General features: G+C 44.6%; 45 protein-coding genes (2 of these 45 cut by a window edge). 28 read left to right on the forward strand and 17 right to left on the reverse strand.

The genetic code is table 11. The annotated features are described in order from the left end of the window. On the forward strand, positions 1–92 hold the 3' end of the coding sequence (locus tag ACLD71_RS12930; protein ID WP_137672707.1) for an STAS/SEC14 domain-containing protein. It extends 289 nt beyond the left edge of the window; only the last 92 of its 381 coding nucleotides appear in the window; its start codon lies off the left edge, out of view; its stop codon occupies positions 90–92. A 64-nt stretch (positions 93–156) separates the two neighbouring features. Here ACLD71_RS12930 and ACLD71_RS12935 read toward each other — a convergent pair whose 3' ends face one another. From ACLD71_RS12935 to ACLD71_RS12955, 5 genes are all read right to left on the reverse strand, one after another. Further along, positions 157–2,163, reverse strand: coding sequence for a BCCT family transporter (locus tag ACLD71_RS12935; protein ID WP_411990948.1), 2,007 nt, complete (start codon positions 2,161–2,163; stop codon positions 157–159). Positions 2,164–2,441: 278 nt separating this feature from the next. Next, the gene (locus ACLD71_RS12940) at positions 2,442–2,744 is read right to left on the reverse strand and encodes an AzlD domain-containing protein (protein WP_137672709.1); all 303 of its coding nucleotides are present in this window, start codon (positions 2,742–2,744) and stop codon (positions 2,442–2,444) included. Next, positions 2,741–3,463, reverse strand: coding sequence for an AzlC family ABC transporter permease (locus tag ACLD71_RS12945; protein ID WP_411990949.1), 723 nt, complete (start codon positions 3,461–3,463; stop codon positions 2,741–2,743). The genes ACLD71_RS12940 and ACLD71_RS12945 overlap by 4 nt, the downstream gene beginning before the upstream one ends. A 34-nt stretch (positions 3,464–3,497) precedes the next feature. Further along, the gene (locus ACLD71_RS12950) at positions 3,498–4,322 is read right to left on the reverse strand and encodes an AraC family transcriptional regulator (protein WP_411990950.1); all 825 of its coding nucleotides are present in this window, start codon (positions 4,320–4,322) and stop codon (positions 3,498–3,500) included. Positions 4,323–4,463: 141 nt separating this feature from the next. Then, positions 4,464–6,872: a M48 family metalloprotease gene (locus ACLD71_RS12955; RefSeq protein WP_411990951.1), complete on the reverse strand. Its 2,409-nt coding sequence runs from the start codon at positions 6,870–6,872 to the stop codon at positions 4,464–4,466. 251 nt (positions 6,873–7,123) lie between these two features. Between ACLD71_RS12955 and ACLD71_RS12960 the strand changes: the two genes are divergently transcribed. The 3 genes from ACLD71_RS12960 (at position 7,124) to ACLD71_RS12970 (ending at position 8,760) form a co-directional block, all read left to right on the forward strand. Continuing rightward, complete coding sequence (locus ACLD71_RS12960; RefSeq protein ID WP_137672713.1) at positions 7,124–7,507, forward strand: VOC family protein; 384 nt, start codon at positions 7,124–7,126, stop codon at positions 7,505–7,507. Between the two features lie 98 nt (positions 7,508–7,605). Beyond that, positions 7,606–8,286, forward strand: coding sequence for a helix-turn-helix transcriptional regulator (locus ACLD71_RS12965; RefSeq protein WP_137672714.1), 681 nt, complete (start codon positions 7,606–7,608; stop codon positions 8,284–8,286). Between the two features lie 237 nt (positions 8,287–8,523). Next, complete coding sequence (locus tag ACLD71_RS12970; RefSeq protein ID WP_137672715.1) at positions 8,524–8,760, forward strand: hypothetical protein; 237 nt, start codon at positions 8,524–8,526, stop codon at positions 8,758–8,760. Between the two features lie 19 nt (positions 8,761–8,779). Here the strand turns inward: ACLD71_RS12970 and ACLD71_RS12975 are convergent, their stop codons facing one another. Then, positions 8,780–9,283, reverse strand: a complete 504-nt coding sequence (locus tag ACLD71_RS12975) for a hypothetical protein (protein WP_411990952.1) — start codon at positions 9,281–9,283, stop codon at positions 8,780–8,782. A gap of 195 nt (positions 9,284–9,478) precedes the next feature. Between ACLD71_RS12975 and ACLD71_RS12980 the strand changes: the two genes are divergently transcribed. Beyond that, positions 9,479–9,904 (forward strand): N-acetyltransferase, encoded by a 426-nt coding sequence (locus ACLD71_RS12980; protein WP_411990953.1) that lies wholly within the window; start codon positions 9,479–9,481, stop codon positions 9,902–9,904. A gap of 77 nt (positions 9,905–9,981) precedes the next feature. On the opposite strand, the gene ACLD71_RS12985 is transcribed toward ACLD71_RS12980, so the two are convergent. Together ACLD71_RS12985 and ACLD71_RS12990 are read right to left on the reverse strand one after the other, a co-directional pair. After that, entirely contained in the window at positions 9,982–11,055 is a 1,074-nt protein-coding gene (locus ACLD71_RS12985) for a DUF1254 domain-containing protein (protein WP_411990954.1), read from the reverse strand. 94 nt (positions 11,056–11,149) lie between these two features. Then, a complete protein-coding gene (locus tag ACLD71_RS12990) occupies positions 11,150–11,713 on the reverse strand; it encodes a YSC84-related protein (RefSeq protein ID WP_137672719.1) in 564 nt (187 codons plus the stop codon). A 163-nt stretch (positions 11,714–11,876) separates the two neighbouring features. Here ACLD71_RS12990 and ACLD71_RS12995 point away from each other — a divergent pair, with 163 nt between their 5' ends. The 7 genes from ACLD71_RS12995 to ACLD71_RS13025 all read left to right on the forward strand — a co-directional run bounded on the left by ACLD71_RS12995 (position 11,877) and on the right by ACLD71_RS13025 (position 18,308). Further along, on the forward strand, positions 11,877–12,872 hold the full coding sequence (locus ACLD71_RS12995; RefSeq protein ID WP_161985118.1) for an AraC family transcriptional regulator: 996 nt from the start codon (positions 11,877–11,879) through the stop codon (positions 12,870–12,872). A gap of 215 nt (positions 12,873–13,087) precedes the next feature. Continuing rightward, complete coding sequence (locus ACLD71_RS13000; protein WP_411990955.1) at positions 13,088–13,729, forward strand: tetratricopeptide repeat protein; 642 nt, start codon at positions 13,088–13,090, stop codon at positions 13,727–13,729. Positions 13,730–13,906: 177 nt separating this feature from the next. Continuing rightward, entirely contained in the window at positions 13,907–15,079 is a 1,173-nt protein-coding gene (locus ACLD71_RS13005; RefSeq protein WP_411990956.1) for a glycerophosphodiester phosphodiesterase family protein, read from the forward strand. A 200-nt stretch (positions 15,080–15,279) separates the two neighbouring features. After that, positions 15,280–15,966, forward strand: coding sequence for a tetratricopeptide repeat protein (locus tag ACLD71_RS13010; RefSeq protein WP_411990957.1), 687 nt, complete (start codon positions 15,280–15,282; stop codon positions 15,964–15,966). A 160-nt stretch (positions 15,967–16,126) separates the two neighbouring features. Then, positions 16,127–17,056 (forward strand): alpha/beta fold hydrolase, encoded by a 930-nt coding sequence (locus ACLD71_RS13015; protein ID WP_161985119.1) that lies wholly within the window; start codon positions 16,127–16,129, stop codon positions 17,054–17,056. A gap of 243 nt (positions 17,057–17,299) precedes the next feature. After that, the gene (locus ACLD71_RS13020; RefSeq protein ID WP_411990958.1) at positions 17,300–17,509 is read left to right on the forward strand and encodes a hypothetical protein; all 210 of its coding nucleotides are present in this window, start codon (positions 17,300–17,302) and stop codon (positions 17,507–17,509) included. 67 nt (positions 17,510–17,576) lie between these two features. Then, the gene (locus ACLD71_RS13025) at positions 17,577–18,308 is read left to right on the forward strand and encodes a hypothetical protein (RefSeq protein WP_303553722.1); all 732 of its coding nucleotides are present in this window, start codon (positions 17,577–17,579) and stop codon (positions 18,306–18,308) included. 15 nt (positions 18,309–18,323) lie between these two features. On the opposite strand, the gene ACLD71_RS13030 is transcribed toward ACLD71_RS13025, so the two are convergent. Then, a complete protein-coding gene (locus ACLD71_RS13030) occupies positions 18,324–19,103 on the reverse strand; it encodes a response regulator transcription factor (RefSeq protein ID WP_411990959.1) in 780 nt (259 codons plus the stop codon). 231 nt (positions 19,104–19,334) lie between these two features. On the opposite strand from ACLD71_RS13030, the gene ACLD71_RS13035 reads away from it, so the two are divergent. The 12 genes from ACLD71_RS13035 to ACLD71_RS13090 all read left to right on the forward strand — a co-directional run bounded on the left by ACLD71_RS13035 (position 19,335) and on the right by ACLD71_RS13090 (position 33,357). After that, entirely contained in the window at positions 19,335–20,921 is a 1,587-nt protein-coding gene (locus tag ACLD71_RS13035; protein WP_411990960.1) for an arylsulfatase, read from the forward strand. A gap of 148 nt (positions 20,922–21,069) precedes the next feature. After that, positions 21,070–22,305 (forward strand): anaerobic sulfatase maturase, encoded by a 1,236-nt coding sequence (locus ACLD71_RS13040; RefSeq protein WP_411990961.1) that lies wholly within the window; start codon positions 21,070–21,072, stop codon positions 22,303–22,305. A 12-nt stretch (positions 22,306–22,317) separates the two neighbouring features. Further along, positions 22,318–22,824 carry a hypothetical protein gene (locus ACLD71_RS13045; protein ID WP_411990962.1) on the forward strand — a complete coding sequence of 169 codons (507 nt, stop codon included), beginning with the start codon at positions 22,318–22,320 and terminating at the stop codon, positions 22,822–22,824. Positions 22,825–22,855: 31 nt separating this feature from the next. Next, positions 22,856–23,866 carry a hypothetical protein gene (locus ACLD71_RS13050; protein ID WP_411990963.1) on the forward strand — a complete coding sequence of 337 codons (1,011 nt, stop codon included), beginning with the start codon at positions 22,856–22,858 and terminating at the stop codon, positions 23,864–23,866. Between the two features lie 66 nt (positions 23,867–23,932). Next, a complete protein-coding gene (locus ACLD71_RS13055) occupies positions 23,933–24,916 on the forward strand; it encodes an AAA family ATPase (RefSeq protein ID WP_411990964.1) in 984 nt (327 codons plus the stop codon). Positions 24,917–24,924: 8 nt separating this feature from the next. Further along, the gene (locus tag ACLD71_RS13060) at positions 24,925–25,896 is read left to right on the forward strand and encodes a DUF58 domain-containing protein (protein WP_411990965.1); all 972 of its coding nucleotides are present in this window, start codon (positions 24,925–24,927) and stop codon (positions 25,894–25,896) included. Then, positions 25,893–26,468 (forward strand): DUF4381 domain-containing protein, encoded by a 576-nt coding sequence (locus tag ACLD71_RS13065; protein ID WP_411990966.1) that lies wholly within the window; start codon positions 25,893–25,895, stop codon positions 26,466–26,468. The genes ACLD71_RS13060 and ACLD71_RS13065 overlap by 4 nt, the downstream gene beginning before the upstream one ends. Next, on the forward strand, positions 26,461–27,480 hold the full coding sequence (locus ACLD71_RS13070; RefSeq protein WP_411990967.1) for a VWA domain-containing protein: 1,020 nt from the start codon (positions 26,461–26,463) through the stop codon (positions 27,478–27,480). The genes ACLD71_RS13065 and ACLD71_RS13070 overlap by 8 nt, the downstream gene beginning before the upstream one ends. Further along, positions 27,473–29,152, forward strand: a complete 1,680-nt coding sequence (locus ACLD71_RS13075) for a vWA domain-containing protein (RefSeq protein ID WP_411990968.1) — start codon at positions 27,473–27,475, stop codon at positions 29,150–29,152. Before ACLD71_RS13070 ends, ACLD71_RS13075 begins: the two co-directional genes overlap by 8 nt. Beyond that, entirely contained in the window at positions 29,152–30,423 is a 1,272-nt protein-coding gene (locus ACLD71_RS13080; RefSeq protein ID WP_411990969.1) for a hypothetical protein, read from the forward strand. The genes ACLD71_RS13075 and ACLD71_RS13080 overlap by 1 nt, the downstream gene beginning before the upstream one ends. Before the next feature lie 203 nt (positions 30,424–30,626). Then, positions 30,627–31,586: a sensor domain-containing diguanylate cyclase gene (locus ACLD71_RS13085; RefSeq protein ID WP_137672736.1), complete on the forward strand. Its 960-nt coding sequence runs from the start codon at positions 30,627–30,629 to the stop codon at positions 31,584–31,586. Between the two features lie 334 nt (positions 31,587–31,920). Further along, complete coding sequence (locus ACLD71_RS13090; protein ID WP_411990970.1) at positions 31,921–33,357, forward strand: hypothetical protein; 1,437 nt, start codon at positions 31,921–31,923, stop codon at positions 33,355–33,357. Positions 33,358–33,449: 92 nt separating this feature from the next. On the opposite strand, the gene ACLD71_RS13095 is transcribed toward ACLD71_RS13090, so the two are convergent. The 8 genes from ACLD71_RS13095 to ACLD71_RS13130 form a co-directional block, all read right to left on the reverse strand. Further along, on the reverse strand, positions 33,450–36,134 hold the full coding sequence (locus ACLD71_RS13095; protein ID WP_411990971.1) for a polysaccharide lyase 6 family protein: 2,685 nt from the start codon (positions 36,132–36,134) through the stop codon (positions 33,450–33,452). Between the two features lie 611 nt (positions 36,135–36,745). Then, positions 36,746–37,159 carry a hypothetical protein gene (locus ACLD71_RS13100; protein ID WP_411990972.1) on the reverse strand — a complete coding sequence of 138 codons (414 nt, stop codon included), beginning with the start codon at positions 37,157–37,159 and terminating at the stop codon, positions 36,746–36,748. Between the two features lie 380 nt (positions 37,160–37,539). Continuing rightward, positions 37,540–37,806, reverse strand: coding sequence for a hypothetical protein (locus tag ACLD71_RS13105; RefSeq protein WP_303516594.1), 267 nt, complete (start codon positions 37,804–37,806; stop codon positions 37,540–37,542). Between the two features lie 373 nt (positions 37,807–38,179). Further along, the gene (locus ACLD71_RS13110) at positions 38,180–39,079 is read right to left on the reverse strand and encodes a DUF2971 domain-containing protein (protein ID WP_411990973.1); all 900 of its coding nucleotides are present in this window, start codon (positions 39,077–39,079) and stop codon (positions 38,180–38,182) included. A gap of 534 nt (positions 39,080–39,613) precedes the next feature. Beyond that, entirely contained in the window at positions 39,614–41,110 is a 1,497-nt protein-coding gene (gene putP, locus ACLD71_RS13115) for a sodium/proline symporter PutP (protein ID WP_137672743.1), read from the reverse strand. Between the two features lie 49 nt (positions 41,111–41,159). After that, a complete protein-coding gene (locus ACLD71_RS13120) occupies positions 41,160–41,870 on the reverse strand; it encodes a hypothetical protein (RefSeq protein ID WP_411990974.1) in 711 nt (236 codons plus the stop codon). Between the two features lies 1 nt (position 41,871). After that, positions 41,872–45,024, reverse strand: a complete 3,153-nt coding sequence (gene putA, locus ACLD71_RS13125; protein WP_411990975.1) for a bifunctional proline dehydrogenase/L-glutamate gamma-semialdehyde dehydrogenase PutA — start codon at positions 45,022–45,024, stop codon at positions 41,872–41,874. A gap of 243 nt (positions 45,025–45,267) precedes the next feature. Further along, positions 45,268–46,050 carry a helix-turn-helix domain-containing protein gene (locus tag ACLD71_RS13130; protein WP_137672746.1) on the reverse strand — a complete coding sequence of 261 codons (783 nt, stop codon included), beginning with the start codon at positions 46,048–46,050 and terminating at the stop codon, positions 45,268–45,270. Between the two features lie 248 nt (positions 46,051–46,298). Here ACLD71_RS13130 and ACLD71_RS13135 point away from each other — a divergent pair, with 248 nt between their 5' ends. The 4 genes in view from ACLD71_RS13135 to ACLD71_RS13150 are tightly spaced (at most 12 nt apart) and all read left to right on the forward strand, a layout consistent with a single transcriptional unit that may run on beyond the window. Then, positions 46,299–47,951 (forward strand): ABC transporter transmembrane domain-containing protein, encoded by a 1,653-nt coding sequence (locus ACLD71_RS13135; RefSeq protein ID WP_137672747.1) that lies wholly within the window; start codon positions 46,299–46,301, stop codon positions 47,949–47,951. Position 47,952: 1 nt separating this feature from the next. Next, positions 47,953–50,004, forward strand: coding sequence for a peptidase domain-containing ABC transporter (locus tag ACLD71_RS13140; protein ID WP_137672748.1), 2,052 nt, complete (start codon positions 47,953–47,955; stop codon positions 50,002–50,004). A 2-nt stretch (positions 50,005–50,006) separates the two neighbouring features. Further along, positions 50,007–51,332, forward strand: a complete 1,326-nt coding sequence (locus ACLD71_RS13145) for an HlyD family type I secretion periplasmic adaptor subunit (RefSeq protein ID WP_137672749.1) — start codon at positions 50,007–50,009, stop codon at positions 51,330–51,332. A 12-nt stretch (positions 51,333–51,344) separates the two neighbouring features. After that, positions 51,345–57,671, forward strand: partial view of a VCBS domain-containing protein gene (locus ACLD71_RS13150; RefSeq protein WP_411990976.1) — the beginning only. 6,540 nt of this gene lie beyond the right edge of the window; the window shows 6,327 of its 12,867 coding nt (coding positions 1–6,327); it begins with the start codon at positions 51,345–51,347; the stop codon falls past the right edge of the window.

Consider the following 57,671-nt stretch of genomic DNA (forward strand, 5'->3'; position numbering starts at 1 on the left):
AGTGGGCCTCAAAAGTAGGTAAATGGTTTATTGCTGGTGAGGTGCGAGTATTTAAAGACGAGCAGGCCGCCTTGGCATGGCTAGAAGACTAGGCTTCCCCCTAGAGCCAAATAAAAAAGCCAGATCAAAAGATCCGGCTTTTAATATTTTCATATGTTAGCTCGCGCTTTGTGCCTCATACTGAGCTTGTTGCATTGGGCTCTCTTCTTTCTCTAAAATCTCAGAGCTGGCCAAGTATAAAAAGTGCAAATGGCGTTCATACTGGCTAATAACGTCTGCAATAATTTGGTCTTCGGTATAGCCAAATACGTCATATTGCTGACCGCCTTGCAGTAAAAACACTTCGGCTCGGTAGTAATCGTTGTGCTTTTCATCGGCGTAGCTTGGCAGCATAAAGTGACGTAAACGCACCCCGTAAGCAAAGTTCTCCGCTTCTTCTTTGTAAATCGTTAAGCGAATCTTGTCGCTGTCTTCAATCAATTTAGCGTTGAGCCCGTTCTCGGTAAATTGCTCTACCAATTGGGTAAGTGCTGGGTGCACTACGTCACTTACAAAGTTTTCGGCTTCTGGCTTAAGCGGGTGAACCAACAGCGAATCTAGGCGTTCTTTCCAAGAAATATTGGCTTTTGAAAATTGCACTGAAGTATTGTGGGTTTGCACACTATTTTGCAGCATGTAGTCGTGTTTAAGTGCTTTAAATAAGCCATAACAGAAACACAATAAAACAAACATAAACGGGAATGCCGAGGCAATGGTTAAGGTTTGTAGTGCCGACAACCCACCAGCAAATAGCAATGCAGCGGCAATAAAACCAATTACTGAGGTCCAGAAAATGCGTTGCCATACTGGTGTATTGGTTTCACCGCCAGCGGTAATAGTATCAATCACCAAGGCACCTGAATCTGCAGAGGTAATAAAGAAGGTGGTAATAAGCAGTACCGCAATGGCCGATAATAACGATGATAGTGGTAGCTGTTCAAAGAACACAAAAATGGCAGTGGCTACATCATTGTTCACAGCTAAAGCTAATGAGCTAGCAGCGTCTCCAGCAATCATATGAATGGCGGTATTACCAAATACGGTCATCCATAAAAAGGTGAAACCAGTAGGAATAAATAGCACGCCCACTATAAATTCACGAATGGTGCGGCCGCGAGAAACCCGCGCAATAAAGGTTCCCACAAACGGAGACCAAGATACCCACCAGCCCCAGTACAATAAGGTCCAGCCGCCAATCCAATCTTCTTTACGGTCGTAGGCGTATAAGTTGAAAGTACTGTTCACCAACTCGCTCATATAGGTGCCGGTATTTTGCACGTAAGATTGCAATAACAACTCGGTAGGGCCAAAGATTAATACCGCAACCAGCAGGGCGACTGCCAGAATAATGTTGAGGTTAGATAGTCGCTTAATGCCGCCGTCTAAACCTAGCACTACCGACACAGTGGCTAAGGCGATAACCACGACGACAAGTACCAATTGTATCCATTCGGTTTGCGGTAAACCAAATAGATAATGTAGGCCAGCGTTGAGCTGCTGAACGCCAAAACCTAATGAAGTGGCTACGCCAAATAGGGTGCCTACGACCGCAAAAGTATCGGTAGCATGGCCAATAGGACCGTGAATTTTATCGCCAATGAGTGGGTACAAGGCAGAGCGAGGCAGTAAAGGTAGTTTATGGCGGTAGCTAAAATAGGCCAGTGCTAAAGCAACTACTGCGTAAATGCCCCAAGCATGCAAACCCCAATGGAAGAAGGTTATACGCATGGCGTCTTGCGCCGCTGCAATACTTATGGCGTCGCCTACTGGCGGAGACATGTAGTGCATCACAGGTTCGGCCACACCAAAGAACATTAAACCAATGCCCATTCCTGCGGAAAACAACATAGAAAACCAAGATACATTGCTGTAGTCAGGTTCAGAATGGTCGGGGCCTAATTTAATATCGCCGAGCCGACTTACCATAACAAATACAACAAACATTAAGAAAATAGCGACTGACAATACGTAAAGCCAACTTACGTTTGTACTTAGCCAGGTTTGAATGTGATTAAAGCTAGCGCCAGAGATATCAGGGAAGATCGTAGCAAATAGAGCAATCGTTAAAGCAATAATTAACGATGAGTAAAAAACGGGTGGGTTGATTTGTTTAGAGGTGTTCATAAAAACTCTACATTGGATCGCGTATTCAGAATATTGAATAGCGGTGACTGCTGTACCATTCGTTCAAACTCGAGGTTATCTATGAATGTGTAAGCTTTGCGCAGGATTGAACCACGCGGAGTAAACAGCCAAATAAAGCACGTGATATTAGCGCCTATATGCGCTAACACATCACTTACATGTGCATTGGTGGGAGAGGATTATAGCAGATTATAGAATTAATCGGCTGGTTTCTGAGCGGTAATTTAACTTTCACAATATATATAGCTATTTTATTTTTAGTTTATAACAAAAAACACTGCCATACTGATTACTGTGGTGATTAAAGCATTGCGGGTGCTTACCGCTAAAATAGTTGCGAGTATCGCGCACAGTAGGTAAGGGTTATCTAGGCCAATACTTAGCTCTTCTTCACGAATAAATACAATAGGAGCAAATATAGAGGTAAGCACCGCTGGCGCAGAATAACTTAAGAATTGCAGCGCCGTTTTGCTTAAGCGCAGCGGTATTTTGGGCTCTAGGAACAAATAACGACTAGCAAATACAATGGCGGCCATGGCAAAAATACTTAACCAAATCATTGTTCTTCTCCTCGCCATTTTGCATACATGGTGGCCAAACCCATGGCTAAGATCGCCGAGATGAGCAAACCACCCGGAATCGCCAATAACTCGCAGACGACTGAACTCACCAAGGCAATTAATACACACAATAAGCCAGATGGCTGCTTGATGTTAGGCACCACAATGGCAATAAAGGTAGCGGCAATGGCAAAATCTAAGCCCCAGCTATCTAGGCCTTCAATGTTAGCGCCAGCAATAATGCCCACCGCCGAAGCTATGTTCCACCCCAAATAAAAGCTTAAACCGCCCCCCAGTGCATACCACGGATCAAAGCGTTGTCCTTTGTTTTTATTGGTAATGGCAAACAGTTCATCGGTAAGTAAATACCCCAATAACAAACGCCATTTTAAGGGAAGTGGACTAATTTGAGGGCGCATGGCCATGCTGTACAAAAAATGCCGGGAAGTGATAAGCATCGTGGTGAGCAACATACTCATTAATCCAGCACCCAGCTTAAACATACCGGTAGCGACCAGTTGGGCAGAGCCCGCAAATAAAATGGCCGACATTGCTTGGCTTTGCAGCGGGCTTAAGCCTGCTTCTACCGCATAAGAGCCTGCCAAAATACCCCAGGGAATGACCGCTATGGTTAAGGGTAAAACGGCTAATGCGCCTTTGGCAAAAGCTTTACACTTGCTTGGCCAATTGAGATGAAGAATGGTTTCTGTACTATTCACATTGTTCCTTGAAAAAGCGGCTGATTGGAAAGGCCTAAGCCTGAAATTCTTTAGCGTAACGACCAGGCGTAATGCCTAATGCGCGTTTAAAGTGGCGGCTAAAGTGGCTTTGGTCATGAAAACCGCAATCTAGTGCTACATCGAGTTGTTTGTTACCTTGGCGTAAAAAGGACTTAGCTAAACGTAGCCTAGCCTGAATTTGGTAGGCATGGGGCGGAATGCCATATTGTTTTAAGAACTGTTTAACTAAATAACAAGGGCTTAAGTTAACCAGGTTTGCCAGTTCACTTAAGGATACGTCTGCTTCGGGTTGTTCATCTAAAAACTGCTTCACTACGCTTAGCTTGCTGTCAGCCACCTTCTTTAGCACCGATAGCGGGCGAGTTTTACTGTGCCTAGACAACAATAAGCTCAAGCTAGAATAGACCGTGCTCTCGCGTAATAAGCGATTGCTGGAGTGTTCAAGAGTAGCAATGGTATTGCGTAACGAATTAGCCACCAGCGCATCTTCTACCACGGCTTGTGAGAAATAAGGCGCACCTTGAGGCTTAATACCTAACTCTTGGCTGAGTTGTTCAAACTGTTCGGGCGTAGGATACATAGCTTGATAGGACCATCCGCCTTCAGAAGCAGAGCAACCGGTATGAACTTCATCGGCATTCACCAAAATAATGCTATCTTGCGGCGCAATATGGTTGCCGCCAGTACGGTAGAATTGCTGAGCACCAGATTGAATCACACCTATGGTGTAGCCTTCGTGGCTATGGCGAGAAAAGTTTTGTTTCTCGTAGCGGGCATTAAGAATTTCTATGCCACCCAGCTCTTCGGCAAGCTGATAACGTGCTTGTTCTGCTGCCATTGGCTTACCTCCTTGCTGGCCTGATTGAACGTTCATCATAACGTAGATCAAGCTGAAGGTTTTGTACAAAATTGTTCGTTTTCAGTTTAAATTCGCTGGGGCGTTTATCCATCCACAGCGATTGTTTTCCCTATCCAGATACTACACACATTCAAGCTGTGCCTCTTTTGATGGCTTAAAGGGAGAGTGCTCATGCGTAGGTAGTACTTCCATGCATAGCTGACTGAGTTCGGCACATAGCCAATAATGTTTGTACCTAGCGGCTTTATAGCTTTGCTCACAAATATACATATATTGCGATGGAGGCGTTGTTGGAGAAAACTCAAGCACGCCACCACTCCAACCCTCAATAAACTCTGCAAGGTTGGGGTATTTAGGGTCCGGCAAACTGACATTTTTGGCTTCAATAGCTAAACGGTTTGATTCCAAGGCACATAAGTTAGCCTGGCCTAATAAGCGCGAATGAATCTTGTCCTGCCACTGGTCGTCCAAATTAACTAGGGTGTCGAGTATAAAGTGAAAACACTCGAGGTTATTAATAATCGGATCTAACTTGGCCATGCCTTGCAACGCGCTGAGCAGGCTATCTAATCTGGCACTTTGCTGCGCAGACATTAAAGCGCGGCTTAAAAAGATGCGATGATAAAGCAGCTTATCAAAGTGCTTAAACTCATTTTGGTGTTGCTTTATTGCGGCTTTTGATTCGGTGATAAGGTTCGCGACATCTACCCGGTTATTGGCCGGTAAATCAAAGTCTTTAGGCTCTACGGGTAGATTAGCTTCGTAGTAAATCTTGAGCAGTGAACTTACTCGCAAGGTGTCTAGCTGTTTAAAGTAGTCTTGTTCTTGAGTCGCAACGTGGGCATAGCGAGTATTTATTTGCTCGATACAATCGGCTAAACCCTGAGGTTTACTTTCTACCAGGGTAGAAAGATTGAAAAAGCGTCCGCTATACATATCGCCAAAAAACAGTTTTAGGTATTCGCCGCTTTGCTGTTTTTGTTGCTCATTTTCAATTAGCGTATCATTACTTACCATGTAATTACTGGGTTGTTTTATGCCCTGGCTGGTGTAGGAAAAAGCACTAACCGATTCACATAAGGTTTCTATATCAGTAATTAACAGCGATGCCGGTAATTCGCTCTTAAATATCCCTTTGTCGTTACGCTCTGTAACAAATGTTATGCGGTCTATATCCGCAGGGTGGCTATCCCAAGGAGAGCTTTCGCCACGTTGAATTTGTTGCTCAATTTTACTCAACTGCGTTTTGCTGGTTTGTGCCGCTAAATTGGCAATCGCCAACGGTATATTGGCGAGTAGCTTGTTGTCATTCCACGCTAATTTATTGGTATCAGATACTTTTTGGGCGGCTAGCGCGAGTTTGCGTAACTCAATGGCGGTGTTCTCAAATTGATCGCTGCCAACAAAGCGGCTCTCGTAGCTGTCGGCGTCAAACTCCATGGCGCGAGACATATACTGGGTTAAGCGAAAGTTTAGTTTAAAGAGGCCACTAAATATAAAGCGAGTAAGGCGAATCGAGAACTTAGCGGCGATAATCCCTATATGCATAACCAAGGGCATGTGCTCTTGCGCAGCCCATTTTTCTAGGCGTAAATCCCACTCATCAGCGTGGTATGCGCGGCTGTAAAACCAGTTGTTAGTGGTTTGCACAATGTAGCGCGTTTGCATTGCTTGCGCCTGAGCAAAATGGCCAAATTCGTGAGCTAAAATACCACTAAGCTGGCGCATATTCATACCGGTCAATAAAGGTAAACCAATGGTTAAGCGCAGTTCGCCATTACGTAAGCTCATTAGCCCGTCTAATCCGCCAGCCGAAGCATTTACCTTGGTGTCTAAGCAAATCTCGCTAGGGCGAGGCACTGAAAGTTTGTCACACATTACATATACCAAGTTAAAAAGGGCGGGGGCTCTTTTTGCTTGAAGGCGGTAACGCTTGGGTTGTTGGTAAGTGGCAAACAAAGGTTTAAGTAAAAATAAGATCAGTACGGCAACGATAAAGTAGGGCACCACCAGTAAAGCTTGAATCGCAATGCCATTAGAAAAATCACCAATGTTGTTGACCAGTACAGAGAAGTAAAACACTGAGAAGCTAATTAAGCCCAGCAACATGGCTAAGTAAATAACCGGCGCAATCATACTGATGAGTAGGGTGCAAACCATACCAATACGGTATTCACGGCTTACGCTAGAGCGCGGGAATTCGCCGCTTAATAGTTTTATAAAATCGGCTTTTAGTTTGGGAGTGGTATTTTGCTTAGTCGTCTCGGTATGGCTTTTGGCTTTAGCTAACTCCGCATCACTGATGGCCATTTCTCTAAGCTCTACCTGTAAGCCATGCTCGCTAAAAACTTCGGCTAAGCTTTTGGCCAAACTTAAAGACAGGTTCTCTTTAAGCACATTGCCTTCTAGCAGGTATTTTTGCGCTGCTGCTGGTGTAATGTCTAAGGCCTTACATAGCTTAGCCACCACGTAATTATCACGATTATTGCCATTTTGCGCGCCTAAACTTACTAGCTCATACTTAGCCACTCACATTTCCTTGTGTTAATAGTGATAAATCTGTCGCCAGGATTTTTGCAAATAAGCCGCTTATATTCAATAGCTTGGCACTATGCATTACCCACTAGTTGCCAACTCTTAGCGCTAGAACAAGATTTGGGTAAGGGAAATAAAATCAGACTGCTGCAACCCTACTGACAGTAAGCTGTCAGTAGGGGGTGTTTATAGTGTTAACACCTGCTGGCCATGGGGGCTAAGTAGGTAACAGCAAGGAGTTAATTATGTTAGCAGTAGCACCGTTAGTATGGGGCGAGATCGCCGTCGCCGATATGGACCGCGCCTTAGCCTTTTACGCTGAGCACTTCGACTTAACCTTTCGCCGTGAGAATATGGGCGATATGGAGATGGCCATTCTAGAGACCGAAGATCCAGAAGCCGCCAGCATTGGCCTATGCAAACATGAAATGATGAAGCCAAGTTTAGATGGCAGTACTTTGTACTTGCACTTAAGTGAAAAACTTAGCCCGCTAGTAAACAAAATTACTGACGCTGGTGTGCAAATCTTGCTACCTCTTACTGCGATTAATGAAGGTGAGCATGGTTACATTGCTTTGTTTGTAGACAGCGAAGGTAACAAAGTAGGTTTATGGTCAAAGGTTGAATAGACTCAAATTAGTAAAGATTGAATGATGCGCAGCAAATTTAGCTAGCTCAGCCTGCAGGTCTGGGCTAGTGTTTGCTCTTCAAGCAAAATGGAAAAACTATGAGACGGGCAGACAGGCTATTTCAAATAGTACAAATCCTTCGAATGCGGCGTTTAACCACCGCCCAAGATTTAGCCGAGCGCCTTGAAGTTTCCACTCGAACCATCTACCGAGATATACAAGACCTCTGCTTAAGTGGCATTCCTATTGAAGGCGAAGCGGGTGTAGGTTATTTATTACGCCAAGAGGTGAATGTGCCACCGCTCATGTTTAACGAACACGAGCTAGAAGCCATTCAAATTGGCATGCGAATGGTGCAAACCTGGGCGGGTAAAGAACTTTCCTCGGCGGCCAAGCAGGCCATGATAAAAGTGGAAGCGGTGTTACCACAGCGCTTACAGGCTTACCAATCACTCATGTTTGCCCCCGATTTCTATATTGATAGAGATGAATTTAAATACCTCGATCCCCTGCGTATTGCTGCTCAGCAACGTGAATACTTAGAGATTAGCTATAAAGATGCCAAGGCCGATGATAGCAAACGCATCATACGCCCCTTAGCTATCTATTTTTGGCGCGGTACTTGGACGCTATTAGCATGGTGTGAATTACGCGACGCTTTTCGCAATTTCCGCATTGATAGAATCACCGAACTCACCCATCTAGAACGTGTATTTAGTCATTCCCCAGGAAAGGAACTCGATGATTTTGTAGAGAAAATGGAGAATGAAGGGCACTAAGTGCGGGTTTAAATACTCTATTGGTCGTTTCTTTAATCTGTGTCATCTTCTCTTGTGATGTTTTTATCAATTAAATTTGAGTTTGCTGATGTTTTCTAGATAATGCTTTGGAGTAAATACAGAATATTTCTCTTTAAAGCTTGCTAACACAATCTGTTAGTCGGTGATGATATGAAGAAATTTTTCCGTGTATTTAAGAGCTTAAGGTTTTATCAGCAGTTAACATGGAGTTGAAGCGTGACCAGACAATTTTGCCAACAGTGTGAGAAAGTAACCGAACACAAAGAAATCGTTAAACAAAAACCTTCTAAATATGGCAACAGTAAAATGGAGCAATTTAAAGCCTTTTTAGAAGGCTTTTTTGGCGGCACTGCTAGCACAGTGGGCGCGTCCTTAGACCTTGTTGACCGTTATGTTGAATGTGAAAAATGTCAACTACGTACTTTAGAAAACCATGGTGAAGAATTTCAATAATTAAGGCTAAATAGCAGCCTTAAAATCCACAAGCCCATTTGTCGTAATCGCTAATAACATCAAGCTCTTGTTGAGTTTTAGGCTTAGGGAAATACGGCAAAGCAAGTAACTTTGTAGAAGGCAGCAATTGCCAATCTGGAGTTATTTTTAAACGGCTTAATTGTTGGTCACTGGTGTTTCTTAAATACATGTAATAGCCGTCGCTATGGGTATTGGCATAGCTTGCTATTTGGGCTATTTCTCCCGAAGGTAGCTTTACTTTTCGACCAAGAGGGTAAAGCTGATGCAGTGCAAAGCTCACATGAGCATCTTCTAGATAACCTTGCTTAAAGCGATATAAACCAATAGCGGTGGAGGTGCTTCGGTGTGTCCAGCCCACTAACAACAGGCTACGTAGTGAGTCTTTGAATGGCTGACCTTTTTTTAGACCCTCATTAGAAATAAACTGTACAACAAGCTTATCGCCATCTTCTTCGAGAATAGTAAGGAATTGCTCACCGGTTTTATCTGCAAGTAGTTTCATTGCTGCTTAACACTTAAGAGGTAACAAGTACTTATTCTATCTCATCAAAATACGCTCACAAAGCCTTATCATCATTAAGGTTTTAAGACTTTTTTTGCTCACAGAACATTCATCAAAATATCATTGATATGAAAACGCCAAAAGTGCCGAAATGCGGTATTATCTATTGATTAGAACGCACAAAGACTCAACAAAATGATTAGACCTTTCCAACATCAAGATACTCAGCAGGTATTGGATATTTGGTTAGACGCTTCAATAAAAGCACATGACTTTGTAAAAGCCAGCTTTTGGCGAGACCAACTAGACAATATGCGAGACCTTTATTTACCTAATGCCGAAATCTATGTGTACGAGCAAGCGGGCAAGGTGCTTGGCTTTTACGCCTTGAGTGAGAAACATATTGCTGCAATATTTGTGGATCCAACTTGCCAAGGGCAGGGAATAGGTAAGCAACTTATTGCTCATGCTAAACAACAGCGCAGCATTTTAACCTTGGCGGTTTATAAGCAAAATGTTGCGAGTTACCAGTTTTATTTATCGCAGGGCTTTAGTGTAGTAGGTGAACAGATAGATCAACATACAGGCTTGCTTGAGTACACCATGAGTACGGGTATTTAATCGCCAAATTATGCGACTAAATGTAAATAAAAAGCCGCTATTAAGCGGCTTTTTTATGATTGTTTTGTTCTTGTTAGCTAGACCTCATTATCACTTTTTACTCGTGGCACAATGCGATAACCATCTACTTTAATCATGTCGCTAGGCTGATAATGTCGCACGCCCAGGTTAAACACCCCGGTGTCGTTGGCGGTCTTAATGTTGTTAATGGCGTCTTCGCCACAACCAAAGCTAATGGTATACGTGCCATCGCTATTTGGTTTAGCGTTATTTGAACTTAGGTTGGCTGAGTCGTTAAACATAAAACCCGCTTTGTTGTACACCGTAATAGACCAAAACGCGTGGTTTTTGGGGTCTTTAAAGGTGGCTTGATGGCAGGTATCCGCAGGATAATTGCCCGACAGTTCATAAATGTTGTCTGCTTGTTGTGCGCCGCCCCAACCAACCGCTGCACCTACTTGGTATTTCTCTTGGGTATACAGTTTGTTGGAATCATCGTTTGGTGCGGTAAACATGCCTGTAAGGGCGTTTTTACCATCACGCTCAGAAATAGCGAGCATTTGCGCTTTGAGTTCATCTTCTACTTTCTTGAAAGACTGTTGATTAACTGGTTCTGCACTAAAAGCCTTAGCGCTGTTGGCCTTAAGCTGCATTTGATCTTGAATCTTCGCCGCTTGTTCTTCACTTAAGGTCGCGTCTAAACGCACAACCAGATAAAGGTGGTCACCGCTGTGAGTGCTTAACTCATAGGTGCCAGCGCCGTAATACATTGGCTGAATCCGGTGATCCTCAGTGACCGGTTGTACCGATACATATTTTCCTTCCGGCATCTTAGGAATGATGATGCTAGCACCTTTAGAGACATCAACAACTGCCATTGAATAGTAGGTATCGCGGTTCATACGTACTACTGGCTGATTATCGGTAGGGGTGAGTTGGCGCTTGTGCAAAAAAGTATTCACGCCTACCAAATCTTGGTTTTTAAGCATTTGATGAGAGGTTTCATTAGTCGGGTAACTGGCCGGAGTAACTTGTTCGCCTTGCTCAGAGAAGAAACCGTCTAAAGAGCTCACCGGTTGCGCGAAGGCGGCAGTGGTAGAAATAGTGATAATGGTCGCACTCAGAGTTTTGCTTAATGCTGATAGCTTCATGGTAGGTGTCCGATAAATAGGAAATAGAGAGTGAGAAATGTTTATTAGCAAAACTAGCTTTAGTTGTTGGCTAAAGCTAGCTTACCTAGCTATTTCAGTTTAAATCTTTATCTTTCCAGAACTTAGTGCCTTTAACGGTAGCTTCTAACGATAAACCTGCTTCGGTCATTTGGTAGATTTCTACATCGCCTACCGCGCCTTCGCTTTCTGCAGAGCCACCTTTGTCACCCGCTTTAGCAGAAGCATCTGCTTGTGCACCAAATAACCACCCTGATTCTACAAACTTGTCGTAGGATTCTCGGGTTTTAAATACCATTAGCGCTCTAAAGTCTTTAACCCCTGCACCAAACCCTACACCCGCTTCGCCCATGTTCATGTAAGTACGTTTACCACTGATGTTATCTATAGCCACCCCATGGCCGCCGCCAGCGGATATAACAAACAAGTTGATGCCTGCATTACTAAATACCGCATACCCCACCGCGCCGTTAATTTTGCCGGCCAATTCGCCATTTTCTTTTTTAAAGTCGGCCAAACTTTCTTGAACCATTTGGTCTGACTCAGCGCGTTCTTCAGCAGCACTTTTACTCAATGCTGGCATGCTTACGCATAGGTTAAGCAAGGTAATGGCGAAAATAGTTTTAAGTGTTCTAGTCATTATTGATCCTAAATATATGCTGTGTATGGACAGCTAAATGAACAATCTGAAATACAACTCGGCCTTTCAACTTGCAGCTATTTTAATCGCTTTAAGATATGAAATTGACTTTTTACGAATAAGCGAGATACTTGAATGGTTGAGTTCAAGGATGGAGCGCAAAGTGAAAGAATATCTATTTCAAGTATCAGCCTTTCAATCAATAGTCGAACTGCTGGAACAGCAAGGCTTTGATAAATACCGCTTACTCGCAGCTGCAGATATCTCGCCCACGTTATTACGCCGCGATAGTGGTTTGATTAGCCAACTTAACGTTGCTCGTTTGTTTAATGTAGTCGATCAGTATGCCGACAACCCTTTGGTGAGCGCGATTTGTGGTTTGAACATGCCGTTACGCAAACAAGGCGTGTTGGCCATAGCGGTTCAGCAAATGCCCAATCTCGATGCGATGATCCATATGTTAAAGGCCTTTCTTAATGCGCAATCTAGTGGCACTGACTTAGCGTTAGAAAGCAGTAAAGATTCTTTACGAACAGTATTTCGTTTACGTTTTGCCGATAAGCTTAACTGTGACTCGATGCACCGTGCTCAGCTATGTAATTTATTTAGAACCTTAAAAACCTTATTCGGTGAGGAATGGACACCACGAGAGGTTTGGCTAGATCATTCCTTCTCTCACGTGCAAGAGCTTTCTGCCTTACTAAGTTGCCCAGTAAAAACTAATCAGCCTAAAAATGCTTTGATGTTTGATAAGCGCTGGGAACATGTTACTGGAGCGCAAGTGTTTCCTGGCAACGAGCTGGGTAAAGAAAGCTCTGAAGCCTTGAGTAAAATAGAAAATATTGACGATCTCATCTATCAAATATTACCCCCATTGATCTACGACGGCAGAACCAGTATAGAGCAGGTTGCGCAACTATTTGGCGTGCAGGTGAGAGTGTTACAGAAGCGTTTAAAGTCAAAAGGGACGCGTTACTCAAGGTTACTTGAAGATGCTAGAAAAACCATGGCAGTAGATTTGTTGGTTGATAGCGAATTGGCCATTAGTGATATTTCTCTGCAATTGGGTTATCAAGAACCGGCTATTTTTATTCGCAGTTTTAAGAAGTGGTTTAAGCAAACGCCACTGCAATGGCGTAAGTCAGTTCGAGTAGCTTGAATGAGCTTATTCTTATACTGTGCTTTATAATAATTGCTATTTTGGTGCGTTAAATTAGTGATTAACGCTCTATTTTGGATCTTTGTATTATTTTAGTTTTGTCATATGACTGAAATATATGGTTTTTATATTTGGCACTAAAAGTGCGAGGTAGATCGCGTTAACGCGGTTTCCGCCTTAACCCACATGCACTTTATTGCTGAAGGATAAACATCATGAATAGACTAATCATTTGGTGTGTAGCTTGCTCCATATTGCTAGTCGGCACCGTATTTAACGCCACTGCAGAAACAGATCTGACTAGCCAACAACTTAAAAAGTGGTGTGCTAAACCTAATCAAGAACAACGCTGTTATTTAATGCACAAGCAATTAGCCGATGACGGTCGAGCTGAATCTGCTTATTGGGTTGGTAAAGTAATCGCTCGAGGTGTTTATCAACCAGCTGATCTTGAAAAAGCCGCTGACTATTACAAAGTTGCCAGCGACAGTTTGCACCCTAGCGCTAGCCGCGAATTAGGTTTGCTTTATTACCATGGCGTGTATGGCGAGCGAGAGTTTAGGAAAGCGCAAAAGATGTTTGAGCAAGCCATGCAAAACGGCAATAGCGAGGGCATGTGGGCGTTGGCCAGAATGTATCATTACGGGCGTGGAGTAAAGCAGAGCTATCAAAAGGCCTTTGAGCTATTTAGCTTAGCTGCGGAACAAGGTTCAAAACCTGCTGCTAACACCTTGGCCTATTATTACCGGGTAGGTTTAGGCACCGAGGTCAACCCTCGATTAGCCAGCTATTGGCAAAGTAAGGCAAATGCGAAAGGCTTAGTCACTTGGAATCGCTCGATTCCTGATTATCGCTAAAAGCCCTTAAGGTACTACCAAGGCCAGCTTAATAAGCTGGCCTTTTTATTTAGTCTTTTGTTACTAAATTCAGCGACATAAATTCAACATCAATTGTTCATCATTTTGCAATCAATCCCCACTTAACTGGGTGGCTAGTAAACCAACTCAATAAACTAAAAATAAGGATATTAGCCAATGAAACTCACTCACTTAGGCATGCTTCTCTGCCCACTTGTTCTTCTTAGCGCCTGTAATGACGATGACAATCCGGTACAAGTTGCTAAGTCGGGGGCTATTTCAAAGGTACAGCTTGGTCCTCGCCCAGCCTTTTTGGTGGATCAGCTTGCTGAGGGAGAGTTAAAAGACACCCTAAAAGCTTGTGTAGACAATATGAACAGCTACGCAGTGAGTGACTTTTCAATCGGTCACCGTGGTGCGCCATTAATGTTTCCTGAGCATACGCGTGAAAGCTATGTTGCCGCAGCCCGTATGGGCGCTGGCGTATTAGAATGTGACGTTGCCTTTACCAAAGATGCTGAGTTGGTTTGTCGTCATTCGCATGCTGATTTACACACGACGACCAATGTATTGGCAGTGCCTGAGCTAGCGGCTAAATGTTCTATTCCATTTACACCTGCTGATGCGGTAAATGGGGTAGATGCCACTGCGGAATGTCGTACTTCAGATTTCACCCTCGCAGAGTATAAATCCTTACAAGGTAAAATGGATGCCGCCAACAAACAAGCGACAACTGTTGAAGAATATATGGATGCCACACCGAGTTTTCGTAGCGATTTATATGCCGATACTGGCACCTTGTTATCTCACAAAGAGAGCATTGCCTTCTTTAAGGAGCTGGGTCTGAAAATGACCCCAGAACTGAAAACGCCTAGCGCACAAGACTTAGCAGCAGCTGGCATTACTCAGCAAGAGTTCGCTCAGAAAATGATCGACGAATACATTGAGGCAGGCATTGAGCCAAGCCAAGTATACGTTCAGTCTTTTTCTATTGAAGATGTGGAGTTTTGGATTGCTAACAACCCAGAATTTGGTGAACAAGCGGTTTACCTTATTTACTTACTCGATGGTGTACCAAGCCCCGCTGAGATTGCCGCAAAAGGTATCAAGATTGTTGCGCCAATTTACACGTCTTTGGTTGAGCAGCAAGCCGGAGTGGTTGTAGCGACCGATTACGCTAAAGAGCTTAAGGCCGAAGGTTTAGACTTAATTACGTGGACCATTGAACGTCGTTACACCGACTACCCAGAACTTGAAGTACTTAATGTACTAAAGAAAGAGCTGGAGTTAGTGGGGGTATTTTCCGATTGGCCAGCCACCGTTACCTTTTTTGATAACTGCGTAAAATAGACGTTTTATTCACTTTAAGGTTGCTGCTAAAGCCGATTAGCAGCAACTTTGTGATCTTAACACCTGTTTCTTTATTTTTTCTCTCCTAGTTGATTCATCGCAAATAAGTATTTATTCACTATTTTCTAAAGGGATTAGTGTGTTAGCTTTGCCGCGTTGTCTTATTTGGTCATTAGGCAACGGTCAACAAAGGATAAAAAATGAAAAAAACAATGTATTGCCTAGCAAGCTGTATTGCAGCGGCGTTTATTGTCGGTTGTAGCAGTTCAGATAATGCTAGTGATAGTTCAAACCAACAAGTACCAGCCGTAGAATGTTCGCAAGAGTGCGCTCAAGCAGAATTCGAATTAGCTCAACAGTTTCATAAGGGCGAAGGCGCAGAACAAAGCTACGATACCGCTTTGGCTCATTATCTAACATCAGCTACAGCAGGTAACCCTGCAGCAATGACTCAGCTTGCTGTGTTGTACCGTGAAGGCTTAAGCAGCCAAGGAGTACAAGCTGAGGAAGCGGTTAAGTGGCTAACCGCTGCGGCTAAGCAACAAGATGGTGAAGCGCAGTTTTTATTGGCTGAGCATTACTGGGACGGCTTAGGCACAGAGCAAGATTTTGGTCAGGCTGAATACTGGTATAACCAAGCGGCTTTAAATAAACAAAAAGATGCGGCTTATCTATTAGGCTTACGCTATTTTGAAGGCGAAAATATGGATGAAGATCCAGAACAAGCCTATGTATGGATGTCTATTGCAGCCTTGTTAGGCCACGGTAATGCACCTGGCGACCGTGACTTTTTAATTGGCGAAGAGCTTGATATGACGCAAAAGAAATCTGCGTGGAAAGAAGTGGCTCGCTTAATTGAAGAAATGGGTATTGAGGTACCGTGGTAAGCGCGATACTCGCCTAAGATCACACAAATAACACCAATTAGGTGTGGATAAAGAGTTAGTGTTGAAATGAGGTTAACTTGGTCATAATTTCAGCAACATTAACTCCTTTTTAACTGGCTTTATTGTATAGTGGTTCTACCCCTTAAGTGGAGGAATGACGATGCTATATCTGATAGAGTTTTTGTTGTTTTTACTGCTACTGGCAGCCCTTGCCTTACCTTTCTACCGTAACCAAGAAGTCTTTGAACTTGACGAATTGGAGCCGGAGGATCTCCCTGGTCAGCATGTTCAATTAAGCCTCGGTGTAGTGCATTTTCATCGAGTAGGGCAGAAAACCGCTCCTACGGTGATATTGGTGCACGGCTTTGCCGCATTCTCATATGTGTGGGAGCGCAACGTGAATAGCCTTGTTCAGCAAGGTTACCAAGTGATTAGTCTTGATTTGTATGGTCGAGGATACTCCGCAAGGCCTAATACCAGCTACAGTCGTCAATTGTTTGTTGATCAAATCTTAGAGTTGCTAGACGACCAAGAGATTCAAGAGCCGGTATATTTGGCAGGTCTCTCTATGGGTGGGGCAATTTGTGTGAGTTTTGCAGAGCAATACCCACATCGGGTTGCAGGCTTGATTTTGCTTGCGCCACTGAATACCCCTCCTCATATCTCACCGATGCCGACGCCAATAATAGGCGAGTATATTGCCTACAGCTTTTTTGTACCGAACTTGGCTAAAAAGCAGCTAGAGGATTTATCGAATCCTGAAAACGCCTTGGATTGGGCGCAGCAGTTTGAGCCACCGTTACGTTACTTTGGCTATCGGCGCGCTTTATTGGCTACCCTGCGCGACTTAATGCAAGAGCCTATGATGGCGAGCTATTACGCCTTAGCAGACAAAAATATCCCATGTTTATTACTATGGGGGACGGCCGATAAGCAGCTACCAGTTTCACAGGCTGGCAAAGTAAAAGAAGCCTTAGGCAGTCATTGTGAACTAGTGTTGGTGCAGGGAGCGGGTCATGCTTTGCAATATGAATACAGTGAGCAAGTAAATCAGCACATTGCAGGCTTTTTAGCTATCCAGCCCAAATAGAAGCGTTAAAACGTATTAGCCGCCATAGCGATATCTCAGTCTATGGCCGGCTTTTTACATTTCTTTAATTGTTTCATTTAGTGAAACAATCCTTGCCACTCAGTCGCCTTAATCCACTGCTCCTCTCTAGGTATTCTATTGCCCGTTGTAGAGCCTTGCTTGGCTTTAGCGTTGAAAAGGGCGGGTAAAACTTGTCCTTATATTAATGCCCGGAGTTTGGGCAATTTTTTTGTGGATTAAACAATGACTAAACGTGTTTATAAAAGAGTAGCAATCGCCCTGTTTGTCAGTGTGGTTCAGCTTAATAGTGCTAATGCTTTTTCTTTTGACAGTATTCGAGGCTCTGCGACAGGGAGTTATTGCGTATCGATGGATGGGCGAAACACTCCTTTAACATTTAGTAGTTCGGTATGCCCAAACGGTTATCGATGGGTAGGACTATTTACCAAATAGCTTGGCTTTGATTAGAGCTAGCATACCGTCACCTAGTGACATTATAAAAGTAAAGAAGAGAATCATTTTGAATAAATCTGTAATCGCCTTAGCTGTTTTAAGCGCTACCTCATTGACTGTTAATGCCGCCGATATCGAGAATCAATATAACCCTGATTTTGGTGCCTATCTTCAGTATAACGACAGTGGTGTTTGGGAAGGTGGTGTGAGCATGGCGCTATCGGAACAGGCGCGACTGCAATTAATGATGGATGATGATGGTTGGGCGGCATTAGAAGTGAGCGGCACGGTAGATATTGATGATACCCGCCATATGTGGTTTGCCGCGGAATATGGCCGTTTTGACGCGCCGCAAGAATTTGAACATAGCAGCGATAACTATTTTATGGCTACCGCTTTGTTTAACCAGCAACTCGGTGAGCATTTCAGCTTCTACCTAGGTGGTGCTTGGGAGCAAGGTAAAGGCAGCACTGTCGTTTATGATGATATGAGCTTTGGCGAATCGACCGATTATACCGACTTACAAGCTAAGGCTGGTATAGCGGTAGATTTAACACATAGCATTACTATGGCTTATGACTACACCCACCATAATGTCACGCGAGATGATGTATTTGCGATGCAAGGGATTGTGGACGACAGGCATCGCTGGAATGAACATGAGCTAGGCTTTTATGCGCAAAACGTAGCGGGCTCTAACATTTCACCTTACATAAAGGCAGTACACTACAACGGTAATGGCGGTTCACCAATAGAAACTGATACCAGCGTCTGGTTAGGTGTTGCGGTAGGCTTTTAAACTTGGATTAAGGCCTTAGTAGGCAATTAAATCATGCTGAGCTGCAAACTTAACCAGCTCAGTATTGGTTTTAACGCCTATCGCTTCCATGATGCGGTACTTGTGGGTTTCAACCGTTCGGTGACTAAGGTTAAGCAGCTCTGCGCATTGCTTAGCCGTGCGGCCAGCAGCTAGATGACTAAGTACCTGCAGTTGCCGTTTACTTAAGGCTGCGAGGGGATCTATTACGTAGTTTATCTCGTTAGACTCTTTGCTGAGGTTACGCGACAAAATCGCGTAGCGCCATGAACATACCCATAACTGACATAGTAGTTTCAAGCGTAACAGCTGTTCATGATCAGGTGCTTGTATTTTTTCATCGTAACTACTTACGGATAAACCTCCCCACAGCTTTCCATGAATTTCTAATGGGATCATTGCGTGCCAACGAACCCCTTCTTTATCCAAGCGTTTAAGTACGGCATTGTTGGTTTTAGCAAAATCATCCGCAGAAAAGGTAGTAACGCTTTTCAGTTTACGTAACGAGTCAAAATAGCTCTCAGCATCATCTTCATAAAACGATAGCTGAAAGTTAGGAATGCCAGCAGCACGGGTCATAGTAATGTATTGCTTGAGGTTTACCTGTGGCCGACTAGCAGGATACAAACTTAGCCTATCTAAGTTAAACAGCTCTAGTGCTTCTACAGCAGATTTCTCCAACATCTTTTCAAATTGCTGGTTGGGCAACTCGATTAAACGCGAGGTGTGCGTAAGCAATAATTGCTCAAACTGGGCGTCAAAACTCTGCTTAGTCATTCTATCTGCTTAGTGGACGGGCTCGCGGCGATTCTAACTAAGCAGGGCTGGGCATGCAATTTAGTGTCTGCAAGGTTTCTCCATTACTGGCGATAGCCCGCAAAAAACATGATCTAAACAACATTGGCGGTGAATACTGTTTTTTTTTACGTAGTTCTACTGATTACAGCTTACAGCCAGCTTACTAGAGTAGCGTTTCCTTGTTGTTTTGATGACTGTAAAGGCAATTCCATGCTGATAACTAAAAAAAGAAGCTTAATTCAAATGGCGGTAGGGCTTGCGTTAGCCTCTACGGCTACTGCGAGTTTCGCCACTACCGATACATCTCGACCAAACATTCTCGCCATTTGGGGCGATGATATTGGGATAGACAACCTTAGCGCATATACGCGCGGTCAAGCAGGGCACTGGACGCCAAACATCGATCGTATCGCCAATGAAGGCGTATTGTTCACCGACTTTTACGGTGAAAACTCTTGTACTGCAGGTCGCTCAGCGTTTATTACTGGCCAGCACCCAATGCGCACAGGTTTAACCAAAGTAGGTTTACCGGGCGCTAAAGAAGGCATGCGCCCTGAAGACCCAACGCTAGCTACTATGCTTAAAGATAAAGGCTACGTTACCGGTCAGTTTGGTAAAAACCACCTTGGTGACCTTGATGAGCAATTGCCTACTGCCCACGGCTTTGATGAGTTCTTTGGTAACCTTTACCATTTGAATGCTGAAGAAGAGCCTGAGCACGAAGATTACCCGAAAGAAGCTTGGTTCAAGAAAAAATTTGGCCCTCGTGGGGTGATTCACTCATACGCTGATGGCCGAATTGAGGATACTGGTTCACTAACGCGTAAGCGTATGGAAACCGTAGACGAAGAGTTTTTAGCGGCAACTTTGCAGTTTATCGACAAAGCACACCAAGATAAAAAACCATTCTTTGTTTGGTTTAACTCAACCCGTATGCACGTATGGACTCACTTAAAAGAAGAGTCTAAAGGTTTATCTAAGCGTGGCGGTTTGTACGGTGACGGTTTAGTTGAACACGATAATATGGTTGGCCAACTGCTTGATAAGCTTGACGAGCTAGAAATTGCTGACAATACCATTGTGTCTTACACCACCGATAACGGCGCAGAAAAATTCTCATGGCCTGACGGCGCAACAGCGCGTTACCGCGGCGAGAAAAACAGTACTTGGGAAGGCGGTTTCCGTGTACCTGCAATGATTCGCTGGACAGGACAGATTCCAGCTGGTCAGGTGGTTAATGAAATCGGCGCACATAATGACTGGATGCCAACCTTTATGGCGGCAGTAGGCGAAGAAAATATTGCTGCCGATCTTAAAAAAGGCACCAAGCTTGATGGGAAAGACTACAAAGTTCACCTAGACGGCTACAACCTACTACCTAAGCTAAAAGAAGCAAAAAGTACCACCGCTGACGACAACAGCGATTGGCCGCGTAAGTCGTTCTTCTACGTAACTGATGGTGGTGATATTTCTGGCGTTCGAGTAGGTGACTGGAAAATCCTTTACAGTGTTCAAGAATGTACAGGCCTAGAAGTATGGCAGTGTCCGATGAAGGAGCTACGAGTTCCTTATATTTTCAACCTTCGCCAAGACCCATATGAAGCAGCTCAAACTGGTTCTGGTTTCTATGAATCATGGATGTTTGACCATGTACCTTATTTATACATGGGCGCAGCGGTTACCGGTGAGTGGCTACAAACTTTTAATGAGTTCCCGCCGCGACAAGTTCCTGGTTCATTTAGCATCGACAAGATTGTTGAAAAAATGAATATTTGGCAACGAGCTCAATACAAATAGTACTTAGCGACTAAATTGAGAACAAGGACGTTACCTCTAATCTATTTGGGGGTAGCGTTTTTTATTTAAGAATTAATGATGGTAACGCGTGATGACAAGTTCAACAGCTCAACTTTTTCAGGGAAAACCAGTACAACGGATGAACATAATGACCAAGCCAATTGGTCCAAAGTGCAACATCGACTGTAAGTATTGTTACTACCTCTCAAAAGAGCAGTTACTTGACTACGAAAAAGGGTGCAGTCCGGCAATGGATGCTGAGATGTTAGAAACCTATATTCGCAGTTACATTGAACAACATAATTTTCCAGAAATTGTATTTCATTGGCAGGGCGGCGAACCCACCTTGCTCGGTGTCGACTTTTTCCGTGATGTGGTGCGTTTGCAAAAGCAATACTGCCCACCGGGTGTCAGTATTGAAAACAACCTGCAAACCAATGGCACCTTATTAACCCCAGAGTGGGGGCGTTTTTTAGCCAAGCATAAGTTTTTAGTGGGCTTGAGCATCGACGGCCCAGAGCTTATTCACAATACCTATCGAACCAATAAGGCGGAGCGTGGTACCTTTCGTCAAACCATGAAAGGCCTAGAGGTATTACACAAATATAAAGTCAATTTTGCCACCCTGACCTGTGTTAACAATGTATCGGCCAATGCGCCAGTAGAGATTTATCGTTTCTTACGCGATGTGGTTAAGTCACCGCAAATGCAGTTTATTCCTATTGTTGAACCTAAAAGCTTTCGCAATACCGCTCCTCAATTTTGGTCTGCCAGTGAAACGCCGTTTGTAGGTATGCCGGAAACTGACCCTAGTCACCCAGATTCAATCATGGAGGCGTGGTGCGTTTCGGCCAAGCAGTGGGGCGATTTTTTATGTGCAGTATTCGACGAGTGGTTTCAAACCGACGTTGGCGTAATCAACGTACCCTATTTTGAAGCTTGCATTGAAACATGGATGGGACGAGTTAACCCTTTATGTACCCACGCACCTATGTGTGGCAAGGGCTTAGCGATTGAATCTAACGGTGATGTATTTTCTTGCGATCACTATGTTTATCCCGAATACAAGCTAGGCAACATTAACGATAGCAGCTTAGAGCAGCTACAGTTTTCAGATAAACAGCAGCAGTTTGGCAAAGCCAAAGAAGCCAGTCTACCGAAGCAATGCCGTCAATGTGATTACCAATTTGCTTGTTTTGGAGAGTGTCCGAAAAACCGAATACTTAAAACCCTAGAGGGTGAGCGCGGGCTAAGTTACTTGTGTACGGGTTGGAAGCAATTCTATCGCCACATAGACCCGTACATCACCATTATGGTGAAAGCCATGGGTTACCCGGTCCACAAAAAAATTAACAGCACAGCAATGGCCTTAACCTTCAAGTAAGCGGAACAAAAAATGAAAAAATTTATTCTAGTAACAGTATTGCTGGGCTTATTACAGCCAGCTTTAGCTACGGCAAATGAGTTGTTTCCGCAAGAAGCGCTCAGCGAGAAAACCAGCTTAGCCTACCAAACCATGTCTAGCCGTTACACTGCCTATGCGCAGTTATTTAATGGCTGCCAAAACCGCGAGCAGCAGTTACCCGAGTGCCAAGAACCTTTTCAAAAAGCCCAAACCGCTTACATTCAAGCTAAAAGCAATTACGACACCATAGAGATGATGGAGCACCCTAGCTTTAAAGCATTATTAGCACCTAGTGCCGCGTTGCCAGAGCTGGCTAGTGACCTAAACTTGTTAGGTTACTTAGATAATCAGTCGTCTATCAGTGAAATGACTCAAACCGAACTATTATATGGATTAAACCAATGGTTACAGGATAACCGCTTCCCTAAAACCGACCAGATCTACTTGTTGCATAGTCAGTTAGTTAGCACCGAACGTTTAGCGAAACAGACACCGTAACGAATAATTCTCTGGTTTAGGAGTGTATTGAATGACACCGTTTTTATCACTGAAAAGTTTGTGTTTAAACCTCGCATTAGCTTGCTTTGCAATAAGTGGCCCGGCAATAAGTAGCCAACAAAATACGCAAGATTCATCTGAATTAGCGTTATCGCAGTTGGCTCAAGACATCAATAAATCAGTTGAACATCGTAGCGAAGCCGTTCGCCAATTAGGGCAGTTTTCTGGAGCGAATGCCTTAATAGCGATTGCACGAGCCAGCCGCGATCAGCATGTTGAGCTGCGCTTGGCATCTATCGACGCTGTTGAGCAATGGAGTGAGGTGGCTAAATGGGACGTCGTTTCTCCATTGGTGAACGATGCATCTGGCGAGGTGCAAGCCGCGGCAGGTAGAAGCCTGGTGCCGCTATGGTCAAAATTAAATAGTCAGCAGCAACAAGCTATTCAGCCAGCCGTTGACCACTATCTGAGACAAATTCAGCAAGCTGATGACAGTGTTGCAACCTGGCTAGAAGTTGCGTTAGTGGCTCAATATCAGCAGCGCAATCTTACTGCCATTAAAGCCTATCAAAAAGTGTTATCGGTAGAGCCTAAAACCGAACAGGCGGTGATTCAAATGGCCGAGACTTACCGTGTGGAAGGAAGTAACAGTAAAGCGACTAAAACTTTGTTGAGCGGTTTAGAGGAAATGCCCAAAAGTGGTGCTATTGCTCATAGCTTGGGTTTGTCTTTTTACCGAGAACAACAGCTTAAACAAGCCGGTATTTTACTGAAGCGCGCGGTAGAGCTTAGCCCCAATAACCCGCAATTTTCTTATGTTTATGCCTTGTTTATTCAGCAAGATGCACCGCAGCAAGCAATAACACTGCTTAAACATGCCGTTGAAAACAGCCAATCACCTCAACATCTTTATGCCTTATGTGATTTGTATATCCAGCAAAAGGATCCCTTGGCAAAGCCTTGCTTAGCCAAACTTAAATCATCAGCGCCGGCGTCAATCTATCAGGATTTACAGAACAAATATTCTCAATCTACCTTGTAGTTTTTGCGGCTTACTTTCGTACTCTTTGGGGTAAGTAATGCCAGTATTTTATATTTTGGAGGTTTTGTGGAACACACTCAATTAGCCGTTAACTCGTTAATATCTCAAGTTGAACAAGCGGTAATTGGTCAGCGCCATGTGGTTGAATCGCTGGTGATTGGTTTGCTAACCAATGGCCATGTATTGCTTGAAGGTTTGCCCGGTACGGCTAAAACTCGTTCGATTAAAGCATTGGCAGATGTGCTAGATACCTCCTTTGGGCGAATCCAGTTTACGCCTGATTTACTGCCATCAGATGTTACCGGCACCGAGGTTTACCAAGAGCTAAACGGCAAACCCCAGCTGCGTTTTCAAGCTGGCCCAGTGTTTAATTCTATAGTCTTGGCTGATGAAATTAACCGAGCGCCAGCCAAAGTACAGGCAGCGCTGCTCGAAGCCATGGCCGAGGGCACCATTACAGTCGGCGATAAAACTCATCAACTACCGCCACTGTTCATGGTGCTTGCTACCCAAAACCCGGTTGAGCAAGAGGGCACGTATCCGCTGCCAGAGGCGCAAATGGATCGCTTCATTATGAAAGTGGAGGTGAGTTACCCCGACGACCAGGCTGAGCGTGAGATTATTCGCTTAGTACGTGGTGAAGAATCGGCCAAGCAGTTAGCGAAGCAACAGCAGCAAATTAAACACATTTCACCAGAGATGATTTTAGCTGGGCGAGCCGAGTTAGCAGAGATTGAGGTATCAGAAGTAGTGGAGAACTACATTGTGGCGTTAGTGATGGCTACGCGTCATCCGCAACGTTACCCAGAGACATCTCTTGCCCAATGGATTGAAGTCGGAGCCAGCCCGCGCGCATCCATTGCTTTAGATAAATGTGCACGTGCCCATGCTTGGCTAAAAGGGCGTAAGCATGTATTACCAGACGATGTACGCGCTGTTGCTCACGCTGTTTTAGGCCATAGAATTAGCCTAAGTTACCAAGCCTTAGCCGATGGTTGTGACGCCAAGCAGCTGGTCAATGACTTGCTCGATAATGTGTTAATTGCCTAGGAGTTTCTATGGTCGAGGCTAGCAATCAGGGCTTATTAAAACCGCAATCACATAATAATGATGGGCGAATTTACGCCCAGTATTCTCGTTTAATTAAGCTGCGTGGCCAAATTGGCGCATTTTCCTTATTGCCGCATCTAAAGTCGGGCAGTGTATTAAGCGGCCGCCATAGTTCTAAGTTTCGTGGGCGAGGACTTAACTTTGAAGAGTTGCGCCATTATCAGCAAGGTGACGATATTCGAAACCTAGATTGGAAAGTGACCCTGCGCACCGGTAAACCACATGTACGTACTTATACCGAAGAGAAAGATCGCAGTGTGATGCTGTGTGTAGACCAAGGCAGTAGCATGTTTTTTTCTTCTCTAGATACCATGAAGTCGGTAGTGGCTGCTGAACTAGCGGCACTGGTTGCATGGCGAAGCTTGAAAGATAACGACCGCGTAGCGTGGATGATAAACGGCAGTGACGGGTTTAGTTCAATAAAGCCACAGCGTGCTCAAGCAAGTTTACTCGCTGCGTTGGAGCGTTTAAGTCAACACAACCAAGCTTTAAGCGCACATAGCAAAGACATTCAAACATCTAGCCTAAGCGCCAGCTTACAACAGCTTATGCGCTTAAAGCTTAAAGATAACATCATTGTGATACTGAGTGATTGGCAGCACACCAGCGAGCAAGAATTATCTCAATTCAAATACCTACAGCAACATAACGATGTATTGGCAGTATTGATTAGTGACCCTATGGAATACGCGGTGCCCAGCCAGAGTAAAGATTGGGTGCTGAGTGACGGCCAATCGCAAATTAACTTACAAGGTGCGGCAAAGCTGGCCAAAGCTAACCAACAACTGGCAAAGCAAGGTGAGTTAAAACACAGCCAGCTAAAACAGCTAATGGCCTTAAAAAACTTACCGCTGATTGAAGTGGATACCAGCGGTGAGCACATTAGTCAGTTTTGTAAAAGCTTGGGAGGCTTTAAATGAGCACCCATATTCCGCCCAGCTCTTACATGCTAAAAAACTTTGCTGAAATTGATGTTTTACCCGCGGTGAGCTGGTGGCCGCAAACCCTGGGTTGGCAATTGCTCGCCCTTTGTTTGGTATTGTTTGCGGTTTTTCACCTGGCGAAGTACTTACATTTTTGTTGGTTGAACCGTTATCGAAAAGAAGCCTTAAGCGCCTTAGCTGGCGTTGGCGAGTTACCCACAGAGCAGCAAGCAACACGAGTGTTTTTTGTTCTGAAAACCGTATTGGCTTATTTAGAACCTAGTATGGCTAAAGCCAGTGGCCATGAGTTTTTAGGGCTACTTGATGAAAAACTCGTAGCTGAGCGGCCGTCGTCAACAGTCCCCAACAATCAGTTTTTCGATGGAGGCTTTAACAAGCCACTCGGCGAACGCTGGCAGCGTAGTTTGTTTGATTCTTCGCAAGTATTGAGCGAGCAGCAGTTGAGCGACTTATTGTTACTGAGCGAGCATTGGTTAAACCACCACCAAGGGCCTAAGGCATTTTCTCTGCGGGCGTTTTGGCGTAAACAGGCGGCGCATCATGCTTAGTATTGCTTGGGTGAATACCCTAGAGTTTACTGCACCGCTGTGGTTTTTGGTGTTGCCACTGCCGCTATTGGTTTATCGCTTACTGCCTGCTTATCGCACCAAGCAAAGCGCAATTCGAGTACCTTTTTTTTCTTCTTTACTGCAAGCCTTAGATGAAAAACCCAGCTCTGGTGCCAGTGAATTACGGCCGCATTGGTGGCAACGGGTGATTTTGCTACTGAGTTGGTTATTAGTGGTTAGTGCGTTAGCTAAGCCGGTGCTATTGGGCGAAGCGCAAACTCGAGAGCAATTAGGGCGAGATGTAATGATGGTATTAGATCTTTCTGGCTCTATGGATGAACGAGACTTTATGTCGCCACAAGGGCAAGTTATTAGTCGTTTAGATGCCGCTAAAGGCGTGCTGAATAACTTTGCCGAACAGCGTAAAGGCGACCGACTAGGGTTGATTTTATTTGGTGACGCGGCGTTTATTCAAAGCCCATTTACCGCCGACTTAACGGTTTGGCAAGCCTTGTTGCAACAAGCTGAAGTCGCAATGGCGGGGCAGAGTACCTATTTAGGGGATGCAGTGGGTTTAGCGATTAAAAGCTTTGAAAATAGCGATGATGCCGACCGCGAAAAAGTAGTGATTGTATTAACCGATGGTAATGACAGTGGCAGCTTTGTAGAGCCCTTAGATGCAGCCAAGGTAGCTGCCGCCAAAGGTGTCCGTATTCATAGCATTGCCATGGGTGACCCAAATACCGTTGGAGAAGCAGCCTTAGATATGGATGTCATCAATAGTTTGGCCAGTTTAAGCGGCGGTCGCTCTTTTCAAGCCTTAGACCAGCAACAGTTAAATGAGGCTTACCAACAAGTTGATGAATTGGAACCCCAGTTGTTTAACAGTATTAGTTACCGACCCAAACAAGCCGTGCATTTTTACCCAATAGCGCTGGTGTTAGTGATGTATTTGCTGGCCTTTTCAGTGATGACTTTTCGCCAGCTAGCGAGAGGTAACACCGATGTTTGATGGATTATTTTGGCAACAAATAATAAGCCAATTTCATTTTATTCGCCCATGGTGGTTACTGTGTTTACTGCCATTTTCGGCCATTGTATGGGTTCGTTGGCAACGCGAGCAGCAGAGCCAAGCACTGGTTGACTTACCTAAACACCTACGTAAAGCCTTAACTGTTGGGGATGCGGGGTGGAAAAAGTTATTGCCACTTAAGTTGTTAGCGCTAATGGCTCTGCTGGCTATTGTAATGAGTGCAGGCCCAACGTGGCAGCGACAGGCCTCGCCTTTTGGTGAAGACAAAGCCTCGTTATTGATTGTACTCGACAACAGTTTATCTATGCTGGAGCAAGATATTGCCCCCAGTCGTATTGAGCGGGCAAAACAGAAAGTGTCTGATTTATTAGCGCTGCGTGCAGGAGGTAAAACCGGTTTGGTGGTGTTTGCTGGCTCTGCTCATTTAGCTATGCCGCTCACCGAAGACAAAGCAGTGTTTGCGCCATTTTTAGCCGCTATTGACCCCGATATTATGCCACTAAGTGGTAAGTCTGCAGCCAGCGCATTACCGTTGATCGAACAGCAATTTGCAGCAAGCCAACAAACTGGGTCTGTGCTGTTAATTAGCGATGGCGTTGATACTGAAGCGATAAGTGCTTACCAGCAATTTTTTGCCAAACATCCACAGCAATTGTTGATACTCACTATGGCCAACAGCAATAGTGGGCAAGCCGACATAGCCTCATTAAAACAGCTCGCAAATGCCAGCAATGGGCGTATGCCGCCAGTCACTATCGACGCAGACGATGTTCAATGGTTAAACCAACAAGTAGAGCGGCACATGCAGCTAAGTGGTGACTCCGCCATGCCATGGCAAGACATGGGCTATTACCTGCTGTTCCCATTTAGCATTTTGATTTTACTGTGGTTTAGGCGCGGTTGGTTAGTGCAATGGTGTTTAGTGGGGTGTGTCGGTTTATCGTTAGTCACCTCTCCGAATGCGTTTGCAACCATGGTCGAAAGCAAGGCGCAAACACCTCTCGCCGAGGAAACGTTGTGGAGTAAAAGCCAACAAGCTTGGATGAGTTTGTGGCTAACCAGCGACCAACAAGGCCAATGGTATTTTAATCGAAACCAATATGAAAAAGCAGCCGAGCGTTATACTCAACCATTGGATAAGGGCGTGGCTTACTACTATGCTAAGCGCTTCGATTTAGCGCACCTGTACTTCCTACAAGTAGAGTCTAGCGATGCTTTGTTTTATGCCGCCAACGCCTTAGCCCATCAGCGTGAGTATATTGCGGCGCGAAATCTCTATCAGCATATCTTAGATAAAACACCTGATCATTCAGCCGCTCAGCATAATCTGGTAGAAGTGCAAAAAATCATTGATGAAATTAACCAATTTAGTGAAAGCCAAACCAGTTCTCCAGATGAGCCTGAAGGCTCTATAGCGTTGCCCGATGACCAGCCACAAACTTCAGACGGTGCCGATGAGCAGGTAATGGCTCATGATATGCGTAGCCAAACGCTGACCGCCGAACAGCTGCTTGGCAGTGAAGAGTTAGCCGACAAATGGTTACAGCGGGTTGAAGCCGATCCCAAGTTGTTTTTAAGAAGCAAATTTCGCGTTCAGCAACAACAAGCGGTGTCTAAAGCGGCTGAGCTAGCAAGCAAAGGAGAAGGGTGATGAGAGAGGTAAACACTTACTATTGCTTGTTATTGTTGGTTGTTAGCGCAGTATTTTGTAGTTTTCCAAGTGTTGCCAACGAATTAGATTCACTGATTGCTAATAAGCAACTGGAAGTAAGGTCGTGGGTAGCATTAGGGGATAGCGATGAACCCTCTGATAAGGTGCTAAACGTTGCTGTAAAACAGCAGGCTGTTTTATACATAGAGGTGGCTACTACACGTTGGTTCACTAGTGGGACGCGCATCGGTAGTATCGATGTGCCTAACTTGATTGCTAAGCAGCGTAACTTACTGGCGACTAACTACACTGAGCGCCGCAATGGTGAAACATGGTCCCGTCAGCGCTGGGAGCTAACCTTATATCCGCAGGCTTCAGGTGAGTACACGCTTCCCGCGATACCTCTGCAAATTAAAGTGTCTACAGCGCCAGGTAAAGAGGCAAGCGGATTTGTGTACACTCAGCCACATAGGCTCAATGCGATGATGCCAACGGGTTTGCTTAATGAAAATGACCAGTGGACAGTGGCCAGCGATATAGAAATAAGCCAAGAGTGGGTGCTTAGTAATAGTGAGTTGGTTGCCGGTGATGCGATTACTCGACGGGTACAAATCACCGGGCAAAATACCTTATCAATTCTGCTGCCCGATCTTTTAGATAATGAGCTCAATCAGCTTTATCAAATGTACCCCAAACCTAATCATCTCAACGATAGTAGTGCTCGTGGTGACTACCGTTCGCTTAAACAGCAAGAGCAAGTGTATTTGTTGCAAAGCGGTGGTGAGTTGGCGTTGCCGCCGTTAACGCTAAATTGGTGGGATACCTCAAGCAATAGTCTCAAGGTTCTGCGTCTGCCGGGGCGGAGTTTTAGTGTAAAACATAGTTTGAGTTCTTGGCTTCACGCTCATCAATATGGCTTAACTGTTAGCCTTGTGGTGTTGCTTGCAGTGGCGATGTTACTGTGGCGAATAGGAGTTTATTACCGCCATCATCCTTTGCCTAGCAATGTAATGTTTGTGCAGGCTTTAGTGTCTAACAATCAACAACAGTTGCGCCGTTTGGTCTATCTACGATTAGCCAAGTACAGCACTACGCAGCAGCTGAGTGAATACCTGCGTACCGATAAATGGGCCAGATTAGCCGAGCAAGCCCAGCAAACAGATTGCTCTCGTCTAACCTGGTGGTTTATTTGGCGACAAATACGCCCGCTTAAGGCTAACAAGCTTTTAAAATGGAAAGCCTTGCCAAACTTACAAAAGCCGCCATGTTAGCGAATGTCTCTGCCTTCGCAGAAAAGGTGCTGCAAGGCTAGTTAACAATTATGTTACATATGGACATATTTGTTATTAATAAACTTGCCATTTATTGACTTGCCGTAGATACTAAATTTGAATGATTGTTAATGGCAATATGATAACTAGTGTGTTGATTTAACAGCCAATAGTGAATCTTACGGCCAATGTAGAAGTTGGATATGCAAGCACCAAGTACACCAGTAAGTGAAGATAGTCGGCTTAAATCGTTAAAAGAGCTCGATATTTTGGACACTCAACCAGAAGAGCGATTCGATCGCATTACGCGCATGGCTAAACGACTATTTGACGTGCCGATTGCCTTAGTGAGCTTGGTTGATGAAAACCGTCAGTGGTTTAAATCATGTTTCGGCGTTGATGCCAGTGAAACACCTCGCGACATCTCTTTTTGTGGCCATGCAATATTGGGTGATGAAACCTTTCAAATTGAAGATGCGCTTAGCGATCCTCGTTTTGCCGATAATCCTCTAGTTACCGGTTACCCGCACATTCGCTTTTATGCTGGTCATCCCTTATCCACCCCCGATGGCGAAAAAATTGGAACCTTATGCATTATTGACACTAAACCGAAAAGTTTAAGTGCCGACGATTTAGTCGCTTTAGACGACTTAGCGGTTATGGTGGAACAAGAGTTGGCAGCCTTACAGCTGGCCAGTACCGACGAGTTAACCTGTATTTCAAACCGACGTGGTTTTATGAAGTTGGCTGACTACTCTTATGCCATGTGTCGTCGCCAAAAGATTTCCTTAGCTATTGCCTACATGGATTTAGACCAGTTTAAACCGATTAACGATGAGCATGGTCATGCTGAAGGAGACAGAGCGCTTAAACTATTTGCTGAGCAAATGTGTGGTTCGTTTCGCGAGTCTGATTTGTTTGCTCGTATGGGCGGCGATGAGTTTGTGGTGTTGTTTACCGACACCGAAGCTGCTGATGCCAAAGAGATTTTGCAGCGCTTTGCCGCAGATTTAGAAGCGGCTGCAGAAGAGAATAAGCTCGCGTATAAATTACGTTTTAGCTTTGGCTTATTAGACGTAGATTTTGCTGCTTTCCCCAGCATTGAAAGTGCCTTAGAGCAAGCTGATCAATTAATGTATCAACAAAAGAGCAGTCAGCGTTAACTAAAGGTCAGTTTGGTTAACCTTTTTTTGTTCACCTTCAAGATTCCCCCATTCAACAATACTTCCCTTTACCTAACGTAAACCAAGTCATTGGTCTACTAATGCTCCAGCCTATATTTCACTATTTATTAGTGGTTTAGTTGGCTTTCTTTGCTCCTTAAGCATTGCTTATGGAAGATTGTAGTGATTGAGTTCTCAGTTTCATTATTAAAATAGATAAATAAAAATTTCTGCAGATAGGTTAACAAAAGATAAAATTGGTAATCCAATTATGTTCTTTTTGTTGATGAGTGGTGTTAGCTTTGCGTTGAATTTAACCAAAGGAGAGTCATTCATGTCTATGATTGCGCATAAAAATTGGAATACATCTTTGTCACCTCGTTGCCTATTTAAGCCCAGCTCAATTGCCTTGATGGCGGGTTTAGCACTTAGTCATGGAGTGAGCGCAGCAAACTTTACGGCAAATAGCGCATCTCAGTTATCAGCACGGTTAGCTGATGCCGCCAATAATGGACCTGGTGTTGACGTTATTACCATTCAAGGCAGCATATTTACTGGCCAACAGATTGATGTACAAACACCGGTGATAATTCAAGGTGATTCAGGCTTTCGAGTGAGCAGGGTGATAAGAACGTCTACAGACGGTTTCCAGCCTTTGTTTAATATTCAAAGCCCTAACGTAACCATTCGCAACTTGCTGCTGATTGACCAAAATGGTCAAAATACCAATACACAAGTAGCTGCAGAGGCCGGTAACGATCATTCAAATGCGCGACTAATAAATATTCCTTACGAAGATGCTTACCAGCAAATTACTAATATCACCATTGAGAACAATACCTTTGAAAACACACCTGTGGGTATCGCATCTTCAGGTTTGATCCCTCACAACCTCACCATTAGTAACAACGATTTTATAAAAGTGAATCGCAGCGTGGAACTGCTTCGCGATGTTGGTCGTGTTTACAATGTATGGAATGTGAATGCTGATAACGTGGTGCTAAACGGCGGCACATTAAACATTTCTAATAACCGTATTCGTGGTAATCGAGTGCGTTTGGGGATCTCTGTAGATGCCGGTAACGACGGTGTGTACGTGCCACCAAGTTTTACCAATATTCCTTTCTTTGATGCAGCTGCTCGTGCTCAGTTTAGTGATAAACCAGTGGTATTTGCTAACGGATCTCAGGTTAACTCCAACATAGTGGAAGGGGCTAATGAGTTTGGTATTGCGCTGGCTACAGTGGCTAATTTAAGTGTGTCTGGTAACACCGTTAGCACCACTGAAGATGATATTAATTCTTCAGCAGATATCGAAAATAACTTTACCGCTGGCATTAACGTAGAGCATAATGCTGCCAATATTGTTGTTGACAGTAATACCATTACGGTGGGTGCGTCGGGTAACTTTGCCACTGGAATTAATGTATTGTCTTTTCAAGACCATCACGCACCGTTAAATCACGCACAAGCCAGTCAAAACATTACCTTGGTAAGAAATATCTTTAAGGGCACTGGTGAGAACACCATCTTAGGTTTTGGTTTTTCTAACTTGGTGATTCAAGATAATGATGCGTCGCAATTTACCACGCGTAATCCTTATCAAGTTACCGCCTCATTTTACAATGTGCCTTGTGGCTTAAGCACAAGTACTGCACGTGGTACTAATACTAATATTCGCTACAACCAAAGTGCGTTTAACGGCACTGGTAATGCGCCGCAGTATTACGATAAAAACGGCAATGTTGTATCTGGTTACACCTGCCAATAGTGGCTAAGCAAATAGCTAACTAATTGAATAGGCGTGTCGCTAAATAACAATAAAGAGCAGTAGCTAGCTACTGCTCTTTTGCTGGGGTGGGGCTAATCTTGACGGCTCATTAATCGAATATCGTCAAAGTAACCTTCGCTAGCGCCATTCGGTGCTGCCGAGTAAGTTAAGCTAAATTCGTCAATTCGCACTTCCACTTCGTTGTCAGTAAATTGCTGGTGAGCATAAATTTCAGCCTCGCTGTAAGTGCTGGTATCTAGTGTCATGTAAGCAAACACTTCTAGGCTGGTATTGGCTGCAGAGTTAACACTTAAACTCACCTGCTTAAAGCAGCTTTTTACATCGCCTTTTGGTGCATCATTAAGATCTTTTACATGAGCGAAAGCTTCAGCAACAATGTCGCCAGATGAATCTTTAAGCCCGTAATGTAATGTACTTAATGAGTTATCACCTTTGTTATCACAGTAATAAAGTGAATAGCGTAAATCTGTATTTTGCGGAATATTCGCCACCATTTGCGATAAACCAGGGGTAGCGGCAAAGTTGTGATTAGTGCCGCTTTTCTTAAAGCGGATCCGTGCCGAGCCACTGCTAGCAGAACCGCTATCACTAAAGGCGGTATCGCCTGAGCTGCCTACATCGCCTAAGCCTGCGCTGTCACCCTCATTTTGTAGCCAAACCGTACTTGAGCCACTGTTGCTGCGAAACTCACCTAAGTGACCGTCTGCTAGTTCGGTATCGGTGGTAATTTGCTCGGGCAAACTTAAGCTTATATCTGCTTCGGTTACGCTGCCAGAGTTAAACTCGGCGCTTACCCACTGATATTTACTGCTAGAAGCAACACCCGAGTGCTTGACCAAATCGCCCAAGGCAAGTTGATAACTGCCTTTAACAAAGGCCGATATTACATAAGGCGTATTGGCCGTAAGTGAAACAGTTTGGCTTAGGCGACTAGTGCCACTCACCTTAGCGCTGGCGTTACGCGAAAAGGCCTCACTGCCATTCACTAACTCTGCGCCGCTGTTGTTCCAAGTTGTTAAACCATCATCAAAGGCGGGATTATTAATGCTGGTCTCAAGCATGGTGGCTTTTGGTTTGCTCAAACGGTAGCTACTTGGGCCTACGTCTTCATAACTCAACGGTGTTAAGGCAATGCTGCTAGACAGTGCTTCGTCGGCGCCCACGCTGCTAATGGTTGAGCGTATTTGACCATCCATATCTAGGCTAACATTGGCAAAATCTGCTTTGTTGTAGTCACTTACCGCATCCAAATTAGGGGAGCTAGCAGAAGGACGATATAAATCATCTTCGCCTTTTTCCAAGTTGGCGCTGTAAAACTCAATGCCTGCTGTGCCTAATGCTACGGCATCATCATCGGCAAAAGATTGGCCGTAAAAGATATTTCCTACCACGTTAGAATCGGGCAACATGCCGCGCTCAGCTTGGGTGATTACCGGCCCAATGGCGTGGTCTATCAAGTTGTTAGCTAAGTAAATATTCTTTGGCTGCTGAGGTTTACCCCCACCATCAATATTTAAGCTATTTACACTGTCTACAATGGTGTTGTTGGCAACGTGCACGTTTTCCACTTGCTGATAGCCGTTGTCGCCATCTCCCGCGCCATCATAACCAAGCAAAACAATGCCACCATGATGGCTGGTATCTTGATAACGCGCTCCCTCAATGTAGTTATTCACTACCGAGTGGCCGTCGTCAGCAATACGAATTCCCCCAGCAAGCGGGTAATCTTCACTAAGAATAAAGTTGTGTTCAATTTTGTTGCTGTTGCCATGGCGATTGGTGAGCGAGCCATAGCTATTGCGAATGGTATTGTAAGCAATAAGGTTGTTAGAGCCTTTGTTAGAGATAACCTCGGCTTCGCCTTGAATACGTTCAAACACGTTTCGTACAATAAAAGAATCACCTGGGTAATGGTGGGTAAAGCTTAAACCGGTGCGAATAGCTTCATAATCGTTGTCGCTACTTCCCGCATACATCTTGTTGTTGGCGGGCGGGCGATTAGCAATGTAGTTGTTATACACCACAATGCCTTGAGCAAGTTCGGCCAGTTTAGTGGCTTCATCCCAAGCATCATCTACCCAACGGTTAAACGAAATCATAGGGTTCGCCACGGTTTTACCGCTAATCACGCTATGATCAAGCCATACATCTTTGCCATAAATATGTACCAAAATGCCATAGTCATCTTGCGCCTTAGCATCAACAATGGTGATTTCGCTAATTCGGCAATGGCTACATAAATCGTTAGTACCAAAACGGGTGGCAATGAGGTTGCTGCCATATTCCACCCCATCAAAAATTAGGCCTTGTAGCTGGGTGTAAGTGCCGCCCATATTAATACCCACTTCACCGCCTTTTAAAATCGCTTTACCGGGGTTTTGCGCAGCAATGGTAATGGGCTGTTCTAGTGTGCCAGCGCCGCCAAAGCTAAATGTAAAATCACCACTGTATTCGCCGTCGGCTAAGCAAAGGGTAGTACCAGCTTCCATTTCTTTTGAGGTGGCATCTACTAGCGCCGATGTTGAATCAAATACTTGGCTACATGAAATATCTGGCACCGTGAGTACAGCTTCAGGTAAACCAAAGCTCGGTTCTAGAACGGTAGGATCTGGCGCAGAAGGATCGGGCTCAGTGGGTGGGTCTATCACCGCCGGCGGATCAACAGGGGCACTTGGCGTAGCAGGGGAATCGGTGCTGCTATTACATCCTACAAGAATTAAACCCAGAACAACGGATAAGCACTTTCTAGGGTACATAGAATCTCCTTTTCTTTGTTTAGTGTTAGTTGAGCAGAAAATAAGCTACCAATATCTTACTCAATAAATAGCAATTAAAAGTGATCGTATTAATATAATTTAATAATACATATAAATAATTTGTGAGCTTGGTTCAGATACAGGCCTTAAGCATGAAAGGCCTAACTATGCCGATAGCACCATTGAGGGACTTACCTAATAATCATACAAAAATGATGGGCTTAGCTTGGATTAAGCAAAAGCGGGGGGAGTGTGGGCTTTACGTTAAACAAACAGTGACTACTAACGCATGCAATTAAAACTTCAATCAGTTAACTTGCCACCTTTGAGCACTGCTAGTTGTTCGAGTACATCTATAGTGACTAGAATTAGGGTTTTTAGTAGGCAATATGTCTGATGCTATTTGTTACCGTTTAGCATCAAATAGCATTACTCGCTTAGAGGTCATGCATTGCAGCCATCATCCTTTGGTGACTCGATGCCTTAGCATTCACTGGGCGTAGTCGGTATTATTATTACCGACTTATCGTTAAGCCATCACTGTATTAACTCGCCAGCTAAAGCACGCTGTGTTGCTGCTTTTGGTTTAGTTGGTTAAGCGTAGATTTTTACTAGCTATAACGTGCGTCTAAGGTTTTAAGTGAGCGTAAAAATAGCCCTAAACCACCCACAGCAAGAACCAAAATAACGATAAGATCAAAAGAGCTCATGGTGCGCATGCTAAAGCGAACACTAGATATAACGCCAAATAACAGTGCAGCAAGAGAGCCTATAGACAGTACCCAACCTAAGATGTTTTTCGAATTGTAAAAAATTAAGCCCACACCAAAAATAAAGGGGATCATAACGGTACCACTGGTGACACTAAATCCACCTAAGGCGCTAAAGTTATATAATCTCGATCCCATACCAAAGTTAGACGTAACCGAAATGGCGTTTAGCAGCATGTAGAAACCACCGCACATCATGACTAAACCAATAAAAAAGTGCCCAATGCCACCAGAACTTCCACCTGCGCCTTTCATTTATATAGAACCTTGTTGTGTAACTATTTGATGTGGGTTTTATCATTAAACGTATGTAAAAGTACAGCTCCCCATAACGTTTAATACCTTGTTATCTATGATTTATTCGCTCGGCAATCGAGAGGCTACGGCCGCTTACGGGGCGTTCTCTCAGCTAACTAGCCAAACACCTATTGAATATATTGGTGGCAATAAAATCAGTTTGACGAAACTGCGTGACAAGAGAACGGTTGGGGTAAGGTTTGCACTGGCGTTCTTAAACGCTTTTGAACAAAAGGGCTCTACAACTTAAGCCTTGCTGAGGGCTGCTCCATTTTACCCCTTGGAGTAGCTTATTAGCTGGTTTGTATTTATAAACCGTGTGCCGAAATGGCAACTCTTCAATCTCGACCTGAACGAATTTTGTAAGCATCCGTCTCAGATTTAGCCACATCTTTTGCAAAGTCATCTAGCACCGACTGGGGTGTTTCATTCTCGTCATAAACAAAATAGCGAACTGCAATCATGATAATTACAAAAAACTCACTCACCATTAAAATCCCTGGCAGCAAACCTCCAATCTCAAGTTTTAACAGCACATAAGCAATGATTAGTACTACAAAGTTAATCGCTAATAGGGTAAATCCTTTCTTCTTATGTGTAGTCATAAGATCCCTCTTATCTGTCATTTTATAAAAATCAGAATAACATTTTTTACTCGCATTACTATTTAAATAATAAATAAATCAATAATGGTTTATGAAAGCTAGAGCTGCAACTTGAATGCGAACATCACAGTATTGATACTCACCCAAAAGGTAGACGTGCAAAGGGTAAATAGACTTGTCGGGAGTGTTCTGAGGGCAGCTGTAATATGTATAGGGATATAAATCAGTCAACAATTCTGTAGACTTGGAGTCGGACATAAGCGTGTTAAGCTTTGATGATGTAACGCCCACATTAAGCGGACAAAAATTGTTGGCTAAACTTGTTGAGGAACGAAACATAGCCAACTGTTTTTGTTCCGCTTAAATTGACTTGTTAGCTAGCAATTTCTACAAACTTAAACTCTCGTGACATTCCAATATAGGTATCGAATACAGTCATATTAGGGAAAGCACGAGCTAGCTCGATAAGTTTATCTCGATCAGAATCTGAGACCAGAGGGCCTAAGTATAAATTCCCAAACTCCTCTACAGCTAAAGGATAATCTGAAATAGTACCACTGTCAGATAAACGCATTGAAGTAGAAACACGCCATTCATCTTCATATTTCCAATCTGGAGATTTAGTATAAGTGGCTAATTCTATTATTTGTTCAATTGAACGCTGTTGAGGCATAAATATAAAATTAGCCCAGCCTTCAGCTGTATAAACATCAGGCTTCTTTTCTGGGTATCGAATTTTTTTTGCTGCTAACCATGCACTATCAAGTGAGTCATTACAGACAACTTCAAGCACAACCCCTTTATATTTATCTGCATAATGAAACCACATTGATGCTTTATCATGGTACTCACTTAAACAAAGAATTCGAAGTTCAGGAATAAGCTTTCGCCATTTTTCTTGAAACTCCTCCAAAGCAGGGCTGGATTCTTTCGCTTGATTAAGTTCATCAATTAAGCCGTTAACTAACTCGTCTTCAAGTTTTCTATCACCAGCTTTTTTGACAGCATTAATTATAACTTGAACTTTACTGGGAAGGTCATCTATTCGCTCAGGAGGGTTACGGATTAGTTGAATAAACTTATCAACTATTGCGCATTGTATCTCTTTGGGCGTAACATCAAAGGCTAACTCTCTTGGTACATCAAAAGGATCATTAAATTCAACAGGAGAACTCCACCTAAGAGTTTTATTTTGTAATACTATCTTTGCAGTAGATGCCGGCATGTATTTATAGAAACTTTGCTTATTATGCTGTCTATTTTTTGATAACACGAATGCCTCCTTTGCTAGCTAACGCTAAGTAGGCCGCACATGCGGTCTATCCCATTCAATGAGCGCGCGCCCTATCACAAAAAACATGATCATAATCACGCTCTCTCATCAATTAATGATTTGATATTAACCCATTGTCTACCTTAGTTTTTTACTCGGAATCAATCAATCGTCGATCCAAAGCTTTCATTGATTGCTTTGACAAATGACGCAAACAAAACCAGGAGGGTTGTTCAAATGCACAGTTAAAAAGTGCGTAAACCTAGTAAGTGAGAGCATTGCCTATATATCTCGCGTTACAGGGTCGTAAATTGGATAAAAACCATTAGTTTTAATCGGGAAGGAGTTAATGATGGCAGCCTTGCTAACCCTAAGGTAAAACTCATTTAGGGGGGATGAGTGTGTTAGAAGCCGTTATTTGAGAGTGATGTGTTGTGCTTGAATCGAGAGCGGGTATTTACGCTTTGTTGTTGCTTAAACGGGCATAAAAAACCGCTAACCCAAAGGCTAGCGGTTGTTAATTAACTTGAGAATTTAGTCTAAGCTCATTAACTGTTTTTCGTATTCTTCGTGTGTTTTTTGCACAGAGGCTTCAGCACCACCAGTGGTTTTGCTCACGGCAACAATTGCAATGCTGGCTAAAATAAAGCCTGGAACAATTTCATAAATATCGAAAATGCCACCGCTAAGTTGCTTCCAAACTACTACTGTTACGCCACCTAATACTACACCGGCTAATGCGCCATTGCGGTTCATGTCTTTCCAGAACAGGCTTAACAATAAGGCGGGACCAAAGGCTGCACCAAACCCAGCCCAAGCGTAAGATACTAGGCCTAGCACTGAGCTTTCTGGGTTCATTGCTAACACCAGCGCTACAATGGATAACGCGACTACTGCTACGCGGCCTACTTTAACAATCTCTTGTTGGCTGGCTTGCGGGCGAAATACCTGCTTGTAAAAATCTTCTGCTAGGGCAGATGATGACACTAACAGTTGTGAATCGGCAGTACTCATAATGGCTGCTAGGATAGCGGCTAACAAAATACCGGCAATCACTGGGTGGAAGATAGCGTTTACCAACAACATGAAGATGGTTTCGCCATCTTTAATGCTGCCACCCAGTTGGGCATCTACGTAGGTAATGCCTACTAGGCCAATTAGCAGTGCGCCAGCCATTGATAAGGCTGTCCACGTTACTGCAATACGGCGAGCGGTGCCAATGTCTTTATTGCTGCGAGTGGCTTTAAAACGCGCCAAAATATGCGGTTGGCCAAAGTAGCCCAAACCCCATGCCACTAACGAGATAATAGCAATGGCAGATAAAGGCTCGCCTTTTACGTCTGTCCATAGATTAAGTAACTCTGGATTTTTTAGTTCTAGGGCTTGGCTTAAATCACCAAATGAACCTTCCATAGCGGCTATTGGCACTATCATTAGCGCTGCCGACATTAACAAGCCTTGCACTAAGTCTGTCCATGATACGGCTAAGAAACCACCAAAGAGGGTGTAAGACACCACACAAACAGTACCCACTATTACGGCGGTGGTGTAGTCCAAACCAAATACGGTTTCGAATAACTTGCCACCTGCTACTAAGCCGGAGCTTGTGTAGAACAAGAAGAACAGCAGGATGAAGAATGCTGAGATTGATTGCAGCAATTTTGATTTGTCTTCAAAACGGCGCGCAAAAAATTCAGGTATGGTGAGCGCATTGTCTACCACAATAGAGTAGGTGCGCAGGCGTTTGGCGCAAATCAGCCAGTTTAACCATGTTCCTATTAACAGACCGCCGGCTAACCAGAAGGCTTCAATGCCTGCGGCGTAGGCGTAACCCGGTAAACCTAGAAGTAACCAACCACTCATATCGGAGGCGCCAGCAGATAAGGCCGCTGGCCATGGGCCTAAAGAACGGCCACCCAAGAAGTAGTCTTCAGAGTTTGAGGTGCGTTTATAAGCGTAAATACCAATTGATAGCATAACGATGAGATAGGCTATAAATGTGGCACTGATAGCGAAGCTATTTTCAATCATTCCTTGTTCCTTTTATTGCTCAAATGAGCATTTGGGGCTTTATCGGTTATTATTCGCCGCTGCCTAGCTCTAGCAGACTAGCGTTACCACCAACGGCGGTAATATTTATGGTGCGTGTACGCTCTGTGATAAAGCGTAAACACAACTTTGAATCGCTCAACTGGCTAAAGTTAAGAGAATCTGTTTCGTAAATCAGCTGAGCTAATTGCCCATCGCGCTCTGCCAATATTTGGTTAAAGCGCTGGCAAGTTTCAGGTGCAGCGGCTAAGGCTACGCCCGCTAACTGTGGCTGTTTAGCTAAAGGCTCGCAGGCTTCTGCAAGCACTTGAGTAGCTACTCTGTCTGGGCAGCCTGCTCGTAGTAACTCACTAAGCAAGCTATCTAGCTCAATATGTGTGTTAGCTGCACTACAAATAACGGTATTGCCAGCGACCAAAGCGGCGCTAATTAAACCCACTAGTGCAGTGGTATTAGCGGCTTCGTCGGCAAATACTAAAAAGCTGCCACGGCCAACACAATACAACTGGTTGGTTTCACCAGTAGGCCCTTGCAACGTGTGGGTCTGCGCTATTGTTGCTAAGGCTTGTTGGCATTGAAAGCGGATCATAGCAACGCTTTCGGTAAACTTATTATCGCGCTGGTCTAACAATGTTGCCCAACGCTGAACAATAGCGACCCGTTGCTCCACACTTTGTTGTTGCCAAGTTTCTAATACCGCTAGGCTTTGGTTCAACTGATTCATATGCATAGTCATAGTCATGTTATTGCACCTCGCCGTTACTCGATGGAGTGACTTGCGCTTTTACAAAGCGATATAAGTAGTGTGGTCCACCGGCTTTAGGGCCAGTGCCAGATAAGCCTTGGCCACCAAAGGGTTGTACCCCCACCACTGCGCCTACTTGGTCTCGGTTGATGTAACAATTACCCACACGTGCGCGTTGTTCTATGTGCTGATAGGTGCTTTCATTACGACTATGCACCCCCAATGTTAAACCAAAACCACTTTGGTTTATTTGATCAATTACCCTATCAAGTTGATTTGATTGATATTTAATCACATGCAAAATAGGGCCGAAGTGCTCTTGGTTGAGCTGGTTAATATTTTCGATTTCAAATGCACAGGGGGCAACAAAGGTGCCTTGCTCACATTGCTTGGGTAGTTCGAGCTGGTAAATAAGCTGGGCATTTTTCTTTAGCCACGCAACATGGGTAAGTAATTTTTTTTGCGCGAGGGCATCGATGACTGGGCCAACATCGGTACTTAAGTGCTCGGGGCAAGCTACGCTAAGTTCTGCCATCGCTCCTTGAATCAATGTAATAATTCGGTCTGCAATATCTTGCTGCACATACAATACTCGCAGCGCTGAGCAGCGTTGGCCAGCAGACGCAAACGCGCTGCGAATAACATCACGTACTACTTGTTCGGGTAGGGCGGTGCTGTCGACTAACATGGCGTTTTGGCCACCGGTTTCGGCGATAAACGGCACTGGCAAGGCATCGCGTTTAGCCAGTTGTTTGTTAATGGCTTGCGCAGTTGGCGTTGAGCCGGTGAAGGCTACGCCAGCAATGCGTGGGTCACTGCTTAAGCTCTCGCCTAGTTCTGCACCACTGCCAATCACTAAACCAATGACCGAAGCCGGAATGCCCGTGTCTAATAAAAGCTCGATACATCGCGTTGCGATTAACGAGGTTTGCTCGGCGGGTTTGGCAACAACAGTATTGCCCGAGACAAGCGCTGCCGAGATTTGGCCAATAAAGATAGCCAATGGGAAGTTCCATGGGCTGATGCAGACAAATACTCCACGACCCTGATACGCCACATGTTGAGTGTGACCATTAAAGCCTGTTTGCTCGCAGGCTTGGCTAAAATTGGCGACTGCTTGTTGTGGGTAGTAACGTAAAAAGTCTACTGCCTCGCGAATTTCGTCGATGCTGTCTAATACGGTTTTGCCTGCTTCTCGATGACATAAAGCCACCAGCTCAGCCATGTTTTGCTCTAGCTTGTCAGCCAAGCAAAGCAGAAAAGCAGCACGCTGTTTAACCGGTGTATCTCGCCAGCTAGCAAACGCTTGTTGGCCGGCACTAATGGCTTGTTCTGCTTGTTCATTGCTCGCCCACATTACCCTGCCAACATGTTGCTGGCGATGGTAAGGTGCGGTAATTTGTTTGGCTTTGCCAGGCTGCTTTTCGCCATTAATTATCGATTGCGCCTGCCATGTATAGTCACCTAAAAAGGCGCTTACTTGGCGTTCAAAGGGTAGCCATTCACTTTCAATATCGGTGGCTACACCGCTCGAGTTTTGGCGTTGCTCGCCAAACAACTGTGGAGGCTTAACAATTCTAGGGTTATGCAAACAGCTACGTGAGCGTAACAAATTCACTGGGTGAATGGTTAGATCCGCTACTGGGCATCGCGCATCGACTAAACGGTGTACAAAGGAACTGTTCGCGCCATTTTCCAATAAACGCCTCACTAAATATGGCAGCAGATCTTTATGGCTACCCACGGGGGCGTAGATACGTACATCGCTAGCCAGTAAGTTTTTAGCATGGTTGTACAAGGCATCTCCCATACCGTGCAAACGTTGAAATTCAAACTCTTTATGGCTAGCCATTGCTGATATGGCGGCAATGGTTTGTGCGTTATGGCTAGCAAACTGCGGAAAAATTAAGCCGCGTAAGTGCTCGCTAAGCAGCAAGCGAGCGCAGGCTAAATAGCTAACGTCGGTGGCTTCTTTGCGGGTATACACGGGGTAGCCATGATGACCATGTTGCTGAGCAAGTTTTAGTTCGGTATCCCAATAAGCGCCTTTAACCAAACGCGTCGGAATAACATCACCCTGTTTTTTAGCCAAACCTGCAAGCCACGCTATTACTGGCAATGCTCGTTTAGAATAGGTTTGCACGACCAGCCCAAATTTACCCCAGCCGCGCATGGCGGGATCTTGATACAGCTTGGCAAAAAGCTTGAGTGATATTTCTAAGCGGTCGGCTTCTTCAGCGTCGATGGTGATAGCCACTTCTTGTTCACGAGCATGCACAAGCAGGGCTAACACGCTGCTAAACATTTCGTTCATTACCCGGGTTTGATTGGCGGCTTCGTAACGCGGGTGCAATGCCGATAATTTAATCGATACAGAAGGGGCTGGAGCCGAATGCGTATTAGCTTGTTGGCTTTGGGCTACTTGGCTAATGGCTTGGTAATAATCGTTAGCGTATTTGCTGGCATCTTCTGCGGTAAGTGCAGATTCTCCCAACATATCAAAAGAGTAGCTAAAGCCTTGGCTGCTTGGCTCGTCACCATTTTTTAGCGCTTCTTGAATGTTCCTGCCCAGCACAAATTGGTGGCCCATAATTTTCATGGCTTGGTGCATGGCTTGGCGAATGACTGGCTCAGAGAACTTGTTCACTAATCGGTTGAGTATGCTACTGGGTTGGCCGTTAGCGGGTTCATCTAAACTGACTACTTTGCCAGTGAGCATTAAGCCCCAGGTAGAGGCATTTACAAATAATGAGTCTGAATTCTTAAGGTGAGACTTCCAATCGGCCACGCTCATTTTATCGCGAATTAGCGCGTCGGCAGTGGCTGCATCGGGTACTCGCATGAGCGCTTCGGCTAAACACATTAACAATATGCCTTCGCGGGTATCTAGGCTGTACTCCAGCAACAAGGCGTCAATCATTTGCACCGCTTTTTTATCGGCGCGTACTCGCTCGATTAATTGAGTGGCTAGCACGGTGCTGGTGCTTAATTCGGTTTCGCTGGGTTGGGCGATAGGCAGTAATTGCCTTAACCAAGTGGATTCATCTACCGAATACAAAGGAGAAATATGCTGCCACAGCTGATCTACGGGTTGGTCGATAAATGAAGCGTGTAGCATTTTTTGAGCATCTAGGTGCGTTGAATTCAGCATGCTATGTCCTCGTATTGCCAACCTCTGCGAGGGGACAGAGGATGTTACGGCTTTGTTATTGAGCGACTGATTGTAGAGTGCTTTTTGCCTTGGGTATTTCGAAAAACTCCGAGATTTTTTAGAAAAACTCCGCTGATTAACAAACGTTGAACTGAAGTGTTAACAAATCCAAAGACTATTGCTGGCAGCTTTTAGCATTAAGTGTAGTAACGGCAAGCAATGATTAAAAACTCTATGAGCTAATTAATGATGTTGGCGACGATAGCGCGCGGGAGATTGACCGAAAAAAGTGCCAAATGCACTGGTAAAGCTGCTTTGACTGGCAAAGCCGCAACTATCGGAAATTTGCTGCAGGCTTAGGGTAATATCGGCCAATAGCTGTTTGGCCAATTCGAAGCGTTTACGCAATACATATTGGTGAGGAGTAATACCATTTTGTTGGCGGAACCGCTGGTAGAATTGGCTTTCTGCCAAGTAAACGCAGCCCGCGAGCTGAGCTACGCTAATTTTTTGATGTAAATGCTGTTGAATGTAACGGTCAACAATATCCATTTGTAAACGGGCGCCACGCTGCTGATGGTTATTCGCTAGGCTTAGTTGATTTTGCAGTACGCAGACTAAAGTATTGGCGCAAGCCTCGCCGAGTAACAAGTCTTGTGGTTGGCTAACAATTTCATGGCACAGGGCAGCAATCAGTACTTGAGATTGATTGGATAGCTGAAAATAGGCTTTGCGTTCAAATAGCTGGCAAACTTTATCTTGATAGTTTTGCTGTGGGTTTGCGTGCTGTTGATGTGACGGCAGATTTACCACTAATATCTGATTGCGACCTAAGCCGGTAAAGGCGTGGTCTGTTGCTACCGGCACTAAGCAGCCTTGCCCAGGGCCCACTAAATTACCTTGGCCCTGAATGTCGAATTCAGTCTGTCCTTGCAGCCCAATCACTACTTGGTAGTAGCTGTGGCTGTGATGGTGTGACTGGCTGGGGAGGGCCAGCACTTGCGCTAAGCTAGATGATTCATTCATATCTGTCTGTTTAACAAAGTGATATTAGTTATAAATGACTACTTAGTCATTCAAGATGAAGTCTTGAGCTGTTTACTGACTAAAAGATAGTGAATTAGTTTGTTTGGTGTGTCAATTATGTTAATGAATATGTGGGGGGGATTTCTCGAGCACTCAAATAAACGCCAACTGAAAAAGAAAAAAGCAGATTATTTGCTAGGCTTATCAATAACTCATCGCAGTGTTTATTGAGAAAGGAAGCCAGCTAAATGAGGTATGCGTTAAGCCTATTGTTTCGAAATCGGTCAGCAATCGATGTATTGCTCTCTTCTACATTTATAAACTTACTCTCGCTCGCTTTGCCTTTTGCCATGTTGCAGATTTACGACCGCATATTACCTAACCAAGGCTACGGCACGGCTACGGTTCTTATGCTCGGTGTGGCGGTGGCTATTTTGCTAGAGCTAGTGTTGCGATATATACGTAGCTGGTTATTGGCTTCTGCAGCCGCTAATTTTGAGTTGCATACCACTATTGATGCGGTGAAAGCTCTACTCGCTAGCAGTTTTGAACCTATCGCGAAACTTGGCAGGGGCGGGGTATTTAATGGCTTAAGTTCAATAGCAGGTATGCGAGACCTATATTCTGGTCAAGCGGCCTTAGCCCTGATTGATTTCCCATTTGTTGTTATTTTCTTAGCTTTAGTGGCTTACATTGGTGGGCCCTTAGTTTTTATTCCGATTGCCGTATGGGGATTAATTAGCTTACTTGTATTGCTGCTTGGCAAGCAGCTAGCCCAAGCCACTAAAGATTTAGCGCTTAGCGAGGCTGAACGATCACGATTATTGATTAACGTATTGTCTGGGCTAACCTCCACTAAAGCCTTAGCTCTAGAAAGTGGCATTGCCGCAAATTACCGAAAAATTAACTATAAGCGTTTGCAACAACAACAGCGGGTTGATTGGTTATCAGCCAAGCTGCAAGAGTTTATTCAAGGTGCCTCTCAGGGAACTACCTTAGTATTGGTATTGTTGGGGTGTTTAATGGTGTTAGATGGACAGTTAACCACTGGTGGCTTGGCGGCTTGTTCTATCTTAGCGGGTCGAGCGGTTGCTCCTTTAAGCGCCATTATTAGCCTCCGCTCTCGAATGGTTACCGCCAAGTCTGCGATGCAACAAGTAAAGCAGTTGACAAGTTTAGAGGGAGAGCGCTTTAGCGCCGAACATTGCTATCAGCAAAAGTTACCAGCAGGGCCCATTGAATACAGCCATCTAAGTGTTAAAACTTCGGTGGCCTGTATTGAAAACGCGAGTTTTAGCCTGCCCGCTGGCAGCATGGTGGTAGTGCAATCTAATCCTCTTAGCCATGCCAGTTTGGTATTAAGTACGCTGGCTGGCTTTCATCAGTTGCAACAAGGCAGCATTAATATTGCTGGTGTTGAACTTGGCCTGCATGACGCAAATGAGTATCGCCAATCCGTGGTGTATTTAGCGCCGTGGCCTACCTTGTTTGCTGGCAGTTTGATGGAAAACATGACCTTGTTTCGGCCTGAATTAGAAGCCAATGCCATGGTGTTAGCAGAAGAGTTGGGTTTGAGTGCTGCCATTTCCTTGTTACCAGCCGGTTATCAAACCCGCGTTGGAGACAGTGGTAACCAAATGCTTAACAAGGGAGCGATTAAGCTTATCGCTCTGGTACGCGCGTTAGCGCAGCAACCTTCGATATTGCTGCTAGACGAGCCTATGTTGTCTCTAGATGCTGATGCTCAGCAGCGTTTACTGGCCTTGCTAAGCAAGCAAGGCGATGACATGACGGTGATGATCGCTTCGCATTTTGAAGAAGTAAAAGCCCATTGCGACATACAACTGCAAATTGCAGAAGATGGCTTAGTCAAGCTGTTAAAACAACAGAGGGGGGCTTAACATGGAGCAGCAAAATCCTGATTTAAAACCCACCTTAATTAGTTTGTTGCAGCAACTTGGTTTGTACTCTCAAGCAACCAATATAGAACAAGACCAGCGCATAGATTCGCTAGATGTTATGGGCTTTGTGGGGCTGCTTAAAAAACACCATATTGCCTATTCGGTGCATCGTCACTTGCCTTCCTTAGTTTCTCAAGCGGCTCATCCTTTTGTACTGATATCTGATCATCATGCTCCTAAGTTGTTGCGTCGCCATGGTGAGCAACTGGAACAGTTTGAGCAGCAGTGGCAAGCCTGTGACCCCGCAACTATCGGTGAAGACGCGCATCTAATTATGATTGAGCGCTTGCCTCAGCAGGGATCTTCTGCGAAAGCTTTTGCCGAGCAAGTGAGCAAGCGAAGTAAATGGTATCGGCCGGTATTTTGGCTCAGTTTATTGTCTAGCTTGACGGGATTAGCCGTGCCGCTATTTACAATGGCAGTTTATGACCGTGTAATTGGCGGTCAAACACCTGAGGTATTGCCCAGTATTGCTTTAGGTGCGGCATTGGCCTTAAGCATTTTAGTTGCATCTCGCTTGATTAGAGCAAGAGTGATGTCCTCAGCGAGTAATCGCATGGCGAGAGATTTGTCTGAACTTACCTTTCACCGTTTGCTGAACATGCCGTTAATGGTGTTATCGCGAGTGGGCATTGCCAATCATGTGGCGCGTATGCGTAATGCAGAAAAAGTTCGCACTGTGTTATCTGGTCCTGCTGCAGGTGGCTTAATCGATTTACCTTTTACCTTCATCGCCTTAGCGACCATTACTTTGTTAAGTGGTTGGTTGGTGCTGGTTCCACTGCTGATGTTACTGGTGTTTTACCTACTTATGCGATTAATGCGCAGCTACATTCAAAGCGCTTCTCCTACGGTATCTGGTGAGTATCAAAATGCGCTTAACGAGTTGGCTAAAAATCTCACCCAATTAAAAGCGGCCGGGCAAGTCGATGCTTGGACCACTAAGTTTGCCCGTTTATGTCGTGAGAATAGCCGGCAGAACTTTCGTTATGCGGCGCGCAATGGGCTAATGGCTGCCGTTGCTCATGCTTTAAGTCTATCCACTGCCTTGGTCACTGTTTTCTGTGGCATTTTTTTGGTGCTTAACCAGTCAATATCTGCTGGGGCGTTGATTGCCTGTGTCATGCTGATTTGGCGAATTACCGGCCCAGCGCAACTAGCGTTTAGCTCCACCCAAAAGTTCACCTTGCTAAAGGGGGCCGCTGAGCAGTTTGACCGATTTATGCAGGTGAAAACCGAAAATAGCGAACTGCGTTTAGATGTACCCGATATGAGCTGCGCACCTAGTGTGTCTTTTCAACATTTAACCTTGCGTTATGGAGCCGAAATGGAGCCGGCATTATCGGCCGTTAATGCTGAAATAGAAGCTGGAGAAATAGTAGCAGTCATTGGCCCTAATGGCTGTGGTAAAACCTCATTGTTGCTATCAGCTTTAGGGGTAATTGAACCTCAAGCCGGTTATGTAGCAATAAACAACAAAAACATTCGCCAGTACGATCCGGAGCTATTGCGCTCATGGGCGGCTTATTGCCCGGCAGAGCCAGATTTATTTCCGGGCACTTTGGCTGAAAACCTACGAGTAGCAAATCCTGATGCCAGTGATGAACAATTAATTGATGCGTTGTTGGCTGCTGGTGGGCAAGCGTTATTTAGCGCGTTAAATGAACAGTTAGATACGCCAATTGCTGGTGATGACAGTGCCATGCTATCGGCGGTAGAAGGTGGCTACATTTCTTTAGCAAGAGCACTACTAAAAGGGGCTCAGTACTTGCTGTTAGACGAGCCTTTAGCAAACCGAAATCCAGATGCTAAACGCCAATTTATTCGCACCTTAGAAAGCTTGCGAGGCAAAGCCACAATTATCTTCACCAGCCATGATCAAGAGCTCATTCAACTAGCCGACAAGGTAATAATTTTAGACAAAGGTACAGCCGCTTATGTTGGACCTATTCCTTCACAGCAGCCTCAAACCAACAGTGATACGGAGCAGTAAATATGGAACAGCATCAATTGTCTAATCGTATTTGGCCAGAACATGAATTTACTGATGCCATTGAAGCCCCCGCGGAGAGAACGCTGATTAGGCGTATTGCGTGGTTTATCGCGTTGTCAGTATTGGGAATGCTGTTGTGGTCAATTTTTACCACTGTGGAAGAAATTGCTAAAGCCAAAGGGCAGGTGGTGCCACTGGGTCACAGGCAAGTTATTCAAAGCCAGCTAGGTGGAACTTTAGCTTCTGTGAGTGTAGAGGAAGGTGACGTGGTTAAGCAGGGCGATGTACTTGCAAATTTTGTGGCCATTGATAGCCAGTCTTTAGAGGAAGAATTAGCCAGCAAACAAGCTAATTTGGAATTACGTATTGAGCGTTATAACGCCTTTGTTGAGCAGCGCCAAGCAGACTTCTCGGCATTTGAAGCGGAGTATTCTAAATTAGTGGCGCAGCATGTTTCAGCACTTAAAAGGATGAATGCTGAGTTAGCCGCCACTTCAGCATTAACAGAATCGGAGATAGCTAAAGCTAAAGCAGAGTTGGCTGCGGTAGAGAATGAAGTGCCAGCACTAAGTGACCAAATATCGGCCTCTCGTAAAACCATCAACATGATGAAATCGCCGGGCGGTATTCAGGTGGTGTCTAAACTACAGGTACTTGAAGCTCAACAAAAGCTCGACTCTTACATAAGAGAGCTAAAATCTTTAGAGGGTAAAGAACAAGTTTTAAGTAAAAGCTTAACCAATCTAAGTAAGCAACTAGATCAGAAAAATGCGGCTTTGTTCAATCAAGTAGGCGAAAAACGGGCTGAGGCTCAAGCCGAACTGTTAGGGGTTGAGGCGCGTTTAAAATCTTCCGGTTCACAAGTTTCTCAAACTACTGTTTTGGCGCCGGTTGATGGGATTGTGCAATCTATTCCGACTACCTCCTCAGGCAGCGTAATTGCACCAGGGGGAACTGTCGCAGTAATTGTTCCTACTACCAAGGAAGCGCTAATTGAAGCCAAACTATCTCCACGTGATATTGGTTTTGTTACAGAAGGTCAACGAGCAAGAATAAAAATAGACGCCTTTGATTACAGCCGTTATGGGGCCTTAGACGGAATTGTTCAACGGATTTCTCCTTCGACCGACACTGATGAGAAAGGAGGTGTTTTCTATAAGGTGAAAATCAGCATTGAGAGACCGTTTTTTAACAATGATCCCGAGCGCTTTGGCTTAATTCCTGGGATGACCGGAGAAGTAGATATTGTGACTGGTGATAAAACGGTATTTCAATACTTATGGAAACCGGTATTTACCAACATAACCACTGCCTTTGGCGAACGGTAAGGGAGGTTTATTATGACTAAGCAGCAAGACAAATCATCCCTAAAAGCGAAAAGTAAACTTACTAAAAGCAGTAACAGTGTCGACAAAGATAAAGGCATAAAAAAAGCCAAGCGTATCGATGAAGATGTAGCACGGCTTAAGGCAAAAGAGTTACGGGATGTCAAAACCGCAGGTTTAAGCAATCAAGATTTGGTTGCTGATAAAGCTAGTCATCAACGGTTGGCTAACAGTCCGCGAACAGATACCGACCTTATGCCATCAGATGAACTACAAACAGATAATACCGAATCAGAGCAAGTAAGTGCGCAGCATATCAGCACCGAGCAAGCTGACACAGATAAATCGACTTCATTGGTAGGTGCTGCGTTTAATCTTGAAGCTGGCCAGGCTAAACCAAACACTGAGCAATTGTCTCGTGTGGGTCAAGGTGGAGGCCTAAAAGATTCGGGCTTCAATCATTGGTATTCACCACACTCTTTCTTAACTAATACCGAGCAGGCTAATAGTTTTAATTCGGCAGAATTTAAGCCAATGCCAAATCATATGGCGCCAGGTTTAACCGTTAAGCAGATTGTCCAAGTTAATCACCTTCAAGGTGGTGCCGCCCAACCAGAAGCAATGCACGCTGAAGGGAAGCAACAACAAAGTGGATTAGTGAAAGAAGACCACACTAACGCAGTATCAGGTGAGTTGCATATCGCAGGTTTAGGTTCGGCTACCGCTGTGTGGGCAGTAGAGTCTGGAAGTGGTAAATACGGCTCTTTATTGGTCGACCCAAACACAGGCCAATGGCGTTATCTGCTGGATAACTCGTTAGCTAAAACCGATACTCTTGCTGAGGGAGAGCACCACACCGAACAATTTATAGTATTGGCTACTAGCAATAATCATCAGCAGGTAAAAATGCTGGTATCGGTAGAAGTGGAGGGTAGTAACGACTTACCGGTGATATCAGGCTTACATCACGCCAGCGTATCTGAAATGGGCAAACTGGATAAGGTTGATGGTCAGTTGTTGGCAACCGACCCAGACCATAATGAGCATTTGCAATGGGCGGTCTCTAACCCGCAAGGTCAGTATGGGCGTTTAAGCATTAGCCCCACCACAGGTCAGTGGCAATATCTTTTAGACAATAAGTCATCCACTACCTTAGCGTTAACTGGCGGGCAGCAAGCAGTAGAGCATTTTGTTGCCACTGTAACCGATAGCTCCGGCCAAGCGGTTAAGCATGATGTTAGCGTATTGGTCACTGGTAGTAATGAACAAGCCTTAATTAGTGGCAGCTTTAGTGGAGTGGTAACTGAAGATAAAGATGTTCAAGCGGGAGAACTACATTGTGCAGGGCTGCTCCATATACAAGATCCCGATGCTCTGCAGGCGGTATTTGTTAGCGAACAATTGCAGGGGCAATACGGCCAATTTCAAATAGACACTGATGGCCATTGGCGCTTTTCAGCCGCTAATACTTTACCTGTAATTCAAGGTTTGAAAACCGGTGAGGCCGTCACTGATACAGTGCTCGTTCATTCAGTTGATGGCTCCGAGCAAAAAATCACAGTCACCATTAATGGTACCGATGATAAAGCTTTTATTTCAAATGCTTATACAGGTATTTCAGCTAGCAGCCTAGACAAAGGTGCCCCAACACTTGATGGAGAGACCAACGCTTCTGTTAAAGAAGATATCAATGTATCTCATGGCAACTTAGTTGTTGAAGGGATATTGATTGTGACGGATGTAGATAAGGGCCAAGCTAAGTTCAGCGCAGAAACCCTACAAGGTCAATTTGGCACATTGAGCATCAATAATCTCGGCCATTGGACCTACACCGCTGATAACTCACAAGCCACTATTCAAGGCCTTAAAACGGGTGATTCACTCACCGACACATTGCTGGTTCACTCTGTTGATGGCACTGAACAACAAATCACTGTCACCATTAACGGCACTGACGATAAAGCCCAAATTGCTGGAACCAGTTCGGCAAGCCTAACCGAAGATAAAGATGTTCATAGTGGCCAGCTTAAAATAGACGGTGCACTAACTGTTACCGATGCAGATAACGGCCAAAGCCAATTCGCTGCTACATCACTACAAGGCCAGTTCGGTATCCTGAGTATCAACAATTTAGGGCACTGGATCTACACCGCTGATAACTCTCAGCCGAGTATTCAAGGGCTTAAAACAGGTGAATCAGTTACTGACACATTGCTGGTTCACTCTGTTGATGGCACTGAACAACAAATCACTGTCACCATTAACGGCACCGATGACAAAGCCGTGATTGCTGGTACTGCAAGGGCCTCACTTACCGAAGATAAAGATGTTTATCAAGGGCAGCTTAGAGCAGATGGTAATTTAAGCATCACCGATCCCGATGCAGGGCAGAGCCAGTTTGCGGCTACCTCATTACAAGGACAGTTTGGTACTCTTTCAATCAATGAATTAGGTCACTGGACTTACACTGCGGATAATTCACAAGCGACCATTCAAGGGCTAAAAACCGGTGAATCTGTTACCGATACACTATTTGTTCATTCGGTTGATGGCACGTCACAACAATTGACCGTTACGATCAATGGTACTGATGACAAAGCTATTATTGGTGGTACATCAACAGCATCACTGACAGAAGATAAAGACGTTCATCAGGGTCTACTTCGTGTCGATGGTGCACTCACTATTACAGATAGTGACAATGGCCAAGCCCAGTTCAGCGCGGAAACCTTGCAAGGTCAATTTGGCACACTGAGCATCAATAATCTCGGCCATTGGACCTACACCGCCGATAACTCACAAGCCACTATTCAAGGCCTGAAAACTGGGGAGTCAGTAACTGACACATTGCTGGTTCATTCTGTGGATGGCACCGAGCAAAAAATCACCTTGACCATTAACGGCACCGATGACAAAGCTGTGATAGCTGGTACAGCAACAGCCTCGCTCACTGAAGATAAAGACGTTCATGCTGGTCAGTTGCGCGTGGACGGTGCGTTAACCATTACAGATAGTGATAACGGCCAAGCCCAGTACAGCGCGGAAACCTTGCAAGGTCAGTTTGGCACACTGAGCATCAATAATCTCGGCCATTGGACCTACACGGCGGATAACTCACAAGCAACTATTCAAGGGCTTAAAACAGGTGAATCAGTAACTGACACATTGCTGGTTCATTCTGTGGATGGGACCGAGCAAAAAATCACCTTGACCATTAACGGCACCGATGACAAAGCTGTGATAGATGGCACAGCAACGGCCTCGCTCACTGAAGATAAAGACGTTCATGGTGGTCAACTTCGTGTTGATGGCACACTTATCGTCACCGATGCTGACAACGGTCAAACCCAGTTCAATGCTGAAAGCTTACAAGGCAAATTCGGTATGCTGGCTATCAATAATTTGGGTCACTGGACTTACACTGCTGATAACGCGCAAGTGGCGATTCAAGGGCTCAAAACTGGCGAATCACTCACCGATACATTGCTAGTACATTCGGTGGATGGCACTGAGCAACAAATCACCGTGACCATTAACGGCACTGACGATAAGGCAACCGTCACTGATGCTCAAACGGACATGAATTTACGCGGCGTTACTGAAGATCGCGGCTACATAGATACCCATTACGATCTGCACTATGACGGTCAATTAAACATTCAAGATCCCGATAAAGGCGATAACAGTTTTGACCCTAATATAGGTCCACAAACTTACCAAGGTATTGGTTACGATACTAAACTCGGTGGGCATATCTTACTCATGCAAGATGGCCACTACACCTATACGCTGGACAACCGCCATATTCAAGACCTTGCCGCCGGCGAAACAAAAACAGATTCGGCGATTATCCGCACCGCTGACGGCACTGAGCATACCATCAAACTTAGTGTACACGGCACCAATGATACCCCCACAGTGAGTGCACAGTCACAGTCTGTCACTGAAGGTGGCGCCATCCTAAATGGGCAGATGATAGGCCATGACATTGATACTGGTGCACAACTACGTTACTCAGCACCACAGATAGATGGACTCACATTAAACCCCGACGGCAGCTACAGCTTTGACCCTAGCCATGCAAGTTATCAATCACTAGCCTCTGGGGTAACAAAAACGCTAACGATTCCAGTCACCGTCACTGATGAGCATAATGCCAGTGCCACACAAAACCTTTCTATTAGCATAACCGGCACCAATAATGCCGCCGTTATTGGTGGAGTTGATACTGGCGATGTCAGCGAGGGAACTGCTGGACAAGATATGTCGCCAGATTATGCTCAGCCAGGCATGGCTAAGTTAGGGCAAGCAGCATTAACAGCTGATGGCAAGTTAGATATTGTTGACCCCGATACAGCAGAATCTCAGTTTGATCCTAAAGGCGGTGCCTGGAATAACTCTTACCACGGACAATATGGACACTTACTCTTAAACACAGATGGTACTTGGCATTACGACGTGACGGTTGGAAGCGTTGATTGGGTAGGAAATCGTAAGACAACAATCGGCACTGCCATTGATAAATTAGGTGAACATCAAACGTTAACTGATACCATTACTGTATACTCTAAAGATGGCACATCTCACGATATTATTATTACTATTCATGGTGATAATGACCGCCCATATTGCTCTTCAGAAGTGCTGCTTGCTAGTGGCAAAGAAGATCTAACTCAAACCATCTCTGTCGTTGATCTTTTAGCAAACACCATAGACGTGGATGCCAATGATGCAGGCAAACTCACCATTGCCAATTTACATGCTGATCATGGGTCTATTCTCACTAACCAAGATGGAACCTTTACCTTTACTCCAGACAAAGACTACAACGGTCAAGTCCATTTCACCTATGACGTCTTAGATGCTCATGCTGGTATCACCCACACCGGCGCGACAACAACATTAACGGCAGTTCAAGATAGCGCAATAATCACAGAAGTCAGCACAGGGAGTATTACTGAAGATGGGTCTCACAGAAGCAGTAATGGAGGAACAGTAACGGAGTTGGCAACGGGCTCTCTTACTGTGGTTGACCCCGACACTGGTGAAAACTCATTCCAGTTTAGCCAATTCGGTGAAACAAAAATTCATGACCCTTATAATGGCTTGTTACGTATCGATAGCGCTGGTACTTGGACTTATCATGTTGATAACGCAAAGCTACAATACCTAGCCGAAGGTCAAACTGAAGTTGTTATATATCGCGTACATAGTAAAGATGGTACACCCTACGATCTTCATATTAATGTCACGGGGACTAATGATGCACCCACTGTAAACCAAGTGCATTTAACCAATGGTACTGAAGATGTCAGTTACCAAATGCAGGCAAGCCATTTTGGTTTTAGCGATGTTGATTCAGGCGACACACTTCATTCTATAAGCTTAACCAATCTGCCAAGTTTAACTGAAGGTAAATTTGTACTTGATGGGCACAATGTTAGCGCAAACCAAGTTATCGATGCAGGCGACATCAGTAAATTACAATTTATCCCAGCAAAAGATTTTAACGGTGATATCCAGTTTACGTATACCGTTAATGATGGTCATACAGATTCGGCGCCTGCAACAGGCTCTTTAAATATTGCTTCAGTGGAAGATCTATTAATCGATAATGGAGTACGTGGCTTAGGTGTAACGGATGAAGATACCACCACCCACTTTACAGAAGCACAATTATTGGAACATTTATCTGATGTTGATGGCCCATTGCATGTCAGTGGCTTACCAACATCGGCACATGGTGCAGTCACAGCAAATGCTTCTGGAGGATATGATTTTACTCCAAACTCCAATTACCACGGCCCTGCAGAAATTGACTACAAAGTCACTGATGGCTCGACTGAATATGCTAAAACAGCTCAACTATCTGTAACCCCAATCACTGATACAGCACAAGTCGGCCTTAGCATGACAGCCCAACAACAAGTGATGCAGTTAGGTACAGATGGTTCTGCATCTGCAATGAACAATGGGGTGTTACAAACCGGCGACCAAATCAATAGTGTCGCGGTCGAGTTTAATGTTATCGGCGGCCCACAAGTCACATCCGGCTCAACACATGGAGCCACCTACTTTAGTTATGCCAATAGTGAATCAGATAATGAAATGTATGCTTGGAAACCAAGCAATTTAACTATTGCGATCCATGGCACTGAATACGCTACAGGCATCGATACAACTCAAGATACTGCAACTCACCGCTATTCAATTTTATGGGATTCAAATACAGGGGTACTGCAAGTATTAGTCGATGGTGACGTTAAGTTTACTCATGCAAATGTCCATAAAGGCCAACCAATGAATGGTCATGGCACCCTAGCTATTGGACAAGATCAGGAT

Origin of the sequence: Agarivorans sp. DSG3-1, from assembly GCF_046774965.1 — a bacterium.
In the GTDB taxonomy this organism is placed as follows: domain Bacteria; phylum Pseudomonadota; class Gammaproteobacteria; order Enterobacterales; family Celerinatantimonadaceae; genus Agarivorans.

Excerpts from the sequence above, each read along its gene's own strand:
- ACLD71_RS13140 (WP_137672748.1), top strand. The coding sequence starts at position 47,953 with ATGGAGCAGCAAAATCCTGATTTAAAACCCACCTTAATTAGTTTGTTG.
- ACLD71_RS13105 (WP_303516594.1), bottom strand. The coding sequence starts at position 37,806 with ATGACTACACATAAGAAGAAAGGATTTACCCTATTAGCGATTAACTTT.
- ACLD71_RS12985 (WP_411990954.1), bottom strand. The coding sequence starts at position 11,055 with ATGAAGCTATCAGCATTAAGCAAAACTCTGAGTGCGACCATTATCACT.
- ACLD71_RS12980 (WP_411990953.1), top strand. The coding sequence starts at position 9,479 with ATGATTAGACCTTTCCAACATCAAGATACTCAGCAGGTATTGGATATT.
- ACLD71_RS12935 (WP_411990948.1), bottom strand. The coding sequence starts at position 2,163 with ATGAACACCTCTAAACAAATCAACCCACCCGTTTTTTACTCATCGTTA.
- ACLD71_RS13050 (WP_411990963.1), top strand. The coding sequence starts at position 22,856 with ATGACACCGTTTTTATCACTGAAAAGTTTGTGTTTAAACCTCGCATTA.
- ACLD71_RS13065 (WP_411990966.1), top strand. The coding sequence starts at position 25,893 with ATGAGCACCCATATTCCGCCCAGCTCTTACATGCTAAAAAACTTTGCT.
- ACLD71_RS13040 (WP_411990961.1), top strand. The coding sequence starts at position 21,070 with ATGACCAAGCCAATTGGTCCAAAGTGCAACATCGACTGTAAGTATTGT.
- ACLD71_RS13045 (WP_411990962.1), top strand. The coding sequence starts at position 22,318 with ATGAAAAAATTTATTCTAGTAACAGTATTGCTGGGCTTATTACAGCCA.
- ACLD71_RS12960 (WP_137672713.1), top strand. The coding sequence starts at position 7,124 with ATGTTAGCAGTAGCACCGTTAGTATGGGGCGAGATCGCCGTCGCCGAT.
- ACLD71_RS13085 (WP_137672736.1), top strand. The coding sequence starts at position 30,627 with ATGCAAGCACCAAGTACACCAGTAAGTGAAGATAGTCGGCTTAAATCG.
- ACLD71_RS13135 (WP_137672747.1), top strand. The coding sequence starts at position 46,299 with ATGAGGTATGCGTTAAGCCTATTGTTTCGAAATCGGTCAGCAATCGAT.
- ACLD71_RS13100 (WP_411990972.1), bottom strand. The coding sequence starts at position 37,159 with ATGAAAGGCGCAGGTGGAAGTTCTGGTGGCATTGGGCACTTTTTTATT.
- ACLD71_RS13075 (WP_411990968.1), top strand. The coding sequence starts at position 27,473 with ATGTTTGATGGATTATTTTGGCAACAAATAATAAGCCAATTTCATTTT.
- ACLD71_RS13030 (WP_411990959.1), bottom strand. The coding sequence starts at position 19,103 with ATGACTAAGCAGAGTTTTGACGCCCAGTTTGAGCAATTATTGCTTACG.
- ACLD71_RS13005 (WP_411990956.1), top strand. The coding sequence starts at position 13,907 with ATGAAACTCACTCACTTAGGCATGCTTCTCTGCCCACTTGTTCTTCTT.
- ACLD71_RS13035 (WP_411990960.1), top strand. The coding sequence starts at position 19,335 with ATGCTGATAACTAAAAAAAGAAGCTTAATTCAAATGGCGGTAGGGCTT.
- ACLD71_RS13130 (WP_137672746.1), bottom strand. The coding sequence starts at position 46,050 with ATGAATGAATCATCTAGCTTAGCGCAAGTGCTGGCCCTCCCCAGCCAG.
- ACLD71_RS13080 (WP_411990969.1), top strand. The coding sequence starts at position 29,152 with ATGAGAGAGGTAAACACTTACTATTGCTTGTTATTGTTGGTTGTTAGC.
- ACLD71_RS12940 (WP_137672709.1), bottom strand. The coding sequence starts at position 2,744 with ATGATTTGGTTAAGTATTTTTGCCATGGCCGCCATTGTATTTGCTAGT.
- ACLD71_RS13060 (WP_411990965.1), top strand. The coding sequence starts at position 24,925 with ATGGTCGAGGCTAGCAATCAGGGCTTATTAAAACCGCAATCACATAAT.
- ACLD71_RS13010 (WP_411990957.1), top strand. The coding sequence starts at position 15,280 with ATGAAAAAAACAATGTATTGCCTAGCAAGCTGTATTGCAGCGGCGTTT.
- ACLD71_RS13120 (WP_411990974.1), bottom strand. The coding sequence starts at position 41,870 with ATGACTATGACTATGCATATGAATCAGTTGAACCAAAGCCTAGCGGTA.
- ACLD71_RS12965 (WP_137672714.1), top strand. The coding sequence starts at position 7,606 with ATGAGACGGGCAGACAGGCTATTTCAAATAGTACAAATCCTTCGAATG.
- putP (WP_137672743.1), bottom strand. The coding sequence starts at position 41,110 with ATGATTGAAAATAGCTTCGCTATCAGTGCCACATTTATAGCCTATCTC.
- ACLD71_RS13145 (WP_137672749.1), top strand. The coding sequence starts at position 50,007 with ATGGAACAGCATCAATTGTCTAATCGTATTTGGCCAGAACATGAATTT.
- ACLD71_RS13015 (WP_161985119.1), top strand. The coding sequence starts at position 16,127 with ATGCTATATCTGATAGAGTTTTTGTTGTTTTTACTGCTACTGGCAGCC.
- ACLD71_RS12990 (WP_137672719.1), bottom strand. The coding sequence starts at position 11,713 with ATGACTAGAACACTTAAAACTATTTTCGCCATTACCTTGCTTAACCTA.
- ACLD71_RS12975 (WP_411990952.1), bottom strand. The coding sequence starts at position 9,283 with ATGAAACTACTTGCAGATAAAACCGGTGAGCAATTCCTTACTATTCTC.
- ACLD71_RS13090 (WP_411990970.1), top strand. The coding sequence starts at position 31,921 with ATGTCTATGATTGCGCATAAAAATTGGAATACATCTTTGTCACCTCGT.
- ACLD71_RS12950 (WP_411990950.1), bottom strand. The coding sequence starts at position 4,322 with ATGGCAGCAGAACAAGCACGTTATCAGCTTGCCGAAGAGCTGGGTGGC.
- ACLD71_RS13020 (WP_411990958.1), top strand. The coding sequence starts at position 17,300 with ATGACTAAACGTGTTTATAAAAGAGTAGCAATCGCCCTGTTTGTCAGT.
- ACLD71_RS13000 (WP_411990955.1), top strand. The coding sequence starts at position 13,088 with ATGAATAGACTAATCATTTGGTGTGTAGCTTGCTCCATATTGCTAGTC.
- ACLD71_RS13070 (WP_411990967.1), top strand. The coding sequence starts at position 26,461 with ATGCTTAGTATTGCTTGGGTGAATACCCTAGAGTTTACTGCACCGCTG.
- putA (WP_411990975.1), bottom strand. The coding sequence starts at position 45,024 with ATGCTGAATTCAACGCACCTAGATGCTCAAAAAATGCTACACGCTTCA.
- ACLD71_RS13095 (WP_411990971.1), bottom strand. The coding sequence starts at position 36,134 with ATGTACCCTAGAAAGTGCTTATCCGTTGTTCTGGGTTTAATTCTTGTA.